The organism is Albimonas donghaensis (assembly GCF_900106695.1).
Classification (GTDB): domain Bacteria; phylum Pseudomonadota; class Alphaproteobacteria; order Rhodobacterales; family Rhodobacteraceae; genus Albimonas; species Albimonas donghaensis.
This window is the reverse complement of sequence record NZ_FNMZ01000003.1, coordinates 334,881-390,284: the sequence shown is the minus strand read 5'-3', so window position 1 is coordinate 390,284 and position 55,404 is coordinate 334,881. Positions and strand designations below refer to the sequence as shown.

At 69.8% G+C, this 55,404-nt stretch carries 55 protein-coding genes (1 of these 55 cut by a window edge); 26 read left to right on the top strand and 29 right to left on the bottom strand.

What is annotated here, in order from left to right; translation table 11 throughout:
• From BLV24_RS11280 to hemE, 8 genes are all read right to left on the bottom strand, one after another.
• Positions 1-411 carry the 5' portion of a ParB/RepB/Spo0J family partition protein gene (locus BLV24_RS11280; RefSeq protein ID WP_092681710.1) on the bottom strand. 453 nt of this gene lie to the left of the window's left edge, so 411 of the gene's 864 nt are visible here — the first part of the coding sequence; it begins with the start codon at positions 409-411; its stop codon lies beyond the left edge, outside the window.
• Positions 412-439: 28 nt separating this feature from the next.
• A complete protein-coding gene (locus tag BLV24_RS11275) occupies positions 440-1,252 on the bottom strand; it encodes a ParA family protein (protein ID WP_245710515.1) in 813 nt (270 codons plus the stop codon).
• Entirely contained in the window at positions 1,230-1,865 is a 636-nt protein-coding gene (gene rsmG / locus BLV24_RS11270) for a 16S rRNA (guanine(527)-N(7))-methyltransferase RsmG (protein ID WP_092681706.1), read from the bottom strand. Before rsmG ends, BLV24_RS11275 begins: the two co-directional genes overlap by 23 nt.
• Complete coding sequence (gene mnmG / locus BLV24_RS11265; RefSeq protein WP_092681704.1) at positions 1,862-3,742, bottom strand: tRNA uridine-5-carboxymethylaminomethyl(34) synthesis enzyme MnmG; 1,881 nt, start codon at positions 3,740-3,742, stop codon at positions 1,862-1,864. Before mnmG ends, rsmG begins: the two co-directional genes overlap by 4 nt.
• A gap of 52 nt (positions 3,743-3,794) precedes the next feature.
• Entirely contained in the window at positions 3,795-5,108 is a 1,314-nt protein-coding gene (gene mnmE, locus BLV24_RS11260; RefSeq protein ID WP_092681701.1) for a tRNA uridine-5-carboxymethylaminomethyl(34) synthesis GTPase MnmE, read from the bottom strand.
• 18 nt (positions 5,109-5,126) lie between these two features.
• Positions 5,127-6,398 carry a transcription termination factor Rho gene (gene rho, locus BLV24_RS11255; protein WP_092681699.1) on the bottom strand — a complete coding sequence of 424 codons (1,272 nt, stop codon included), beginning with the start codon at positions 6,396-6,398 and terminating at the stop codon, positions 5,127-5,129.
• A gap of 196 nt (positions 6,399-6,594) precedes the next feature.
• Entirely contained in the window at positions 6,595-7,044 is a 450-nt protein-coding gene (gene hemJ / locus BLV24_RS11250; protein ID WP_092681697.1) for a protoporphyrinogen oxidase HemJ, read from the bottom strand.
• 10 nt (positions 7,045-7,054) lie between these two features.
• The gene (gene hemE, locus BLV24_RS11245) at positions 7,055-8,089 is read right to left on the bottom strand and encodes a uroporphyrinogen decarboxylase (protein ID WP_092681695.1); all 1,035 of its coding nucleotides are present in this window, start codon (positions 8,087-8,089) and stop codon (positions 7,055-7,057) included.
• 471 nt (positions 8,090-8,560) lie between these two features.
• Here hemE and BLV24_RS11240 point away from each other — a divergent pair, with 471 nt between their 5' ends.
• The 5 genes from BLV24_RS11240 to dnaQ are packed head-to-tail and all read left to right on the top strand — an operon-like array spanning position 8,561 to position 12,236.
• Entirely contained in the window at positions 8,561-9,415 is an 855-nt protein-coding gene (locus BLV24_RS11240) for a pyruvate, water dikinase regulatory protein (RefSeq protein ID WP_218133393.1), read from the top strand.
• On the top strand, positions 9,412-10,077 hold the full coding sequence (locus BLV24_RS11235; RefSeq protein WP_342707992.1) for a Maf family nucleotide pyrophosphatase: 666 nt from the start codon (positions 9,412-9,414) through the stop codon (positions 10,075-10,077). The genes BLV24_RS11240 and BLV24_RS11235 overlap by 4 nt, the downstream gene beginning before the upstream one ends.
• Positions 10,074-10,913 (top strand): shikimate dehydrogenase, encoded by an 840-nt coding sequence (locus tag BLV24_RS11230; RefSeq protein WP_092681693.1) that lies wholly within the window; start codon positions 10,074-10,076, stop codon positions 10,911-10,913. The genes BLV24_RS11235 and BLV24_RS11230 overlap by 4 nt, the downstream gene beginning before the upstream one ends.
• Positions 10,914-10,923: 10 nt before the next feature.
• Positions 10,924-11,529, top strand: coding sequence for a dephospho-CoA kinase (coaE, locus tag BLV24_RS11225; RefSeq protein ID WP_092681691.1), 606 nt, complete (start codon positions 10,924-10,926; stop codon positions 11,527-11,529).
• Positions 11,529-12,236 (top strand): DNA polymerase III subunit epsilon, encoded by a 708-nt coding sequence (gene dnaQ / locus BLV24_RS11220; protein ID WP_092681689.1) that lies wholly within the window; start codon positions 11,529-11,531, stop codon positions 12,234-12,236. Before coaE ends, dnaQ begins: the two co-directional genes overlap by 1 nt.
• A gap of 110 nt (positions 12,237-12,346) precedes the next feature.
• Here dnaQ and BLV24_RS11215 read toward each other — a convergent pair whose 3' ends face one another.
• The 3 genes from BLV24_RS11215 to BLV24_RS11205 all read right to left on the bottom strand — a co-directional run bounded on the left by BLV24_RS11215 (position 12,347) and on the right by BLV24_RS11205 (position 15,781).
• The gene (locus tag BLV24_RS11215) at positions 12,347-14,446 is read right to left on the bottom strand and encodes a putative bifunctional diguanylate cyclase/phosphodiesterase (RefSeq protein WP_245710539.1); all 2,100 of its coding nucleotides are present in this window, start codon (positions 14,444-14,446) and stop codon (positions 12,347-12,349) included.
• Positions 14,447-14,625: 179 nt separating this feature from the next.
• Positions 14,626-15,093 carry a protein-export chaperone SecB gene (gene secB, locus BLV24_RS11210; RefSeq protein ID WP_092681685.1) on the bottom strand — a complete coding sequence of 156 codons (468 nt, stop codon included), beginning with the start codon at positions 15,091-15,093 and terminating at the stop codon, positions 14,626-14,628.
• 130 nt (positions 15,094-15,223) lie between these two features.
• Complete coding sequence (locus BLV24_RS11205) at positions 15,224-15,781, bottom strand: FxsA family protein (protein ID WP_092681683.1); 558 nt, start codon at positions 15,779-15,781, stop codon at positions 15,224-15,226.
• A gap of 421 nt (positions 15,782-16,202) precedes the next feature.
• Here BLV24_RS11205 and BLV24_RS11200 point away from each other — a divergent pair, with 421 nt between their 5' ends.
• Together BLV24_RS11200 and BLV24_RS11195 are read left to right on the top strand one after the other, a co-directional pair.
• On the top strand, positions 16,203-16,865 hold the full coding sequence (locus BLV24_RS11200) for a Tim44/TimA family putative adaptor protein (protein WP_425426093.1): 663 nt from the start codon (positions 16,203-16,205) through the stop codon (positions 16,863-16,865).
• Positions 16,866-16,890: 25 nt separating this feature from the next.
• Entirely contained in the window at positions 16,891-17,565 is a 675-nt protein-coding gene (locus BLV24_RS11195) for a Smr/MutS family protein (protein ID WP_245710513.1), read from the top strand.
• A 111-nt stretch (positions 17,566-17,676) separates the two neighbouring features.
• On the opposite strand, the gene dapB is transcribed toward BLV24_RS11195, so the two are convergent.
• On the bottom strand, positions 17,677-18,480 hold the full coding sequence (dapB, locus tag BLV24_RS11190; protein ID WP_092681679.1) for a 4-hydroxy-tetrahydrodipicolinate reductase: 804 nt from the start codon (positions 18,478-18,480) through the stop codon (positions 17,677-17,679).
• 258 nt (positions 18,481-18,738) lie between these two features.
• On the opposite strand from dapB, the gene BLV24_RS11185 reads away from it, so the two are divergent.
• The 7 genes from BLV24_RS11185 (at position 18,739) to BLV24_RS11155 (ending at position 25,987) form a co-directional block, all read left to right on the top strand.
• The gene (locus tag BLV24_RS11185; protein ID WP_092681677.1) at positions 18,739-20,211 is read left to right on the top strand and encodes an ABC transporter substrate-binding protein; all 1,473 of its coding nucleotides are present in this window, start codon (positions 18,739-18,741) and stop codon (positions 20,209-20,211) included.
• A 143-nt stretch (positions 20,212-20,354) separates the two neighbouring features.
• Positions 20,355-20,906 (top strand): hypothetical protein, encoded by a 552-nt coding sequence (locus BLV24_RS11180; protein ID WP_092681675.1) that lies wholly within the window; start codon positions 20,355-20,357, stop codon positions 20,904-20,906.
• 207 nt (positions 20,907-21,113) lie between these two features.
• Complete coding sequence (locus BLV24_RS11175; protein ID WP_092681673.1) at positions 21,114-21,602, top strand: GNAT family N-acetyltransferase; 489 nt, start codon at positions 21,114-21,116, stop codon at positions 21,600-21,602.
• On the top strand, positions 21,599-22,549 hold the full coding sequence (locus BLV24_RS11170; RefSeq protein ID WP_092681671.1) for an ABC transporter permease: 951 nt from the start codon (positions 21,599-21,601) through the stop codon (positions 22,547-22,549). Before BLV24_RS11175 ends, BLV24_RS11170 begins: the two co-directional genes overlap by 4 nt.
• Before the next feature lie 2 nt (positions 22,550-22,551).
• Positions 22,552-23,379 carry an ABC transporter permease gene (locus BLV24_RS11165; RefSeq protein ID WP_425426094.1) on the top strand — a complete coding sequence of 276 codons (828 nt, stop codon included), beginning with the start codon at positions 22,552-22,554 and terminating at the stop codon, positions 23,377-23,379.
• Positions 23,376-24,974: an ABC transporter ATP-binding protein gene (locus tag BLV24_RS11160; protein ID WP_092681669.1), complete on the top strand. Its 1,599-nt coding sequence runs from the start codon at positions 23,376-23,378 to the stop codon at positions 24,972-24,974. The genes BLV24_RS11165 and BLV24_RS11160 overlap by 4 nt, the downstream gene beginning before the upstream one ends.
• A 197-nt stretch (positions 24,975-25,171) precedes the next feature.
• Positions 25,172-25,987, top strand: coding sequence for a VPLPA-CTERM sorting domain-containing protein (locus tag BLV24_RS11155; protein ID WP_092681667.1), 816 nt, complete (start codon positions 25,172-25,174; stop codon positions 25,985-25,987).
• Between the two features lie 34 nt (positions 25,988-26,021).
• On the opposite strand, the gene BLV24_RS11150 is transcribed toward BLV24_RS11155, so the two are convergent.
• The 5 genes from BLV24_RS11150 to BLV24_RS11130 all read right to left on the bottom strand — a co-directional run bounded on the left by BLV24_RS11150 (position 26,022) and on the right by BLV24_RS11130 (position 35,155).
• The gene (locus tag BLV24_RS11150; protein WP_092681665.1) at positions 26,022-26,924 is read right to left on the bottom strand and encodes an MBL fold metallo-hydrolase; all 903 of its coding nucleotides are present in this window, start codon (positions 26,922-26,924) and stop codon (positions 26,022-26,024) included.
• Entirely contained in the window at positions 26,921-27,394 is a 474-nt protein-coding gene (locus BLV24_RS11145) for a cyclic nucleotide-binding domain-containing protein (protein WP_092681663.1), read from the bottom strand. Before BLV24_RS11145 ends, BLV24_RS11150 begins: the two co-directional genes overlap by 4 nt.
• Before the next feature lie 36 nt (positions 27,395-27,430).
• Positions 27,431-30,010 carry an ABC transporter transmembrane domain-containing protein gene (locus tag BLV24_RS11140; protein ID WP_176954709.1) on the bottom strand — a complete coding sequence of 860 codons (2,580 nt, stop codon included), beginning with the start codon at positions 30,008-30,010 and terminating at the stop codon, positions 27,431-27,433.
• A 208-nt stretch (positions 30,011-30,218) separates the two neighbouring features.
• Positions 30,219-33,458, bottom strand: coding sequence for an efflux RND transporter permease subunit (locus tag BLV24_RS11135; RefSeq protein ID WP_092681659.1), 3,240 nt, complete (start codon positions 33,456-33,458; stop codon positions 30,219-30,221).
• A 5-nt stretch (positions 33,459-33,463) separates the two neighbouring features.
• Positions 33,464-35,155, bottom strand: coding sequence for an efflux RND transporter periplasmic adaptor subunit (locus tag BLV24_RS11130; RefSeq protein ID WP_092681657.1), 1,692 nt, complete (start codon positions 35,153-35,155; stop codon positions 33,464-33,466).
• A gap of 285 nt (positions 35,156-35,440) precedes the next feature.
• On the opposite strand from BLV24_RS11130, the gene ispH reads away from it, so the two are divergent.
• The 4 genes from ispH to rnhA are packed head-to-tail and all read left to right on the top strand — an operon-like array spanning position 35,441 to position 38,152.
• Positions 35,441-36,421 (top strand): 4-hydroxy-3-methylbut-2-enyl diphosphate reductase, encoded by a 981-nt coding sequence (gene ispH / locus BLV24_RS11125; RefSeq protein ID WP_092681655.1) that lies wholly within the window; start codon positions 35,441-35,443, stop codon positions 36,419-36,421.
• On the top strand, positions 36,418-37,059 hold the full coding sequence (locus BLV24_RS11120; RefSeq protein WP_245710511.1) for a class I SAM-dependent DNA methyltransferase: 642 nt from the start codon (positions 36,418-36,420) through the stop codon (positions 37,057-37,059). The genes ispH and BLV24_RS11120 overlap by 4 nt, the downstream gene beginning before the upstream one ends.
• Positions 37,056-37,667: a LysE family translocator gene (locus BLV24_RS11115; RefSeq protein ID WP_092681653.1), complete on the top strand. Its 612-nt coding sequence runs from the start codon at positions 37,056-37,058 to the stop codon at positions 37,665-37,667. Before BLV24_RS11120 ends, BLV24_RS11115 begins: the two co-directional genes overlap by 4 nt.
• A 5-nt stretch (positions 37,668-37,672) precedes the next feature.
• The gene (rnhA, locus tag BLV24_RS11110) at positions 37,673-38,152 is read left to right on the top strand and encodes a ribonuclease HI (protein ID WP_092681651.1); all 480 of its coding nucleotides are present in this window, start codon (positions 37,673-37,675) and stop codon (positions 38,150-38,152) included.
• On the opposite strand, the gene BLV24_RS11105 is transcribed toward rnhA, so the two are convergent.
• Positions 38,115-38,489 (bottom strand): hypothetical protein, encoded by a 375-nt coding sequence (locus BLV24_RS11105; protein WP_092681649.1) that lies wholly within the window; start codon positions 38,487-38,489, stop codon positions 38,115-38,117. The two genes, rnhA and BLV24_RS11105, sit on opposite strands and share 38 nt — an antisense overlap.
• 166 nt (positions 38,490-38,655) lie before the next feature.
• On the opposite strand from BLV24_RS11105, the gene BLV24_RS11100 reads away from it, so the two are divergent.
• Positions 38,656-39,459 (top strand): enoyl-CoA hydratase/isomerase family protein, encoded by an 804-nt coding sequence (locus BLV24_RS11100; protein ID WP_092681647.1) that lies wholly within the window; start codon positions 38,656-38,658, stop codon positions 39,457-39,459.
• A 53-nt stretch (positions 39,460-39,512) separates the two neighbouring features.
• Here BLV24_RS11100 and BLV24_RS11095 read toward each other — a convergent pair whose 3' ends face one another.
• From BLV24_RS11095 to lepA, 5 genes are all read right to left on the bottom strand, one after another.
• Positions 39,513-40,865 (bottom strand): dicarboxylate/amino acid:cation symporter, encoded by a 1,353-nt coding sequence (locus BLV24_RS11095; RefSeq protein ID WP_245710510.1) that lies wholly within the window; start codon positions 40,863-40,865, stop codon positions 39,513-39,515.
• Between the two features lie 297 nt (positions 40,866-41,162).
• On the bottom strand, positions 41,163-41,672 hold the full coding sequence (locus BLV24_RS11090; RefSeq protein WP_092681645.1) for a hypothetical protein: 510 nt from the start codon (positions 41,670-41,672) through the stop codon (positions 41,163-41,165).
• A gap of 338 nt (positions 41,673-42,010) precedes the next feature.
• Positions 42,011-42,826 carry a hypothetical protein gene (locus BLV24_RS21570; protein WP_143040295.1) on the bottom strand — a complete coding sequence of 272 codons (816 nt, stop codon included), beginning with the start codon at positions 42,824-42,826 and terminating at the stop codon, positions 42,011-42,013.
• Positions 42,823-43,239: a hypothetical protein gene (locus tag BLV24_RS21565; protein WP_143040294.1), complete on the bottom strand. Its 417-nt coding sequence runs from the start codon at positions 43,237-43,239 to the stop codon at positions 42,823-42,825. The genes BLV24_RS21570 and BLV24_RS21565 overlap by 4 nt, the downstream gene beginning before the upstream one ends.
• A gap of 3 nt (positions 43,240-43,242) precedes the next feature.
• Positions 43,243-45,042 (bottom strand): translation elongation factor 4, encoded by a 1,800-nt coding sequence (lepA, locus tag BLV24_RS11085; protein WP_092681643.1) that lies wholly within the window; start codon positions 45,040-45,042, stop codon positions 43,243-43,245.
• Positions 45,043-45,385: 343 nt separating this feature from the next.
• Between lepA and BLV24_RS11080 the strand changes: the two genes are divergently transcribed.
• The 3 genes from BLV24_RS11080 (at position 45,386) to BLV24_RS11070 (ending at position 47,345) form a co-directional block, all read left to right on the top strand.
• Positions 45,386-46,090 carry a nitroreductase gene (locus BLV24_RS11080; protein ID WP_092681641.1) on the top strand — a complete coding sequence of 235 codons (705 nt, stop codon included), beginning with the start codon at positions 45,386-45,388 and terminating at the stop codon, positions 46,088-46,090.
• A 161-nt stretch (positions 46,091-46,251) separates the two neighbouring features.
• Positions 46,252-46,767: a VOC family protein gene (locus tag BLV24_RS11075; RefSeq protein ID WP_092681639.1), complete on the top strand. Its 516-nt coding sequence runs from the start codon at positions 46,252-46,254 to the stop codon at positions 46,765-46,767.
• Between the two features lie 143 nt (positions 46,768-46,910).
• A complete protein-coding gene (locus BLV24_RS11070; RefSeq protein ID WP_092681637.1) occupies positions 46,911-47,345 on the top strand; it encodes a globin domain-containing protein in 435 nt (144 codons plus the stop codon).
• Here the strand turns inward: BLV24_RS11070 and BLV24_RS11065 are convergent, their stop codons facing one another.
• A complete protein-coding gene (locus BLV24_RS11065) occupies positions 47,346-47,807 on the bottom strand; it encodes a low molecular weight protein-tyrosine-phosphatase (RefSeq protein ID WP_092681635.1) in 462 nt (153 codons plus the stop codon).
• 101 nt (positions 47,808-47,908) lie between these two features.
• Here BLV24_RS11065 and BLV24_RS11060 point away from each other — a divergent pair, with 101 nt between their 5' ends.
• Positions 47,909-48,631 (top strand): NAD-dependent deacylase, encoded by a 723-nt coding sequence (locus BLV24_RS11060; protein ID WP_092681633.1) that lies wholly within the window; start codon positions 47,909-47,911, stop codon positions 48,629-48,631.
• A 38-nt stretch (positions 48,632-48,669) separates the two neighbouring features.
• Here BLV24_RS11060 and BLV24_RS11055 read toward each other — a convergent pair whose 3' ends face one another.
• From BLV24_RS11055 to rpmB, 3 genes are all read right to left on the bottom strand, one after another.
• Positions 48,670-49,170 carry a copper chaperone PCu(A)C gene (locus tag BLV24_RS11055; RefSeq protein WP_092681631.1) on the bottom strand — a complete coding sequence of 167 codons (501 nt, stop codon included), beginning with the start codon at positions 49,168-49,170 and terminating at the stop codon, positions 48,670-48,672.
• Between the two features lie 42 nt (positions 49,171-49,212).
• Entirely contained in the window at positions 49,213-49,641 is a 429-nt protein-coding gene (locus BLV24_RS11050) for a hypothetical protein (protein WP_092681629.1), read from the bottom strand.
• Positions 49,642-49,789: 148 nt separating this feature from the next.
• On the bottom strand, positions 49,790-50,080 hold the full coding sequence (gene rpmB / locus BLV24_RS11045; protein ID WP_092681627.1) for a 50S ribosomal protein L28: 291 nt from the start codon (positions 50,078-50,080) through the stop codon (positions 49,790-49,792).
• Positions 50,081-50,449: 369 nt separating this feature from the next.
• On the opposite strand from rpmB, the gene BLV24_RS11040 reads away from it, so the two are divergent.
• Positions 50,450-51,994 (top strand): M10 family metallopeptidase, encoded by a 1,545-nt coding sequence (locus BLV24_RS11040; RefSeq protein ID WP_092681625.1) that lies wholly within the window; start codon positions 50,450-50,452, stop codon positions 51,992-51,994.
• 19 nt (positions 51,995-52,013) lie between these two features.
• Here the strand turns inward: BLV24_RS11040 and meaB are convergent, their stop codons facing one another.
• Positions 52,014-53,003 carry a methylmalonyl Co-A mutase-associated GTPase MeaB gene (gene meaB, locus BLV24_RS11035; RefSeq protein ID WP_245710538.1) on the bottom strand — a complete coding sequence of 330 codons (990 nt, stop codon included), beginning with the start codon at positions 53,001-53,003 and terminating at the stop codon, positions 52,014-52,016.
• Positions 53,004-53,236: 233 nt separating this feature from the next.
• Here meaB and BLV24_RS11030 point away from each other — a divergent pair, with 233 nt between their 5' ends.
• Positions 53,237-53,647 (top strand): hypothetical protein, encoded by a 411-nt coding sequence (locus BLV24_RS11030; RefSeq protein ID WP_143040293.1) that lies wholly within the window; start codon positions 53,237-53,239, stop codon positions 53,645-53,647.
• Between the two features lie 15 nt (positions 53,648-53,662).
• Here BLV24_RS11030 and BLV24_RS11025 read toward each other — a convergent pair whose 3' ends face one another.
• Positions 53,663-54,043, bottom strand: a complete 381-nt coding sequence (locus BLV24_RS11025; protein ID WP_092681621.1) for a cupin domain-containing protein — start codon at positions 54,041-54,043, stop codon at positions 53,663-53,665.
• Positions 54,044-54,170: 127 nt separating this feature from the next.
• Here BLV24_RS11025 and mtnA point away from each other — a divergent pair, with 127 nt between their 5' ends.
• Entirely contained in the window at positions 54,171-55,268 is a 1,098-nt protein-coding gene (gene mtnA, locus BLV24_RS11020) for an S-methyl-5-thioribose-1-phosphate isomerase (RefSeq protein WP_092681619.1), read from the top strand.
• Positions 55,269-55,404: the final 136 nt, after the last annotated feature.

Sequence of the window (55,404 nt, the reverse complement as noted above, 5' to 3'; positions counted from 1 at the left end):
GTAGCCGCGGGCCTCCTCAACCGGAGTGAGATCGGCCCGCTGGACGTTCTCGATGATCGCGACTTCCAGAACCGTCTGGTCGTCGAGATCGCGCACCACCGCCGGCACTTCATGCAACTGTGCACGCTGCGCAGCCCGCCAGCGCCGTTCGCCGGCGACGATCTGGTAGCCCTCGCCGGACGGGTCGGGGCGCAGAACCAGCGGCTGGATCACCCCGCGCTCGCGGATCGAGGCCGCCAGCTCGTCGATCTCGTCATCCGAGAAGCGACGGCGCGGCTGGTCCGGGTTCGGCTTGATCAGGTCGATGGCGATGGCATCGGCCTCGGGACTGGCCAGCCCCTCCTCCGGCTCGGATTCCCCGATCAGCGCCGACAGTCCCCGGCCAAGCCCTTTACCCTGCGGTCGCTTCACGGTTTTTCCTTTGTTTTCAACGTCATCATCACGCCGCCGAGCGGGTTCCACGCTCCAGCAACTCCCGCGCCAGGGCGCGATAGGCCAGGCTTCCGGTCGACGTCGGGTCGTAAACCGTCGCCGGCACGGCGTAGGACGGGGCTTCGGACAGGCGCACGTTCCGCGGAATCACGGTCCGATACACCACATCGCCGAGATTGGCCCTGACATCGTTGGCCACCAGTTCCGACAGGTTGTTGCGGCGGTCGTACATGGTGAGGATCACGCCCTCCACCGTCAGCGCCGGGTTCAATCCGCGCCGGATCTCCTTCACCGTGGTCAGGAGCTGGCTCAGCCCCTCCATGGCGAAGAACTCGCATTGCAGCGGCACCAGAACCGCGTCCGCAGCCGCCATGGCGTTGACCGTCAGAAGGCTCAGCGACGGGGGGCAATCGATGACGATATAGTCCCAGGCGGCGAGCAATTCAGGTTCCCGCAATGACTTCTGCAACCGCCGCGCGCGCCCCGCATCGCTCACCAGTTCCACATCGGCGGAGCTGAGATCGCCCTTGGCCGGGATCACCGACAGGTTCTCCACCGTCGTCGGCTGCACCAAGGACGAGGCCGTCGCCTCCTTGACCAGAAGATCGTAGGAGTTCCGCACACGGCGGGAATGCGGGATGCCCAGCCCCGTCGAGGCGTTCCCCTGGGGGTCGAGATCGACGATCAGCACCCGCTTTCCGGATTCCACCAGCGCGGCGGCGAGATTGATCGCCGTAGTGGTCTTACCGACCCCGCCCTTCTGATTGACGATGGCCAGGATACGGCGAGTAGCGCCGTCACGCGCGTTCGAGAGGCCCACGCCGAAACTCCAGTATTTCCAGGATGACCGCATTCGGGTCGGTGGCGCTCGGATGCGCTCTGTGCCGAATATGCCAGTCCCTAGCGGCGGAGGTCAATTCGGACGCGGCGTCCGCCCCCTTGGGAAACAGCGCGATGGTGTCCGGTCCGGCCAATGGCGCGGCCAGTTCCAGCAACTTGGGCAGCGCAGCCAGGGCCCGCGCCGAGATTATGTCGCGGGCGCCAGGGGTCAGCGTTTCGATCCGCCGGGGCAGAACCGTCGTCCGAATGCCCATTTCACGTGAAGCCGTCGCGAGAAAGGCGCATTTCCGTTGGTCCGATTCGACCAGCGTAAGCTCCAGATCCGGGTTGAACTGCGCGGCAAGCGCGCCGATCACCAGGCCGGGAAAACCTCCGCCGGAGCCGAGATCGATCCAGGTCCGGGCGGATGCCGGCGCAAGGCCGTAAATCTGCGCGGAATCCGCGATATGACGGGTCCAGACATGGGCCAGCGTCGAATTCGAGACCAGATTGATCTTCGGATTCCACTTGGCGAGCAGGGCGGCCAGCAACTCCAGCCGTTCCCGTGTTTCACGTGAAACACCGAGGCCCTCGAGAATCGCCTCGGCACTCATCGCGACGCAGCCTGAAGCGCCGACGCGCGGCGGGCGTGGATCAGAAGCAGGGTCAATGCCGCCGGGGTCATGCCCTCTATATTGCCAGCTTGAGCCAGCGTCTCCGGCCGGGCTCGGTTCAATTTGTCCTGCAGTTCACGCGAAAGACCGGAAATTTCGTCGAATCTCAGGCCCGGCGGCAACGGATGCGCCGCGTCCCGCCGCAGCGCCAACACATCCGCCTCCTGCCTTTCCGAATACTGCGCATAACGCGCCTCGATCTCAAGCTGGCGCGCGATGGTGGGATCGAGTGCGGCCAGGTCCGGCCAGATCTCCGCCAACCGCGCGAAGCTGGCGCCCTCATGGGCCAGAAGCTGCGCCACATCGCGGCGCTGGCCATCCAGCGAAACCACGATCCCCTGAGCCCGCGCCTCCTGCGGGGTCAATGTATGCGCTTCGGCGAGCGACCTGGCCTGGGCCAAAGCCTCCATCTTTCCGGTGAACGCCTCAGCCCGCGCATCGCCGACGCAGCCCAGCTCCATCCCCCGCGGCGTCAGCCTCTGGTCGGCATTGTCGGCGCGCAGGGTCAACCGATACTCGGCCCGCGACGTGAACATGCGATAGGGTTCGGCCACGCCGCGGGTCACGAGGTCATCGATCATCACGCCAAGATAGCCCTCGGCCCGATCAAACGTCTCCGGCGCTCGGTCCTGGGCGGCAAGCGCCGCATTGATCCCCGCGACGAGGCCCTGCGCTCCCGCTTCTTCATACCCGGTGGTCCCGTTGATCTGCCCGGCCAACCACAATCCGGGGACATCCTTCGTGGCCAGCGTCGCGGTCAGCGCTCGCGGATCAACGTAATCATACTCGATGGCATATCCCGGCTGCAGGATCGTGGCGGCCTCCAGCCCGGGGATAGAGGCGACGTATTCGCGCTGCACCTCCTCGGGAAGCGAGGTGGAGATCCCGTTGGGATAGATCGTGTGATCGCCAAGCCCTTCAGGTTCCAGAAAGATCTGATGCGAGGACTTGTCGGCGAAACGCACCACCTTGTCTTCGATCGACGGGCAATAGCGTGGTCCGATCCCGTCGATATGCCCGCCATACATGGCGGAGCGCGAAAGATTGGCGCTGATGATCTCGTGGGTCCGCTGAGTGGTTCGCGTGATGTGGCAGGGAACCTGCCGGGGCAGAGGGCCTCCGGGCAGAAAGGAGAAACGCTCCGGCGTCTCGTCCCCCGGCTGTTCCTCCAGGCTCGCCCAGTCGATGGTTCTTCCATCGAGGCGCGGCGGGGTGCCCGTTTTCAGACGGCCGAGGGGCAGGGCGAAATCGTCGATGCGCTGCGCCAGACGAACGGAGGCCTTGTCTCCCATCCGCCCCGCTTCGATCCGACGGTCCCCGATGTGTATGACACCCCGCAGGAACGTCCCCGTGGTCAGCACTACGGCACGGGCTGTCAGGCGCATGCCATCCGCCAGCGCGACGCCTGCCACCCGGTCGCCGTCCATCACCAGGTCAACCGCCTCGCCGGCGATCAAGCTCAGGCCGGCCGCTGCCTCAAGGAACTTTCGGACGGCGGTTCGATACAGTCGCCGGTCGCATTGCGCCCGCGGGCCCTGCACCGCGGGCCCTTTGCGGCGATTGAGCAGGCGGAACTGGATGCCCGCGGCATCGGCCGCACGCGCCATAACGCCATCCAACGCATCGATTTCCCGGACAAGATGGCCCTTGCCCAGTCCGCCGATGGCCGGATTGCAGGACATTTCGCCCAATCGTGCCAGATCATGCGTAACCAGCGCCGCCGCAGCGCCCATCCGGGCGGCGGCGTCGGCCGCCTCGGTTCCCGCGTGACCGCCGCCGATCACAATGACATCGAAGTCGTGTTTCACGTGAAACATGGGTCCCTGACCCGAACCTGGCGCCTTGCGCGCCGATGCTGGACGCCCGGATTCACTTGCCGAGGCAGAACTCCGCGAAGATATCGTCCAGAACCCGCTCCGCATCAACCCGCCCGAGCAGCGTCTCCAGCATAGCTGAGGCCAGCCGAAGTTCCTCCGCGGCGAGATCCAGCAAGGCTTCGCCGCGCCCCAACCATAGCGTAGCGCGGTCGAGATGGGCCAGCCCCGCCTCCAGCGCCTTCCGATGACGCGCGCGCACCACCGCCGAAGCGCCCGCCGCCCGGGATTCCAGCTCCGACGCGATCCGATCGATCAAGCGGTCGAGCCCCTCCCCAGTGCGCGCGGACACGGGAATCGCCCCTTCAGGCCCGTCTCCCACGTCCGCCATGCTCCCGAGCCAAAGGTCGCCCTCTCGCAGCCAGGCCTCAGGCGGCGCGATCCCGGCCGAGCCCGGCGCCTGAAGCCAGATCCGCAGATCCGCGGCATCGGCACGTTCCCGCGCGCGGGCGACGCCGATCGCCTCGATATCATCCGCCGTCTCACGCAATCCCGCGGTATCCAGCAGCGTGACCGGAAGCCCGCGGAGGTCCATCTGCACCTCGATCACGTCCCGCGTGGTTCCCGCGGTCGCCGAGGTGATCGCCGCCTCACGCCGGGCCAACGCATTGAGCAGGGTGGATTTTCCGGCATTCGGCGCGCCGACCAGAGCGACCTCGAACCCTTCGCGCACCCGCTCCGCCGCCGCGGCGCCGGCCAGAGCCAACCGCATGGCGGTGGCGGTCTGGTCGATCAGGGCGGAGACCTCCGGTCCGACATCTTCCGGCACTTCTTCGTCAGCGAAGTCCATCACCGCTTCGACCAGCGCCCTCGCCCGGATCAAGGACGTCCGCCATGCCGCGGCCTGGTCCCCCAGCGCGCCCCGCATGGCGCGAAGCGCCTGGCGACGCTGACCCTCGGTCTCGGCGTTCACCAGATCGGCGAGGCCCTCGGCCTCCAGCAGATCCAGACGTCCGTTCTCCAGCGCCCGACGCGTGAACTCACCGGGTTCGGCCAGTCTCAGCCCAGGACAGGACGCCAGCGCATCCAGAACCGCGGCCAGCACGGCTCTTCCGCCATGACATTGAATTTCAAAGGAGTTTTCGCCGGTAAAGCTGGCGCCCGCCTCGAAGCGGATGACCAGCGCCCGGTCGATGGGATCGCCCTCAGGCCCGCGGAGGATGCGCAGGACGGCGCGCCGTGCCTCGGGAATCGCCCCGCAGAGCCGCGCCAGCGCCGCATCGGCGCCGGGACCGGATACCCGGATGATGGAAACCGCCGCGCGTCCTCGCGCCGTTGCCGGCGCGAAGATGGTGTCGCGGGTCTCCATCCTCCGGGCCTCCGGAGATCAGGTGTTCATGGAGTCGAAGAACTCGCCATTGGTCTTGGTCTGCTTGAGCTTGCCCAGCAGGAACTCGATGGCATCGGACGGACCCATCGGGTTGAGGATCCGGCGCAGCACGAAGATCTTCGCCAGCTCGGACTTGTCGACCAGCAGGTCCTCTTTCCGGGTGCCGGACTTGAGGATGTCGATCGCAGGATAGACGCGCTTGTCGGAGACCTTGCGGTCCAGCACGATCTCCGAGTTGCCGGTGCCCTTGAACTCCTCGAAGATCACCTCGTCCATGCGCGACCCGGTGTCGATCAGCGCGGTGGCGATGATGGTCAGCGAGCCGCCTTCCTCGATGTTGCGCGCCGCGCCGAAGAAGCGCTTGGGGCGCTGCAGGGCGTTGGCGTCGACACCGCCGGTCAGCACCTTGCCCGACGAAGGGACCACGGTGTTGTAAGCGCGGCCGAGACGGGTGATCGAGTCCAGCAGGATCACCACGTCGCGCCCATGCTCGGTCAGGCGCTTGGCCTTCTCGATCACCATTTCCGAAACCGCCACATGCCGCGTCGCCGGTTCGTCGAAGGTCGAGGCCACGACCTCCCCCTGAACCGAACGCTGCATGTCCGTGACTTCCTCCGGCCGCTCGTCGATGAGCAGCACGATCAGGTAGACCTCGGGGTGGTTCTTCTCGATCGAGTTCGCAATGTTCTGCAAAATCACCGTCTTACCGGTGCGCGGCGGGGCCACGATCAGGCAGCGCTGGCCCTTGCCGATCGGCGACACCAGGTCGATGACCCGCGCCGTCTTGTCCTTGATCGTCGGATCCTCGATCTCCAGCCGCAACCGCTGATCGGGATAAAGCGGCGTGAGATTGTCGAAATGGACCTTGTGGCGCGCATTCTCCGGATCGTCGAAGTTCAGCTGGTTCAGCTTCACCAGGGCGAAATAGCGCTCGCCCTCCTTCGGAGCGCGGATCAGGCCATCAACCGTGTCGCCGGTGCGCAGCGCGAAGCGCCGGATCTGCTGGGGCGCCACATAGATGTCGTCGGGGCCGGGCAGGTAGTTCGCCTCGGGCGAACGCAGAAAGCCGAACCCGTCCTGGAGAACCTCAAGCACGCCGCCGCCCGAGATCTCCACGTCGCGGTCCGCCAGTTCCTTGAGAATGGCGAACATCATGTCCTGGCGGCGCAGGGCCGAGGCGCCCTCGACCTCCAGCTCTTCCGCGAAGGTCAGCAATGCGGTAGGCGACTTCGCCTTCAGCTCGGAGAGCTTGAGTTCCTGAATATCCATCTGGCGCCTGTGTGAGCCCGCGAGAGGAATCTGAGCGTTGCGTCGCGGGAATAGGGGGGGAGCCGCGCGCGCAGAGAGATGTGGCGCGCGCTGTTGGGGGGCACATATGCGCAGAAGAGGGCCCGAGTCAAACAAGACTCGTCCCAAATCCGCGTCCACCCCCGAATATCCCTGTGAACAGAGGCGAAAGCGCCGATCAGAACGGCTGCACGATCACAAGGATCACGATGCCGACCATCAGCAGGGCCGGTATTTCGTTGATCATGCGATAGAAGCGGCCGCTGCGCCGGTTCGCATCCTCGGCGAAATCGCGGCGGAACCGCGCGCAGGCCATGTGATAGCCGGTCATCAGCACCACCAGCAGCAGTTTCGCATGCAGCCAGGGGGAATTCGCCAGGAATCCGGGTCCGAGCGACACGAGCGTCAGCAAGCCGAACGTCCAGGATGAGATCATCGCCGGATTCATGATGCCGCGCAGCAACTTGCGCTCCATCACCTTGAAGGTTTCGGACAGCTCGGAGCCCGGCGCGCCGCGCTCCGCATGATAGACGAAAAGGCGCGGCAGGTAGAGCAGCGCCGCCATCCAGGCGATCACCGACATCACGTGGATCGCCTTGAACCAGGGATACCAGGCCAGCAGGTCCATTTCCGCCCCCTCAGCCGCGCACGGCGCGCAACAGCCGCTCGACATTCGCGGGATCGGCGTCCGGCGTGATCCCGTGGCCGAGATTGAACACGAACGGACCATCGCCCAGCGTCTCGCAGATGGTCTTCGCGGCGCGGTCCAGTTTCTCGCCGCCCTCGACCATCAGCATCGGATCGAGGTTGCCCTGAACGCAGATCTTCGGTTGCAGCCGCTCGCGCGCCCAATCCAGGGGCACGTGCTGGTCGAGCCCGACGCAATCCGCGCCGCTTTCGGCGACGAAACGCTCATAGGCGCCCCCGGCGCCGCGCGGAAATGCGATCACCGGGAGATTTGGATAACGGGATTTCAACTCCGAGATGATCCGACGGTTGGGTTCCAGGCACACCGGCCCGAAATCCGGCGCGCTCAGCGAGCCCGCCCAGCTGTCGAACAGCTTCACGACCTCCGCGCCCGCTTCGACCTGGCGCGACAGATATTCGATGGTCGCGTCGGTGATCTTGTCCAGCAGGGCGAAGAACACCTCGGGCTGCTGCATCAGCAGGCGACGCGCGGGTTCCTGGCTCGGGGTCCCGCGCCCGGCGATCATGTAGGTCGCCACGGTCCAGGGCGCGCCTGCGAAGCCGATCAGGGTCACGTCGGAGGGGAGCGCCGTCGAAAGACGACTGACCGTCTCATAGACCGGCGAGAGCGTGTCATGGATCGCATCGACGGGGCCCAGGCGCGCGAGATCCTCAGGACTGGTCACGGTGGACAGCCGCGGCCCCTCTCCCTGCACGAAGGTCACGTCGGCCCCCAGCGCCTGGGGCACCAGCAGGATGTCCGCGAAGAGGATCGCCGCATCGAAGCCGAAGCGCTGGATCGGTTGCAGCGTCACCTCGGTCGCGAGTTCGGGATTGTAGCAAAGATCGAGGAACGATCCGGCTTTCTCGCGTGTCGCCCGATACTCGGGCAGGTAGCGGCCGGCCTGGCGCATGAGCCAGACGGGAGGGGTTGGCAGCGCCTCGCCCGCCAGGGCCCGGAGCAGCGGTTTCGCGTTCGGGGTCATGGCGTTCCTTCGGCTGGGGATTTCTTTGATAAGTGGTAGTAGTGTGTAGGGGCGTGGATAACGGTGATCCCCGCTCGCGGGGGAGAAATCCACAACTTAGTCCACGGGTGTCAACAGGCTCATTCGACCCGTTTTCCCTGTGCACATATGATTGTGGAAAAATCGGGCAAAATTCTCCAAGCAAAATCAGTGGCTTGCAGATGGCTCTTCGCGCATCGCTTTCGCTATCCCCGTTATCCTCATAATCTTTCCACGGACGGCGAAAGTTATCCACAGGTGCCGAGGGTCGGGCTGGGGATTCCCCTCACAGGTGGATGGAAAGGGGCTCCGTCCACAGGGTCCCTGAGGCGCCCCGGCCACATACCTGAATCCGACCGGGTTATCCCCGCTATTGGCACTTATCCCCGGCCTCGGGCTTTGACAGATTGAGCGCGAACCAAACGCAAAGCTTTAGGGGAGGCGCCGCCCGCCGTGACCGGCCGGACGGAACGACATGTCCTGCATCTTCTCTCGGATTCCACGGGAGAGACCGTATCGGCGGCAGCCGGCGCCGTGATCAGCCAGTTCGACGGACTGGAGCTGACGCGCCGGGTGCATGTGTTCACCCGCACGCGACGCGATGTGGACGCCGCCCTGCAGAAAATCTCGGATGAACCGGGGCTGGTCGTCTACACCCTTCTGGACGAGAGCCTCGCCGCGCGGCTGCGCGATGGCTGCGAGCAGCTCGGCGTGCCGATGGTCGCGCTCCTGAAACCCTTTTTCGACGCGATGTCCGAGCAGTTCGGCGTCACCCGCGGCCGCCGGCGGCCCGGCAAGCAGCATGACGTCAACGGCGGCTATTTCGACCGGGTCGCGGCCATCGACTACGCCATGGCCCATGATGACGGCGCGACGCCGGAGCGGCTGCGCAAGGCGGACGTGATCCTCGTGGGCGTGTCGCGGACGTCGAAGACGCCCACCTGCCTCTATCTCGCGGTGCGCGGGATCATGGCGGCCAATGTGCCGCTGGTGCCTGGCCGCTCCATGCCCCCGGCGCTGGAAGAGGCCATCGCCGCGGGCATTCCCGCGGTCGGGCTCATCGCCTCGCCGTCCCGGCTGGTGCAGATCCGCGGTCAGCGGCTGGAGGTCATCGGCGCCTCGCCCCATATGCGCGGGGCGGACTACGCCGATCCCGAGCGCGTGCGCGAGGAAGTCGCCCAGGCCCGCCTGACCTTCGACCGGCTGGGCCTGCCGGTGATCGACGTCACCCGCCGTTCGATCGAAGAGACCGCCGCCGCCATCATGGCCGTGCTGCGTGAAAAGGAAGGGGAGGAGCCCGCGCTGTGACCGACCTGCCCCCGCGCTTCGACGCGCCCGGATTCGCGCCGGCCGAAGCGCCCGCCCCTGACGATGGCGGGCCGCTGGTGCTGGCCTCCGCCTCACCGGCCCGCGCCGCCCTGCTGCGCGCGGCGGGGGTGGAGATCGAGGTCATGCCCGCCCGTGTCGACGAGGAGGCCGTGAAGGACGCGATGCGCGCCGAATCCGCGCCGCCGCGCGACATCGCCGACACGCTCGCCGAGCTGAAGGCCAACCGCGTCTCCGCCCGCCTGCCCGGGAAACTGGTGCTGGGCTGCGACCAGGTGCTGAGCTGCGAGGGCCGGGTTTTCGACAAGCCCCGCGACGTGGAGGAGGCGCGCGCCCATCTCCGCGCTCTTTCCGGCAAGGCGCACCAGTTGCTGTCGGCGGCGGTGATCTCGCTCGACGCCCGCCCGGTCTGGCGGCATGTCGGATCCGCGCGCCTTACCATGCGGCCCCTGTCGGAACGATTTCTGGATGACTATCTTGCGCGGCTGGGCGATACCGTGACCGGAACCGTCGGCGGCTATCACCTGGAAGGGCTCGGCGCGCAGCTTTTCTCACGCGTCGACGGCGACCACTTCACCGTACTGGGACTGCCCCTGCTGGAGCTTCTCGGCTTTCTGCGCGCAAGAGGACGATTGGAAGAATGACGAGCCGCAACCGTCTGCCGCTCGCCGGCGTGCTGGGCTGGCCCATCGCGCATACGCGCTCGCCCCGGCTGCATCGCCACTGGCTGGCGCGTCACGGGATCGAGGGCGACTACATCTCGCTGGGCATCGAGCCGCGGGACTTCGAATCCGCCTTCCAGTCCCTGCCGCTGCTGGGATTCCGCGGGGTGAACGTCACGATTCCGCACAAGGAGACGGTGCTGCGCTTCGCCACCAAGGTCTCCGACCGCGCGGCGCTGATCGGGGCGGCCAACACCATCACCTTCCGCGAAGACGGCTCGATCTACGCGGATAACACCGACGGTTACGGATTTCTGGAGAACCTCCGCGCCGGGGCGCCGGGGTGGAAGGGTTCGGACGGGCCGGCGCTGGTGCTGGGCGCCGGCGGGGCGGCCCGCGCGGTGATCTCCGCGCTTCTGTCGGACGGAGCGCCGGAGATCCGGCTGGCCAATCGCACCCGGTCCCGCGCCGACTTCCTGGCCGACCAGTTCGGCGCCAAGGTCCGCACGGTCGACTGGCTGCATGTGGAGGACGCGATGGACGGCGTCGCCACCATCGTCAACACCACCGCGCTGGGCATGACCGGCCAGCAGGCGCTGCCGTTTTCGCTGAAGCGCGCGCCGCGCACGGCCCTGGTCAACGACATCGTCTACGCGCCGCTGATCACTCCCCTGCTGGAAGAGGCCCAGTCCCGGCGCATGCGCTGGGTCGACGGGCTGGGGATGCTTCTGCATCAGGGCCGGCCCGGTTTCGAGGCTTGGTACGGCGTGGCGCCCGAGGTCGACGAAGACCTGCGCGCCGCCATGCTGGCGGATTGAGAGGGACGACATGATTCTCATCGGCCTCACCGGCTCCATCGGCATGGGCAAAAGCACCACGTCGGCCATGTTCTCCGAGGCCGGCGTCCCGGTCTGGGACGCGGACGCGGCGGTGGCGCGGCTTTACGGTCCCGGCGGCGCGGCGGTGGAGAAAATCGCGGCTCTGCTCCCCGATTGCGTGACCGGCGAGGGCGTGGCCCGCGCGGTGGATCGCGCCGCCCTGCGCGCCGCGGCGACGTCCGATCCCTCGGTGATCCCGGCGCTGGAGAAGATCGCGCATCCCCTGGTCGGGGAGGACCGCGAAGCCTTCATCGCCGACGCCAAAGCCAGGGGCTGCGACATGGCCGTCTGCGACGTGCCGCTGTTGTACGAAACCGGCGGAGAGACCCGCTATGACGCGGTCGTCGTCGTCTCCGCCCCCGCCGAGGTGCAGCGGGAACGCGTGATGGCCCGTCCGGGCATGACCGAGGGGACCTTCCGCACCATCCTCGCCAAGCAGACCCCGGATGCCGAGAAACGGGCGCGCGCCGACCATGTCGTCGACACCTCCCAGGGGATCGAGGCGGCGAGGGCGCAGGTGCAGGCCATCATCGCCGAACTGCGCGGGACCGCCTGATGCGCGAGATCGTGATGGACACCGAGACCACCGGCTTCGAGCCGAAGGAGGGTCATCGGATCGTCGAGATCGGCGGGGTGGAGCTGCTCAACCACGTCGCCACCGGGCGGGTCTATCACCAGTATATCAACCCCGAACGGGACATGCCCGAGGACGCCTTCCGCGTGCACGGTCTGGGCAACGACTTCCTGCGCGACAAGCCGGTTTTCGCGGCCATCGCGGGTGATTTCGTGGAGTTCGTCGGCGACGCCAAGCTGGTGATCCACAACGCCGAATTCGACATGCGGTTCCTGAACGCGGAACTGGAATGGTGCGGGCGGCCGCGGCTGCCCGCGGACATGGCCATCGACACGCTGGCCATCGCGCGCAAGCGGTATCCGGGGTCGCCCAACACGCTGGACGCATTGTGCCGACGCTTCGGGGTCGACAATTCCGGGCGGGACTACCACGGCGCGTTGCTCGACTCGGAGCTTCTGGCCGAGGTGTATCTGGAGCTGATCGGCGGCCGGCAGCCGGATTTCGGCCTCGGCGCGGGGAACGCCGAGCAGGAGAAGCGCACTGCCGGCCGTCTCTCCGACTGGACCCCGCCGCCGCGCCCGCGCGCGCTTGGCGCACGCCTGACCGAGGCGGAGGCGGAGGCCCATGCCGCCTTCGTGGCCGAGCTGGGCGACGGCGCGATCTGGTCGAAATACGGGTCCGCCGACTGAAGCTCAGGGCGAACGAACGGGCGCGCCGCGGGATCCCCGCTCCCCGAAAGTCATGACCCCGGCCCCCTGTTTCTGACGTCGCCCTGCCGGTCCGACACCCGTCCGTCGCGTCATCTTCCCGCCGCGGCTGCGGCCGCGGCGGCGCCGGGCGCGGCGGCGTCGGACATGCCCCGCGCGAACTCGGCGCGCTTGCGGGCCCATTGCTCCCTGACCCGTTCGGCGGTTTCGGCGGCGCCGCAGGGTTTTCCGAACAGGTAGCCCTGCGCCTCCCGGCACCGCGCGCGGTCGAGGAAGGCGAGCTGCGTCTCCGTCTCCACCCCCTCGGCCAGCACGGGGATCCCCAGAGCCTCCCCCAGGATCAGGGTGGAGCGCACGATGGCGGCCGCCTGACGGTCCCGGCCCAGCGGCTTGATGAAGCTCTGGTCGATCTTGATCTTGTCGAAGGGAAAGGTCTGCAGGGTCGAGAGCGACGCGTAGCCCGTCCCGTAATCGTCCATCGCGATGCGCACGCCGGCGGCCTTGACCGAGGCCATCACTTCCTCCGCCCGTCGCTTGTCGGAGATCAGGCTGGCCTCGGTCACCTCCAGCTCCAGGCGCGAGGGCTCCAGCCCCGTGACCAGCAGCGCGTCGAGCACGGTTTCCGCGAAATCGGGCTGGGCCAGCTGCTGGGGCGCCACGTTGACCGCGACGCGCAGCGGCTCCGCCCAGGAGACGGCCTCGCGGCAGGCGGCGTTGAGCACCCAGACCCCAAGCTCCCGGATCAGGCCGGTGGCTTCGGCGATCGGGATGAAGTCGGACGGCGGGATCATGCCGCGCTCCGGGTGACGCCAGCGGGCGAGGGCTTCGAACCCCACGAGATCGCGGGTGGGGATGTCGCTCTGGGCCTGGAAATGCACTTCGAGCTGGCCGAGTTCGAGCGCTGCGCGCAGCTCCACCGCCATCAGGCTGCGGGCGCGGCTGACTTCGTCCATGGCGGGGTCGTAGATCACCACCTGCTCGGACGACGCCTTGGCGCGATACATGGCGAGATCGACGCGCCCCAGCAGCGTCTCGACCTCCCCCCCATGCTGGGGCGCGAGCGCCACGCCGAGGCTCGCGCCCACCGACAGCCGGAAACCCTGCCAGTCCACCGGGCGGGTGAGCGCGTCGTGCAGGCGTCGCGCGAAGGCGATCGCGTCCTCTGGTCCCTTGGCATCGGCCTTGAGCGCGATGAACTCGTCTCCGCCGTTCCGGCACACCATTTCCTGCGGACCGAGCAGGCCGGTCATCCGATCGGACAGCGCGAGCAGCAGGGCGTCGCCCCCGGCATGACCGTGCACGTCGTTGATGGGCTTGAAGCGGTCCAGGTCTATCCCCACGGCGACGATCACCTCGCCGCAGCCGGCGGAATCGAGCAGCTGCGACAGCCGGTTGCGCAGCATGGTGCGGTTGGGCAGGTCGGTGAGCGGATCGTGCAGGGATTGGCGCCGCAGGCGTTCGGCGGCGTCGCGTCGCGCATCTTCGCCGATCAGGAAACTGCTGAAGCCGAATAGCAGGAACAGGCCCATCACCAGCAGCACGAGCATGGCCAGGGTCCGGTCCGGCACGAGCCCGTCTAGCGGAACCTCGACCGTATGGGGCGCGACGGTCAGCGCGCCCATGGCCGTGAAATGACCCGAAGCGATGGCCAGCGAGAAGGCGACCACCCCGCCGTACCAGCAGAACCGGGTCCGCGGCCGGGCGATGCGATTGGCGGTCAGCGCCCCGAAACCCAGCGCCAGGACGACCGAGGCGATGACCATTCCGGGATGCCAGACCAGGTCCGCCGACAGCCGCAGCCCCGCCATGCCGATGTAATGGGCCCCCAGCACCGCGAGCCCGATGACCGCGCCCCCGGCTTCCGCCAACAGGGTTCCGCGGGAGCGGGCGATCATCCAGAGCCCGCCGGCCACCCCGGCGATGGCGAGGACGAGCGACAGCATGGTGAGCAGCGGGTGATAGGCCACCGGCACGCCGGGATCGAAACCGATCATGGCGACGAAATGCGTGGTCCAGATCGTGGCGCCGCCGGTCAGCCCTGCCTGGAGGACGTGCCACGCCTTGCGACCGGCAACCTCACCGCCCGGCACCTTGTTGAACATGCGCGTCGAAACCAGCGCGCCGAGCGCGCAGATCAGCGCCGCCGCGGCGACCAGCGTCGCGTCATGCCCGTCCCGGAGGCATGTGATCACCTCAATCAAGTCGCACCCCGATCATGCGGTCTCCTACCCGAAAGAGACTTCGCATGATTCGGTTTCCGAACCGTGTCGCGCGAAACCTTGCGCGAACGGCGGCCGGAACGAAAACGGCCCGCGCCCCGGAGAAACAGGGCGCGGGCCGTTGATTATCCCGCCCCTGCGGGCGGCGGCGATCAGGCGGTGCCGGCGGGCTGCTCGGCCTGACGGCGGGCCAGCTCCTGGCGGTAGATCGCCACGAAATCCACCATGTCCAGCATCAGCGGCGGGTAGCCGCCGTCGCGGGTCACGTCGGAGATGATGCGCCGCGCGAAGGGGAAGAGCTGGCGCGGGCATTCGATCAGCAGCAGCGGGTGCAGATGCTCCTGCGGGACGTTCTTCACCGTGAACACGCCCGCATAGTCCAGCTCGGCGACGAACATCGTCGCTTCGCCGGCGGTCGAGGTGGCGGACAGCTTCAGGCGGACCTCGTAGCGGTCCTCGCCCCGCGGCTGAGCGTCGAGGTTCACCGAGACCTTGATGTCCGGCTTGTCCTGGCTCGCGACCTGGGACTGGGCGGCCACGTTCTCGAAGGACAGATCGCGGACGTACTGGGAAATGATGGAAATCTGCGGCTGCGGCTGCGCCTGGGCGGCATCGGACATGTCAACGGCCTCGCATTGGCGGTCGCCCCGGGGGGCGGAAATCGGCGGAAGTCGGGCGCAGGTCTAGCGTCTCGGGGCGCGGCTCGCAATCGCGCGGCGCGGAAAGCGGGCGATCCTCGGCGGTCTCGCCTCAGGTCCCGCCGTCGCGCCAGGGCGAGCGGGGGTCGGCTTCGCCGGGCTGGGCGGGCTTTTCCGTCGCCTCGTCCGCCGGCGTGTAGTCGCCATCGATGATGTCGCCGGGGCGATTCCCCGGATACGCGCCGGGGCCGCCGGGACCGGCCCCCGGGCCCGCGCCGAAGCCGCCCGAGGTGGTCATCACCACCCGGCCCGAGCGCAGACCCGCCGCCATGCGCGCCGCGCCGAAGCGGATCAACGCCGCGCGCACCGGCGGCAGCAGCAGCGCCAGTCCCAGCGCGTCGGTGAAAAAGCCCGGCGTCAGCAGCAGCACGCCCGCGACCAGGATCATCGCGCCATGGGCGATGGGACCGGACGGATCGCCGCCCTCGGACAACGAGCGCTGCAGCGACGCCATCGCCCCGCGCCCCTCGGCCCGCATCAACGCGGTGCCGGCCAGCGCCGTCAGGATCACGATGGCGAGCGTCGGCCACAGGCCGAGCACCCCTCCCACCTGGATGAACAGGGCGATCTCGACGATCGGCACGGCCACGAAAAGGGCGAAAAGCCACATCCCGGCGCGTCTCCTTCGGACTGGGTCTCCACGGGCGCGGGCCAGCGGCCCGGTCGGCGGCGCTTTTCGCCGCGATCCCCCGGATATAGGCGCCCGAGGCGTCAAGTCCCAGCCCGGAACGCTCCGCAGCGTCGAATCCCGCCTGACTCGGGGTCTTTCCGCGCGCGGATCGGGGTCGCCCGCGCCCGCGCCGCTCGTCATTTCCGCGTGAACGTCGCCGGCGAACGCCGGGCGGGACGCCTGCGCTTCGCCGGAAACCGACATCGGCGCGGTCTCATCGCCGCATGTCCGTTGGACTCGGAGCCGTCAGGCGCCTACATAGTCCCGTGATCCGCCCCGCAGCCTGCGCGGCGTTTACGCCGCTCGCGCCGCCCGGCGACGAGAGCGGCCCACCCGGACGACGCCGAGCGATATGGACGACATGACGCAACTGATCATCCTGGCCGCGATCGCGGTTTTCGTGCTCTGGCGCCTCAAGGGCGTTCTGGGGACCCGCACGGGGTATGAGCGCCCGACCGGGCCGACCTCCGCGCCCGCGCCCGATGCGCGCCGGCGGGGTCCGGAATTCGAGGTGATCGACGGCGGCGCCGATCTGGACGCCGACATCGCCCGCGTGGCCGACGCCGACGGCGAATCCGCCGTCGCGCTGCGCCGCATGGCCGCCGCGGAGCCCGGCTTCCGCCCCTCCGAGTTCGTCGAGGGCGCCCGCCATGCCTATGAGCTCATCCTCATGGCCTTCGAGACCGGCGACATTCCCGCCCTGCGCCCGCTGCTGTCGGACGAGGTGTTCGAAAGCTTCGCCGCCGCCATCCGCGCCCGCGAGCAGGAAGGCCTGACCGTCGAGGCCCGCTTCATCGGCGTGAAGGAGGCCCGGATCTTCTCGGCGATCTTCACCGATGACTCGCGCGAGGCCGATATCGAGGTCCGCTTCGTGGGCGAACTGGTCTCGGTCGTGCGCAACGCCGAGCATCAGGTGGTCGAGGGCGATCCGACCGAGATCCGCCGCCAGACCGACCTGTGGACCTTCACCCGTCGCATGGGCGCGGACGATCCGAACTGGATCCTGACCGCCACCGGCGGCTGATCCGGACACGAAGGGGGAAGGCCGCGTGGCCGGACGACGCCGGCGAAGCGGCCTGACCGCGGAGGAGCGCGCGCTCTGGGACCGGGTGGTGGCGGATGCCGCGCCGCTGGCCCGGGGCGGATTGCGCTCCGGCGTGGCGATCACCCCTTCGGCCGAGAGCGGAGAGCCGGTGCGACCGGCCCGGGGCCTCCCCCGAACCGCCGACGCGACGACGCCCTATACCGATCCGAAACCCGAGCCGCCGGCGGCCCCGGCCGCGCCGCGGGTCCTGCGCCCCACCGGCTCGCGTCGCCCGCCGCCGCAGCCGGCGCCGCTGCGCCCGCTGGTGGACGGCTTCGATCCGGCGGCGGGGCTCGACCGCAACACCGCCCAGAAGCTGCGCCGAGGGCTGCGCCGCCCGGACGCGCGGCTGGACCTGCACGGGATGACCGCGGATCGCGCGCATCGCGCCCTCATCCGCTTCATCCTGGCGGAGCGGAAAGCCGGCGCAAGGGTCGTGCTGATCATCACCGGCAAGGGCGGGCGCAAGCGGGTGGACGACGCGCCCTTCATGCCGGACCGGATCGGGGTGCTGAAGCACGCCGTCCCGCACTGGCTCGCCACTCATCCGCTGGAGGGCACGGTGGTCGGCGTCTACCCCGCCCATCAAAGCCATGGCGGCGACGGCGCGCTCTACGTCTATCTCAAGAAACCCGGCTGACCGCCCGAGACGGCGCCGAATGCGTCCCCGGCGCAACGCCGCGCGGGCGCCCGGGGGCGACCGGCGCGCGGGTTCCCGCGCGGCTCCCGTCCCCGGGGCCGCGCGAACCCTTCAGAGCCCCAGAACGTCGGCCATCGAATATTCGCCCGGCTGCTTCTCCTGCCCCCAGATCGCCGCGCGCACCGCGCCGCGGGCGAACAGCATCCGGTCGGTGGCCACATGGCGCAGGATCAGCCGCTCGCCGGCCCCGGCGAAGATCACGTCATGCTCGCCCACCACGTCGCCGCCGCGGATCGCCGAGAACCCGATGCTCCCCGTCTCCCGCGCTCCGGTGATGCCGTCGCGGCCCGAGACCATGGCGTCGGTCAGCGACACGCCCCGCCCCTGCGCCGCCGCCTCGCCCAGCATCAGCGCGGTGCCCGAGGGCGCGTCGACCTTGTGCTTGTGGTGCATCTCCACCACCTCGATGTCGAATTCCTCGCCCAGGGCCTTCGCCACCCGCTCGGTCAGCGAGGCCAGCAGGTTCACGCCGAGGCTCATGTTCCCGGCCCGCACGATCGTCGCGTGCCGCGCGGCGGCGGCGAAGGCGGCCAGATGCCCGGCCTCGAAGCCGGTGGTGCCGATGACATGCACGCAGCGCGCCTGGGCGGCGAGCCCGGCATGGGCGACCGACGCCGCGGGCGTGGTGAAATCCAGCACCGCACGGGACCGGGCGAAGGCCTCCAGCGGGTCGTCCTCCACCTTCAGCCCCAGGGCCGCGGCGCCCATCGCCTCGCCCAGGTCGCGCCCGATCCAGTCGGAGCCGGGGCGGTCGGTGGCGCCGACCAGCTCGGTCTCCGGGTTCTCCTGCACGGCCTTGACCAGCATCTGTCCCATGCGGCCGGAGACGCCGGTGACGGTGACGGGGATGGGCATGACGGAGGCTCCTGGTCTGCTGGCCCCCGGCGAGGGGCGGGATCGCGCGCAGCCCTAGCACCCGCTCCGCCCTGGCGGCAACGATCTCGGCGCCCGGACCAGCGCCCGCCCGTCCGATCCTGCGCGCTGGACGTCCGCCGCCATCCCGCCGATGATGCCCACCGCGCCGCCCCGTCGTCCGGAAGCCGCCGGAGGCCGGGATGCGGCGACCCAATGACCGGGCGCGGACCAACCGCGCCTCCCGACCGGGAGACCTGAATGAAACGTCTTCTCTTCGGCGTCGCCGCCGCCGCCCTGCTGGCCGGCGCCGCCCAGGCCGCGAAAACCGATCTGACCCTCGGCGTGGCGCTGGAGCCGCCCAATCTCGACCCCACCGCCGGCGCCGCCGCGGCCATCGACGAAGTGGTCTACGCCAATGTCTTCGAGGGCCTCACCCGCATCGACGAGACCGGCGCCGCCCAGCCCGCGCTGGCGCGAAGCTGGGAGATCTCCGAGGACGGGCTGACCTACATCTTCCACCTGGTCGAGGGCGCGACGTTCCATGACGGCGCGGCTTTCGACGCCTCGGACGTGAAGTTCTCCTTCGACCGGGCCATGGCCGAGGACAGCCAGAACGCCCAGAAGGTCCTGTTCGAGCCGATCGAGACCATCGAGGTCGTCGATCCCGCCACGGTGAAGATCACGCTCAAGCGGCCCACCGGCGCTTTCCTGTTCAACATGGGCTGGGGGGATGCGGTGATCGTGGACCCGGCCTCGGCCGCGACCAACGCCACCGACCCGGTCGGCACCGGGCCCTTCGTGTTCGGCGACTGGGCCAAGGGCGCCTCGATCACGCTGGAGAAGAACCCGGATTACTGGGGGGAGCCCGCGCAGCTGGACCGCGCGACGTTCAAGTTCATCTCCGACCCCACCGCGGCGCTGGCGGCGCTGATGGCCGGCGACGTGGACGGCTTCCCCGGCTGGCCCAGCCCCGAGACCGTGCCCCAGATCGAGGCCGACCCGCGCTTCGACGTGGTCATGGGCTCGACCGAGGGCGAGACCATCCTGGGGACCAACACCGCCAAGGCGCCCTTCGATCAGCTCAAGGTCCGTCAGGCCATCGCCCATGCGCTGGACCGGCAGGCGATCGTGGACGGGGCGATGTTCGGGATCGGGACGCCGATTCACACCCATTACCCGCCGCACGGGCCGGCCTTCGAGGACCTGTCGGGCCTCTACCCCCATGACCTCGACAAGGCCCGGGCGCTGCTGGCCGAGGCCGGCTTCCCCGACGGCTTCGACGCCACGCTGAAGCTGCCGCCCCCCGCCTATGCGCGGCGCGGCGGCGAGGTGGTCGCGGCCCAGCTTCGCGAGATCGGGATCCGGCTGGAGATCATCCCCGTCGAATGGGCGCAGTGGCTGGAGCAGGTGTTCAAGGGCAAGGACTTCGACCTCACCATCGTCAGCCATACCGAGCCGCGGGACATCAACATCTACGCCCGGCCCGACTATTACTTCGGCTATGGCAAGCCGGAGTTCCAGGCGCTGATGGAGGAGCTCAACGCCGCCACCGACGCCGAGGCGCAGAACGCGATCCTCAGGAAAGCCGGGACCATGATCGCCGAGGACGCGGTCAACGGCTACCTGTTCCAGCTCGGCAAGATCGGGGTCTGGCGCACGAAGCTGAAAGGCATGTGGGCCAACCAGCCCACCCAGGCCATCGACCTGACGGCGGTGCGCTGGGTCGACTGATCCGGCCGGATCGGGTCCGCGAGACTGGAGAAGGGGCCCCCGCGCCCCTATCTTGAGACGGGCCGGGGGGCGACCCTCGGCCCGTTTCGCGTCCTCGGCCCCCGCCGCGGCGACGCGCAGAGCAGCCAAGGGAGAGCCCCGCCATGATCATCCGCCTCGCGCTCGTCGTGATGGTGCTCGGCATCGCCTTCCTGATCTGGCGCAATCTCGGCAGCCGGATGGAATTCCGCGCCCGCCAGCGTCAGGCCTGGGACGAGCCGCTGCGCGAAGGCACGGCGACGGTGCTGACCGCGTCGAACGCCGCCTGGTGGTGGTTCGCCGGGCTGGCGGCGGTGGAGGCGCTGATCGGCCGGGCCCTGTTCGAGCGGATGGCCGCGGGCGAGACCGTGGGCGAGACCTTCTGGCACTGGATCCTGTTCCTCGCGGTCGGCGCCGTGGCCGGCCGGCGGGCCGTGCAGCTGTCGGAACGGGTGACGGTGAGCTGGGAGCGGATCGTGTCGCGCAACCTGCTGGGCCAGCGCTATTCGCTGAAGCTGTCGGAGGCGACCGGCGTGTCGATGGACGAACGCACCGCCCGCATCGCCTTTCGCGGCGGCCGGGTGCTGGAGCTGTCGCCCTGGCTGGAGGGCCGTTTCTGGCTGGGCCGGGAGATCAACGCCCGCCTGTCGCCCGGACGGCCCGCGCCGACGGCCTGATCCCGCTTGTCCGGAGCCATCCCGCCCAGCCGCGCGGGCGGAAGCCGGCGCCGGAGGTCGCGCCGATGGCGCCCGGGGCGCCGCGCCGGCCCGGAACCGGGGTCGCCTGCGGCGCCGTCTCCCGCATCCCGGCTCGGCGCGGCCTTGGCGCCGGGGCGGGCGTGGGGCTAGGCTCGCCTCCCAAGTCCCTTGGTCCGGGAGACCCTGATGCATCTGCGCGCCGAGACCCTGGCCGACATCCCCCATGTCCGGCGCGTGACCGAGGCGGCGTTCGGACGCGAGGACGAGGCCCGGCTGGTCGACCGCCTGCGGGCCGAGTCGCCCGACGCGATCTCCGTGGTGGCCGACATCGACGGGGAGCTGGCCGGCCATGTCATGCTCTCGCCCATGCGGGCGCCGGAGGGCGCGATGGGGCTGGCGCCGGTCTCGGTCCGGCCTGACCTGCATGGCAAGGGCGTGGGAACCGCGCTGGTGACCGAGGCGCTGGACCGCGCCCGCGCCGCCGGATGGAAGGGGGTCTTCGTGCTGGGCGACCCGCCCTATTACGCCCGCTTCGGCTTTCACACCCAGACCGCGCGGGGCTACGCCTCGTCCTATTCCGGGCCGTTCCTGATGGGGCTGGAACTGGAGGCGGGGGCGCTGTCCGGCGAGGGCGCGCTTTCCTACGCACGGGCTTTCGACGACCTGGCCGAATGATCGCCTTCCTCGCCCGACGGGCGCTCGCCCTGGTTCTCACGCTGCTGGCCGCCACCGTGGCGATCTTCCTGCTGCTGGAGGTCGCCCCCGGCGACCCGGCGCTGACCATGATGGGCATGAACGCCGACCCCGAAGCGGTCGAGGCGCTGCGGCGCGAGCTGGGGCTGGATGCGCCGCTCGTCACCCGCTACGCGACCTGGGTCCTCGACATGGCGCAGGGGGATTTCGGGACCTCCTACACCTACAAGACCCCGGTTTCCGAACTGGTGGCCGAGCGGCTGGCGGTCAGCGCGCCGCTGACCGTCTACGCGCTGGCGCTGTCCACGCTGATCGCCATTCCCGCCGGGGTCTTCGCCGCCTCGCGTCGCGGGCGGGCGGGGGACTACGCGGTGATGGGGCTGACCCAAGCGGGCATCGCCACGCCGAATTTCTGGTTCGCCATGCTGCTGGTGATCCTGTTCTCCACCGTCCTGCAGCTGTTCTCCGCCGGGGGCTTCCCGGGATGGGAGGCCGGGTTCTGGGCGGGGATCAAGGCGCTGACCCTGCCGGCGGTGGCGCTGGCGCTGCCCCAGGCCTCCATTCTGGCGCGGGTCATGCGCTCCGCCCTGCTCGACGCGATGGGCGAGGACTGGATGCGCACCGCGCGGGCCAAGGGCCTTTCCCGCGGCCAGGCCATCCGCCGCCACGCGCTGCGCAACGCCCTGATCCCGGTGCTGACCATCATCGGCATGCAGTTCTCCTTCCTCATGGCGGGCGCCATCATCATCGAGAACGTGTTCTTCCTGCCCGGCCTCGGCCGGCTGGTGTTCCAGGGGGTGATCCAGCAGGACCTGATCGTGGTGAAATCGGTGGTGGTGCTGCTGGTCTTCGCCGTGGTGCTGGTGACGCTGGCCGTGGACGTGGCCTATGCGCTGGTCGATCCGCGCCTGCGGGAGCGGCGGCCGTGAGGCTGGGAAGCGTGCGCGTCTCCTCCGGCTTCGTCGTCGGTGCGGTCCTGACGGTGCTGTTCGTCGGCGCCGCGGCGCTGAGCTACGCCTGGACGCCCTGGTCGACCGAGGGCCTGTCCATCGCCTCGCGTCTGCGCCCGCCGGGGGGGGAGCACTGGTTCGGCACCGATCATTTCGGGCGGGACATCTTCTCCATGATCATGGTCGGGGCGCGGACCTCGATCACCGTGGCGCTGGTGGCGGTGGCGATCGGCGCCGGCATCGGCGTGCCGCTGGGACTGGCGGCGGCGGCAGGGCGGGGCGGCTGGCTGGATGAACTGGTGATGCGGTTCAACGACCTCGTGTTCGCCTTCCCGGCGCTGATCCTCGCCATCCTGATCACCGCCTCGCTGGGGCCGGGGGCGGTCAACGCCATCCTCGCCATCGGGATCTTCAACATCCCCGTCTTCGCCCGCCTGACCCGCGGTGCGGCGCTGTCGCTCTGGGCGCGGGAATACATCCTCGCGGCGCGCGCCGCGGGCAAGGGGGCGGCGCGGATCTCCTTCGAGCATATCCTGCCCAACACGGCCAACCTGTTGATCGTGCAGGCGACCATCCAGTTCTCGCTCGGCATTCTCGCCGAGGTGGGATTGTCCTATGTCGGCCTCGGCGCCCAGCCCCCGACCCCCTCCTGGGGGCGGATGCTGGCCGAGGCGCAGACCATGATCTACGTCGCCCCCTGGTTCGCGATCTTCCCCGGCCTCGCCGTGGCGCTGACCGTGCTGGGGCTGAACCTGATGGGGGACGGGCTGCGCGACGCGCTCGACCCGCGGCTTAAGGGACGCGCATGAGCCTGCTGGAGATCGAGAACCTCACCGTCGATATCGGCGGCCACCCGATCCTGCGCGACGTGTCGCTGTCCATCGCGCCCGGAGAGGCGCTGGGGCTGGTGGGCGAAAGCGGGTCGGGCAAGTCGATGACCGCGCTGTCGGTGATGCGGCTGCTGCCGGAGGGGGCGCGGATCTCCGGCGCCATAAGGCTGGACGGGGAGGATCTGACGGCGCTTTCCGAACCCGCCATGTGCCGGGTCCGCGGGGCCCGCGTCGGCATGGTGTTCCAGGAGCCGATGACCGCGCTCAACCCCCTGAAGACCATCGGCGCGCAGGTGGCGGAAGTGATCCGCATCCACCGCGCCGACCCGGACCCGGAGGCCGCCGCCCGCCGCGCCCTGACCCGCGCCGGACTGCCGCCCCAACAGTTCCCGATGGACCGCTACCCCCATGACCTGTCCGGCGGGCAGCGCCAGCGGGTGGTGATCGCCATGGCGGTGGCCCTGCGCCCGCGCCTGCTGATCGCCGACGAGCCGACGACCGCGCTGGACGTGACCACCCAGGCGGTGATCCTCGACCTGCTTAAGACGCTGGCGCGTGAGGACGGGGCCGGGTTGATGATGATCACCCATGACCTCGCGGTGGTGGCGGACATGGCCGACCGCATCGCCATCATGAAGGACGGCGCGGTGGTGGAGGCCGGGCCGACCGCACCCCTGTTCCGCGCCATGTCGCATCCCTACACCCGCTCGCTCTTCGCGGCCTCCACCCATCGTCCGGAGCGGGATCGCCGCCCGCTGGGGGAACCGGTGCTGGAGGTCCGCGAGGCCGTGCGCGACTACGCCCTGCCCCGGCGCCGCCTGTTCGGCCCGCGCCCGCTGTTCCGCGCGGTGGACGGCGTGTCGCTGGCCATCCGCTCGGGCGAGAATGTGGGGCTGGTGGGTGAGAGCGGCTGCGGCAAGTCCACCCTGTCGCGCGCCATTCTGGGGCTGGAGGGGTTGCAGGGCGGCGAGGTCAGCCTGGTCGGCCGCCCGTTCTCCCCCGCCGCCCCGGCGGAGCGTCGGCGCGATATCCAGGTGGTGTTCCAGGACCCCTATGGCAGCTTCGACCCGCGCTGGAAGGTGGCCGATCTGGTGGCCGAGCCCTTCCACCTGCTCCGCCCCCGCCCCGCGAAAGCCGAGCGCCGCGCCCGCGTCGAGGCCATGCTGGAGGCCGTGGGCCTGCGCGCCGAGGACGCGGAGCGGCATCCCCACCAGTTCTCCGGCGGTCAGCGCCAGCGCATCGCCATCGCCCGCGCCCTGATCACCGAGCCAAGGCTGGTGGTGCTGGACGAGGCGGTCTCGGCGCTGGACGTGTCGGTGCGGGCGCGGATTCTGGACCTTCTGGCCGGGCTCTCGGACCGGCTCGGGGTCAGCTACCTGTTCATTTCCCACGACCTGCACGTGGTCCGCGCGATCACCGACCGGGTTCTGGTGATGAAAGCCGGCAAGGTGGTCGAGGAAGGCGAGACCGAGACCGTCTTCGCCGCCCCGCGCCATCCCTATACAAGCGAATTGCTGGCCGCGACGCCGGACCTGGAGGCGGCGCTGGCGGCGCGGGAAGCGGCGACGGCCTGACGAGTCCGGGAGTCGCATCGCGGATCCCTTTCCCGCGGGTTCGTCCGATCGCGTGCGCGGACGGTCCCGCAGGGGCGCGAGCGGCGCGGAATCGAAGAGGCGCCGCGACGTCATTAGTTCATTTCACGTTCACTTCGTTGACTGGCGCGAGGGCGATTGGGCAAAAAACCCTGTCCATCCTAGCTAAGGAAGCGTTCATGCGTACCCTTCCCCGATCTCTGGCCGCGCTTTCGCTCGCGGTCGCGTCCAGCCTTCTCGCGCCCGCCGTCGCCCAGGCGGGCCCCGTCACCGGCGACGAAATCCTGGTGTTCGGCAACTTCAGCTCCTCGGCGACCCACGCCGCCACGGCGCTGACCGCCGCCGGTCACTCGGTGACCAACCAGGCCGCGCTTCCCAGCGATCTCCGCAGCTACGACTCGATCTGGCACGTCGCCTCGGCGCCCGGCGCCGCAACCGACGAAGCGGACCTGATCGAATTCGTCGAGTCCGGCGGCGATCTCTACCTGACGGGTGAGCGGCCCTGCTGCGAGCTCCTCAACCAGATGAACGAGAACATTCTGAATGCGCTTCTGGCCAACCCGACGGATCTGGTCGGGGTCGGCGGCCTGGGCGATGAGGCGGGCCCCTACGTCGTGAATGAGGACGCGTTCGGCGGGGCCTTCACGACTGCGGGCGTGGGCGCGATCGCTCCCCAGCTCAGCGGCGGCTTCACCTGGGAAGGCGACCCGAACAACGTCTACATGACCGGCGCGGGCGGCCACGGCTTCGTTGGCGGCTGGTCCGGCTCCGATCTGGCGGAGCCGGGCGCGGGCTCGGTGATCCTTGTCATGGACGTCGACTGGTTCAACGCGACCTCGGAGGTCGCAGACCAGATCGCCGCGATCCAGAGCGTGATGACCGAGGGCTGGGCCGGAACAGCGTCGGCGGAAGTTCCGCTGCCGGCCGCCGCGCCGCTGCTTCTGGTCGGGCTCGGGGCGCTGGGCGTCGTCCGCCGCCGTCGTCGCGCGGCCTGAACCTGTCGGAACCGCACGGCGAAGGCCGGGGGGCTCAGGCCCGCCCGGCCTTTCCGTTCGTCACCCGCCAGGTCATGCCCTGGCGGGCGAAGCTCACCCGGTCCGAGATCGCCGTCGCCGCCTCCTCGCGCGCCATGAGCTGGGCGTCGTCCAACTCTGGCTGGTGGTGGTAGAGCAGCGTGCGCCCCACGCCGGCGGCCCTGGTCAGGGCGACCCCCTGCTGCCAGCTCGAATGTCCCCAGCCGCGATGGGCGTGAAGCTCGCTGTCGCAATAGGTGGCGTCGAACAGCATCAGCGCCGCGCCGTCCACGAAGGCCTCCACCGCCGCGTCGATCTCCGGCACGCCGGCCTCATGGTCGCCGATCACGCAGATGTCGCCGGCCGGGCTTTCGATCCGGAAGCCGCAGCAGCCGCCGGGATGGTTCAAGGCGATGGTGCGCACGGTCAGCCCGGCGGCCTCGATCGTTTCGCCGGGCGCGAAGCTCGCCCAGGCGACGTGGGCGGCGCCCAGCGGCTTGATCGGGAAATAGGGGGGCGAGGCGAAGGTGCGCAGCGCCTCGCGCGTTTCGTCGGGATCGGCGTGCAGACCGCAGCGCAGCGCCAGCCGGGCGTCGGTCTGGTAAAAGGGCGCGAAGAACGGCGCGCCGACGATATGGTCCAGGTGCAGGTGGGAGATCAGGATCTCCGCCTCCGCCGGGCGGCCGGCCTCCGCCGCCTCACGCGACAGGGCCTTGCCCAGATCCCGCGCGCCGGAGCCGAGGTCGATGACCAGCGCCATCGGGTCGGGGACGCCCGCGCGCTCGCGACGGATCTCGAAACAGATGGTGTCGCCGCCGAAGCCGGTGCGCGCCGCGCGCCCGGTGGGGGCCGAGCCGCCGACGCCCCATAGCGTCAGGCGCAGCGTCTCGGAAGCGGGATCGGAACCGTCCGGCGTCATGCGCCCGAAGACGCGTCTGCGGAGGAGCCGGCGCGCATCCGGGCGAGCTCCATCGTGGTGCGCTCCAGCCGCTGCGCCAGCGAGCGCGACATCTCGATCGCCATTTCCGGGAACTCGCGCAGCAGGCGCAGCATGCCCTCGCGCTCGAACAGCAGGGTCCGCAGCTCTCCGGTGGCGCGGACGGTGGCGGTGCGCGGGGTCTCGCACAGCATCGCCATTTCGCCGAACACCTCCGACTGGCCGAGCTGCGCCACCACCGAGGACGATCCGCCGAATTCCACGATCACGTCGGCCTTGCCGCTGAGGATCAGGTAGGCGCTGTCGGACGTCTCGCCCTGGCGCACGATCAGCTCTCCGTCCCGGAACGTGCGATCCTCGCCCATGAAGGCCAGCAGCCGCAGCCGCGAGGGATCGACGCCCTGGAACATCGGCGTGCGCTGCAGCGCGTTGACTTCCGCCTCGAATTTCACCCGGCGACCTCCCAATCCCGCGCCGCCCGGACACTATCAGCCTGCATCCGAACCTCCGTCAACTCCGCCGGACCCCGCGTCGGAACCCGACGCCGGTCCGCAACCTTGGCTCACATGACCGTTCGCGTCGACTCGGATCACGTGATCGGCCTGCGCGGCGCCCTGCTCCGAGGCCGCGCCCCAGATCACCGCGCCGCCGTCCATCTCATCCCGGATCAGCGCCCGAAGCGCCTGATCCGGACCGCTGTCCGACATCGCCAGCCCGTCCAGCACGATCGCCGAGGGATGCTTGATCAGCGCCCGCGCCAGCCCCAGCTTGCGCCGCTGCAAGGCGTTGAGCGCAATGCCGTTCTCGCCCAACCGCTGATCGACGCCGGCGCGCAGGATCAGCCCGCGCAGGCCGCGTTCCTCGACCAGGGCGTCGACCTTCTCCTTGAAGGGCTGCCAGCTGTCGCGGCGCTCCACCCGGGTCGGGCCGAAAAAGATGTTGTCGGCGATGCTCATCGCCGGGTGGTAGGCGTCGGCGTCGAAGGGGGCGAAGCGGGGATCGTCCTTCAGCGCGGCGCGCACCGCCGGGCGCGCGGCCAGCAGCGCCTCCACCCGCTCCGATTCCCGCATCACGCCCAGCCGGTAGCGGGCCGAGCAGTAGCTGAACGCGATGCCCATCATCCGCGCCTGCTCGCTCCGGTTCAGGCGGGCGGGGCCGCGCTGCTTGGACTTGCGCAGGATCGCCTCGACGGCGGGGGTCTCGGCGCGGGGGAACAGGCCGTAACGCTTGAACAGGTCGCTGTCGGCCGCGACCCCCTCGAACAGCGAGATCAGCGTGTCGCAAAGGTCGAGCCCGACCTCCACCAGCATCACCTTCACCCCGGCCTCGTCCAGGGCCCGCTGCACCGCGCGGTCGTCGGCGAAATCCGCCCAGCGCAGCTGCGGGTCCCGCGGCAGGCCGAAGAACAGGTTGTCGGCGAGGCTGGCGTTGGGGGCGTAGGAGTCGGCGTCGAACACGTCGATGAAATCGCGCCGCATCTCCGCGAGGTCCGGATCGGCGGCGATGGAGCCGCGCAGCTCCAGCAGCTTGTCGGCCAGCGGCGCCTGGCGGGTCATGTCCAGTCGGCAGCCGAGCCCGACCATGTAGAGATCGTCCTCCATCCCAAGTCGGCGCACCAGGTCGAGCATCCGGGTCTCCACCGCGTCGAGGTCGTCGTAGCCGGCCTCCTGCGCGTCGATCCAGTTGTCCTCGGTGTCGTCCTCGGGCGCGCCGGTCAGTTGCGCCTCGCGCCCGCGCAGGACGCGCTCGGGGTTGTCGACCCGCTCCACCGGCTGGAACATCAGGCCGTGCAGCAGGTTGGAGCGGATGGAGCCGGTGAACACCCGCGGGTCGGCCGGCACGTAGACCGCGGCGCGATACAGCACCGGGGTCGCCGCCGACCAGCGCCGGGGCGCGTCGTCCACCAGCCCCGACATCGCCTGCAGCAGGGCGGAGCGGCTGTTGGCGTCCTCGCACACCACCGCGGTCATCGCGCCTTTCGGCGCGTGGCAGGAGACGGGGGCGGGGAAGCCGTCGACCGGGGCCTCCTTCAGCTCCAGCGCGTGGTCGCCCACGGGGGCGCGGTCGAGCAGGGACTCGGGTTCGCCGTCCTCGTCGAAATTCTCCATGATCGAGGTGTAGCGGGCGCTCATGTCCGAATAGTCCTGGTAGAAGCGCAGCAGCTCCTTCCACGGCGCGGCCAGGTCCTTGTAGGCGATCAGCACGGCGGTCAGGGCGCCGATGTTGAGCTTGCCCTGAATCACGAAGTAGCCGCCGATCAGGAAGATGAAGAACGGCGTCAGGTGATTGGCGACGTTGTTTACGAACTTGATGAGGAACTTCAGGATGAAGATCCGGCGGCGGATCTGGTAGTTGTCGTAGAGCTGCCGCGACACGATCGCCATGTGCCAGCGCCGGGCCCGCAGACCGCGCAGCTCGGTCGCCGCGTCGATGCTTTCGTCGATCTCGCGGGCCATGGCGCGGATATTGGCCAGACGGTCGCGGATCATCGCCACGACCTTGGCCTGCAGCTTGGGGATCAGCCAGGCCTGCACCGGGTAGAGCGCCAGCGCGGCGAGGCCGATATAGGTGTTCTGCGCCAGGATGAAGGCGAGATAGACGAGGAAACTGCCGCCCTGGCTGATCGGCGTGGCGATGATCGCGCCGATGAAATCGCCGATGGGGGCGAGCTCGGCCGAGATCATCTGCACCAGCTCGCCCGGCGAGGTGGAGCGCAGGCGGCTCAGCGGCCGGCCCATCACCCGTCGGAACAGGTCGAAGCGCATTCGCCGCAGCATGCGTTCGCCCAGGATGCCGCGATGCATGTTCTGGACGTATTTGATGGCGTTGTTGGCGGTGATCGCGGCCAGGTAGGCGGCGCAGAGCGCGATCAGGTAGTCGGTCTGACCGAGGCTGAAGCTCCACAGCTCGCGGGGGAAATCCTGGCCGTCGATGGCGTCGTTGATGATCCGCTTGGGCAGCTCCAGCGAAATCCAGATGATCGGGAAGCTGCACAGCGTCAGGACGAGCATGAGCATCTGGTCGCGCGCGGAGTGGCGCCAGACGAATGTCGTCATCTTCTCAGCCATAGGAGCCCGGTGGACCTCCGGCATCGCGGGGCGTGGCGACGGCGCGCGTCGCCCACGGTGAACACAACCGATACGTCACCGGGTGAAAAGCGCAATGCGCAGACACATCGCCTTTCGCGAATTCAGGCGGGAATGTGGCGTATCGCGCAACAGAAAGCCTCGCGCCGCGGCGCTGGCGGCGCAAGACTCCCGTGGCGTCATGCGAGGTTCATGTCGCGCGATCCCGCGCGCGTCCCAGTCGCCGGGCCCGGCGCAGACCCAGCGCCAGCAGCGCCAGCCGGCGGGCCGAGGTCAGCGCCGCCCCCACGTCGCGCTGCGCCAGCACCAGCGCCGGGGTCACCAGCAGCACCAGGAAAAAGCCGAAGCCGAGCCCGAAGCACAGCGTCACCACCGTGGGACGCAGCGCCTGCGCCTCGGACGAGGTTTCGAACAGCAGAGGGGCGAGGCCCAGCACCGTGGTCAGCGTGGTCAGCGTCACCGCCCGGAACCGGTCGCAGACCGCGTCGACCAGCGCCGGGGCCAGCGCCCGGCGGCGGGAATACTCGTCGATGGTGGTCACCAGAACAATGGAATCGTTGATGATGATCCCCGACATGCCGATCAGCCCGACCACCGAATAAAGCGTCATCGGCAGATCCATCCAGACATGTCCCCAGACCGCCCCGACCAGCCCGAAGGGCACGGCGACCAGCACCGTCAGCGGTCGTGACCAGGAGGCGAAGACCCAGGCCAGCACCAGGTAGATCCCGGCCAGCGCCATGGCGAAGCCGGCCTCGGCGTCGGCCAGGAACGCCCGCTCCTGCTTGGCCAGGCCCGAGAGATCGTAGCGGATGTCGTAGCGCTCCGCCGCGTCGGGGAGGATGCGCTCGCGCAGCTCCCGCTCGATGAAGGCGGCGCGGTCGGCGTCGTCCTCCGACAGCTCCCCGGTCACGGTCACCGACATCACCCCGTCGACCCGCCGCAGCATGCCGAAGCCGGGGCGCGAGGCGACGGTGACCAGCTCGCTCAGCGGCGCCCAGTCGCCCGACGGGGTGCGGATCCGGGTGCGCGACAGGAAATCCGCGGTCAGCTCGTCGCGCGGCAGGCGCACGGTGATCCGGCCGGCGCGCCCCTCCACGGCGAATTCCGCGGCGATGATCCCGGTCAGCCGGTGGCGCAGCACGGTCCCGATGGCCTCGGCGGTCAGGCCCTGGGATTCGCCCAGCGGCGTGATCTCCAGCAACAGCTCGGTCTGGTCATAGGCGAGGTTGTCCTCCAGCGCCGAGACCTCCGGATAGACCGCCAGCGCCTGCTGCACCGCTTCCGAGGCGGCCTTGAGCTCCTCCGGCTCGGCGCCCGAAAGCTCGATGGAGATCGAGTCCTCCCCCGGCCCCTCGCCGACGCCGCGGAACGAGATCACCTCGGTCAGCGGCGTGCGCCGGATATGCTTCTGCACCTCGGCGAGGAATTCCCAGGAGGAATAGGGGCGCAGGTCGGGGTCGATCAGCTCCACCGACAGGGAGGCGAGCTGCCAGGTCTCCTTGCTGTCCTCCACCGCCAGCCCGCGGCCGGCATTGCCCCCGACCTGGCCGAGGGAGAAACGCACCGGGTCGGTCCCGTGGCGGGCCTCGAACACCGCGCCGGCCTCGCGCACCGCGGTCTCGACCAGGTGCAGCTGCTCCAGCGTGTCCTCGCGCTCGGCCCCCGACAGCATGGCGATGTTGCCGGCCAGCGACGACCGGTCGGGCGAATGCCAGAACCGCCAGGGCAGCGCGCCGGTCTGAAGCTGGGCGATGGCGAAGGCGAGCAGCGCGAAGGCGAGCCCCAGCGCCGGCCAGCGGAACCGCGCCACGGCGCGGGCCGTGGGGCGGACGACGCCTTCGCGCAGGGCGTCGAAGCCGCGATTGACGGGGGCGGAGGCGAATTCCGCCCAGTCGCGGCGCCGTGTCCCGGCGCCCGCCCCTCCGCTTCCCCCGCGGGCGAGCGCATGGCGCATGTGGTTGGGCAGCACCAGCAGGCTTTCCGCGAGGCTCGCCAGCAGCACCATGGCGACGACGATCGACAGCCCTTCCAGCATCTGGCCGAAGCGGCCGCCGATGGCCAGCAGGCCGGCGAAGGCGATGGCGGTGGTCAGCCCGGCCGAGATCACCGGCGCGGCCATGCGCTTCGCCGCCTGCTCGGCGGCCACCGCGGGGGCGAGACCCCGGCGCCGCGACAGGTCGTCGGCATGCTCGCCCACCACGATGGCGTCGTCGACGACGATCCCCAGCGTCAGGATCAGCGCGAACAAGGTCACGAGGTTCAGGCTCAGCCCCAGCGCCCACATCATCCCCGCGGCGAACAGCAGCGAGATCGGGATCCCGGCCGAGACCCAGAGCGCGGTGCGCGCGTTGAGGAACAGGAACAGCACCGCCAGCACCAGCGCCATGCCGAACACGGCGTTGTCGAGCAGCAGCGCCAGCCGGTCCTCGACCCGCTCGACCCGGGTGGAGACGTAGTCGAACCGCACCCCGGCGGGCAGGGTCGGGGCCATGCGGGCGGCGACGGCGCGGACCGTCCGCATGATCTCCACCGCGTCGCCGGCCTCGTTGCGGCGCACGTCGATCACCGCGGCGGCGTTGTCCCCGACGTAATAGCGTCGGCCGGTGCGGGCGCCCTCGTCCTCGATGGAGGCGACGTCGCGCAGGCGCAGGCGGTCGCCCTCGGTCCCCGCGCCGACCACCACGTCGCCCAGTTCCTCGATCGAGCGGCGTTCCGCCCCGGTGGAGACCCGGTCCCCCGCCGCCATGCGCCCGCCCGGATCGCTGCGCGCGGCGTCGGAGACGGCGTCGGCCACTTCGGCGATGGTCAGGCCGTGGCGCACCAGCTCGCGTTCGGGGACCGAGACGCGGATGGCGTGCGGGGGCGCGCCCAGCAGGCTGACCCGGGCGAGCCCGGCGGCGCGGAGCTGGTCGGCGAACTCGGTGGCGAGCCGGCCGATCTGGTCATGCCCCACGGGCCCGTGAAGCACCACGTCGGTGACCCTGTCGGTCCACACCTGACGGCGCACCACCGGACGCTCGACGGTGCCGGGCAGGCCGCCGACGCCGAGCACGGCCGCCGACGCCTCCTCCCCCGCCGCGGCCATGTCCTGGCCGGGCTCGAACTCCAGGATCAGCGTGCCGACCCGGTCCTTGGCGGTGCTGCGCAGCCGGGACAGCCCGTCGATCTCCTGAAGGGCGGGCTGCAAAAGCGAGATCACCGCGCCGTCGATCTGCTCGGGCCCCGCGCCTTCCCAGATCGCGTAGACCATGATGCGGTTGGAGGGGATGTCGGGGGTCAGCTGCATGCGCAGGTTGTTGGCGCCGTAGAGGCCGAACAGGACCATCAGCGCCATCAGCAGGTTGGCGGCGGTGCCGTGGCGCACGAAATAGCCCAGCACGCCGGGTCGGCGCGGCGGGCGGGGAGGGCGGAAGGACGGCGCGGCCATGGCGCTCAGCCTCCGCCGCGGGGGCCGGAGCCGCCGTCGGCGCCTGCGCCCCCGCTCCTGGCTTCGCCTCCGCCCCCGCCTCCACCTGCCGCGCCGGGCTCCCCCTGATCCAGCCGCTCGACCATGCGGCGCGGGACCAGCGGGTCCGCCAGCCGGTCCAGCAGGCGGCCGCGATCGGCGTCGTCCAGCCCGGAATTCGCCCGCACCCGGTCCGCCAGCTCGGCGCGGCGCTCGGGGCTGAGCGTGACCATCTCGTCGCCCGGCCGAGGCCCGCCATCGGGGCTCGCCTCGCGGGTTTCGCCGCCGGAGAGCCCGGCCGTGGGCGCGCCGGCGCGCCGGGCGGCCCGCAGCGCCTCGTCGCCCGAGGCCGCCACCCGCGCCTTGATCCCGGGTCCGAGCTGCGGCTTGCGGATCGCCACGATGCGCGCGCCCCAGGGGGCCTCGGCGACGATCAGCGCGTCCCCTTCCCGGCGCAGGACGCGCAGCTGCCGCTCCTCCAGCCGGTCGTCGGCGTTGACCACCAGCACCCGCCCGTCCTCGGTCGCGGCGGCGGCGGGGATCGAGGCGACGCGGTCGAGCGCCGGCTCCTCCAGCGCGACGGAGACGAAATCGCCCTCGCGCATCAGGGCGCCGGCCTCCGGGTCCAGCCGGATGTAAAGCGTGCGCCCGGTGCCCGCGGCCCCGGTGGCCGCGCCGGCCCGCGCGAGGCGGCCGGTGACGAAAGCCCCGCCTTCGCGTCTCCGCGGCGGCGCCCCGACCGCAGCGCCCTCCCCCGGATCCCCCAGGCCCCGCGCTTGGGCGAGCGACACCCGCGCGGGCAGCGGACGCAGGCGGCCGGTCTCGTCCACCAGGCGGGCGAATTCGGCGTTGGTCACCCGGATGGCGGCCTCCAGCCGGGTCAGGTCCACCAGCGCGCCGAGCTTCTCGTTGACGTTCACCCGACGCCCGAGCACCGCCGCGACCTCCGTCACCAGCCCGTCGAAGGGCGCGCGCAGCACGGTTTCCTCCAGCGCCCGGGCGGCGTCGGCGCGGGCGAGTTCGGCGCGCGACAGCTCGATCCCGGCCTGGGCGGCGCGGGCCTGGGCGGCGGCCTGGGCCTGTTCGCGCGCGATCACCTGCTGTTCGGAGGCGGCCAGCGCCAGTTCCGCCACTTCGGCGTTGGCGGCCGCCCCGATCCCGCGCCGGCCGAGATCCGCCTGCCGCGCCGCCGCCGAGGCGCGCAGCTCGCGCTGATCCCGCGCCGCCTCCAGGTCGCGGGCGGCGAGGGCGAGCGCGGCCTGCGCGGCCGCGCGCTCGGTCCCGGCTTCGTCCAGCGCGATTTCCGCCCGGCGCAGGTCGGACCGGGCGTCGGCCGGGTCGATGCGGAACAGGACCTCCCCCTCGCGCACCGCGCCGCCGTCGAGAAAGGCCGGCGACAGTTCCGACAGCAGGCCGGCGCGGGCGGGGCGCAGCTCCAGCCGGCGGGCGCTTTCGATGGCGCCCCAGGCGCGCAGCTCCGGGCGCAGGCGGCCGGGTTCGACCGAGATCACCTCCACCGCGAAGGTCCGCTCGGCCGAGGCGCCGGGCCGTCCGCCGCCGGCGCCGCGGCCGGCGGCCTCCTCGCCTGCGTCCTGCATCCGCCACAGCCCCAGCGCCACCAGCCCCAGGGTCAGGACGGTGAGCAGGGCGCCGACGAGGCTGCGGGCGAGAAATCGCATGGCGTCTCCGGTTGCGGGCGGGCGGGCGGCGCGGCGGGGGAAAGCGCCCTCCGAGTCGCCCGGTTCCCGCAGTTCTACTCCGTGCAGCCCGCTCGCGGCGACAGTTGGGCGAGACCTGCGCGGACTTCTCTCACGCGGGTCTCACGCGGGCGCCCCGGCATCCCGGTTCTTCAACAGGCCGTGAGCGGCGGCGGCGGTTGATGCGCCGCCGCCTTGGGGCTAGGTCTGGGCCTGACCCGCCCCCCCTGCAAGGCCCGGCCCGATGGCCGTGCCGGAGGCCCCGCGATGACCGCTCCGATTGCGCAGACGACCCCGCCGCCGCTCCACATCCTGCTGGCCGCCCCCCGCGGCTTCTGCGCGGGCGTGGACCGGGCCATCAAGATCGTCGAGCTGGCGCTGGAGAAATGGGGCGCCCCCGTCTATGTGCGCCACGAGATCGTGCATAACCGCTACGTCGTCGACGGGCTGCGCGAGAAAGGCGCCGTCTTCGTCGAGGAGCTGGACGAATGCCCCCCGGACCGGCCGGTGGTGTTCTCCGCCCATGGCGTGCCCAAGTCGGTGCCCGCGGCGGCGGAGGCGCGTCAAATGCTGTTCGTCGACGCCACCTGCCCGCTCGTCTCCAAGGTCCATATCGAGGCCGAGCGTCACCACGCCGCCGGCCTGCAGATCGTGATGATCGGCCATGACGGCCACCCCGAGACCATCGGCACCATGGGCCAGCTTCCCGACGGCGAGGTCCTGCTGGTCGAGACCCCGGCCGATGTCGCGGGCCTGACGGTGCGCGATCCCTCCCGGCTGGCCTATGTGACGCAGACCACCCTCTCGGTCGACGATACCGCGGAGATCGCGGCCGCCCTGCGCGCCCGTTTCCCCGCCATCGTCGGGCCGCACAAGGAGGACATCTGCTACGCCACCACCAATCGCCAGGAATCGGTGAAGGAGATCGCGCCGCGGATCGACGCGCTGCTGGTGATCGGGGCGCCGAATTCGTCGAACTCGCGGCGGCTGGTCGAGGTCGGCAAGAAGGCCGGCTGCGCCTATTCCCAGCTTGTGCAGCGGGCCGCGGACATCGACTGGCGCTCGATCGAGGGGGTTCGCCGGGTCGGCGTCACCGCAGGCGCCTCCGCCCCCGAAGTGCTGGTGGAGGAAGTGCTGGACGCCTTCCGCGCGCGCTACGACGTGACGGTCGAAGTGGTCGAGACCGCGGTGGAGCGGGTCGAGTTCAAGCCGCCGCGCATCCTGCGCATGCCGGTCGAAGCCCGGTGAGCGCGCCCCGGGCCGCGGGTTTCACCGCGGATGCGCGAACGCTCGCCTATTACGACGCCAACGCCGCCGACTACGACGCCTGGTCCTCGCCCCGCGACGCCGCGCGCAGCGAGTCCGGGTCGCTGGCCCGGTTCCTCGCGGCGATGCCGGCGGGGGGGCGGGCGCTGGATCTCGGTTGCGGCGCCGGGCATTGGGCGGCGGCGATGATCGCGGCGGGGCTGGAGGTGCGGGCGCTGGACGCCTCCGCCGGGCTGGTCGCCGAGGCCCGCGCCAAGGGCGTGCCGGCGGAGCTCGGCCGCTTCGAGGACCTGGACGAGACCGCGGCTTTCGACGGCGCCTGGGTCAGCTTCAGCCTGCTGCACGCGCCGCTCGCCGCCTGGCCCGACGCGCTGGGCCGCATCGCCCGGGCGCTGCGCCCCGGCGGCGTGCTGTTCCTCGGGCTGAAGGAGGGCGAGGGCGAGACCCGCGACCGCCTCGGCCGCCGCTACAGCTATGTCAGCGCACCCGGCCTGCGGGCTCTTCTGGCCGAGGCCGGGTTCGGGACGGTGGAGATCGAGACCAGCCGCGAGACCGGCCGCGACGGGACCGAGACCGGCATCCTCCTGACCTTCGCCCGCCGAGCGGGAGGGGTCGGATGACCCTCGAATTCCTGCTGACCGCGCTGGTCGTGGTGATGATCCCCGGCACGGGGGCGATCTACACCATCGGCTGCGGGCTGACCCGCGGGCGCGCCGCCGCCATGGCCGCCGTCGCCGGCTGCACCGCCGCGGTGCTGGTCCACATGGCCGCGGCGCTGGCCGGGCTGGCGGCGCTGCTGCACGCGTCCTCGCTGCTGTTCGACGCGGTGAAATACGCCGGCGCCGCCTTCCTGCTGTGGATGGCCTGGCAGACCCTGCGCGAGACCGGGGCGCCGGCGGAGCCCGGCCCGGTGGCGGAGCGCTCGGTCGGCCGCATCGCCCTGCGCGGCGTGCTGATCAACCTGCTCAACCCCAAGCTGGCGATCTTCTTCGCGGCCTTCCTGCCGCAATTCGTGGACGCCGCCGCCCCCGACGCCGCCGCCCGCATGGCCGGGCTCGGCCTGGTCTTCACCGGGATGACGGCGGGGGTCTTCGCGCTTTACGGCCTGTTCGCGGCGCGCGCCCGGGCCTGGATCCTCGGGTCCGAGGCCGCGATGCGCTGGCTGCGCCGCGTCTTCGCCGCCTGTTTCGCGGGTCTCGGCCTGCGCCTCGCACTGGAAAGGGCCTGATCCGCATGGCCGACTATTTCGCCTATACCGACGGCGCCTGCTCCGGCAATCCGGGGCCGGGGGGCTGGGGCGCGCTGCTGGTGGCCAGCGTCGACGGCGCGGTGATCAAGGAGAAGGAGCTCAAGGGCGGCGCTCCCGACACCACCAACAACCGGATGGAGCTGATGGCCGCGATCTCGGCGCTGGAGACGCTGGCCAAGCCGGTGACGGTGACGGTGGTGACGGACTCCAACTACGTCAAAGGCGGCGTCACCGGCTGGATGCGCGGCTGGAAGCGCAACGGCTGGCTGACCGCGGACCGCAAGCCGGTGAAGAACGTGGATCTCTGGCAGCGTCTGGATGAGGCGCAGGCCCGCCACAAGGTCGTGTGGAAATGGGTGAAGGGCCATGCCGGCCATATCGAGAACGAGCGCGCCGATGCGCTGGCCCGCGCCGGCATGGCGCCGTTCAAGCCGGCGAAGAAGAAGCGGACGGCGGCGGGCTGACGGTTTCCGTCGGCGCGGGGGCGGGGTCCGGATCCCCCCGCCCGCAGAGCAGCCGGAAGTCGATCACCGAGACCTGGAAGTTCGTGTAGACCTTGTGCGTCCGGCAGCCGGTGGCCTGTCTGGCTGCGCGGCGGAAGCCGCGCACCAGCTCATCCGCCGGAACCCCGACCGCGGAGCCGAGACGGATCGCCTGGGCGCGGTCGTCCATCCGGTAGACGATGTAATCGACCCCCTCATAGGTCACCTCCCGCCGTTCCGCCCCCAGGAAGCGGGGGGAGGGCGTGTTGCAGCCCGCCACGGCGAGGCTCAGCAAAACGGCGATGGCGACAAGGCGCATGGCGAGGTCCGGAGAAAGGGCGCGCGGGCGCGGGCCTTCATCTCCGCACCCCTATGGTTAACAGCCGGTTTACGCCGCGCGCCTATGGCGGTTCCGCCCAGCGGAATGATAAGGTCGCATGACCGAAGCCGGCTTTCCCAGACCGGCGCGCCAAGGGAGCCCCTGCATGACCGCCGCCTACACCACCTTCACCATTGAGAAACGCGGCCGCGCCGACTGGCTGACGCTGAACCGGCCCGACCAGCTCAACGCCATCTCGTTGAAGATGGCCGAGGAGCTGGACGCCTATTTCGGCGCGCTCGCCACCGACCGGGAGACCCGCGTGGTGGTCATGCGCGGCGCCGGGCGCGCCTTCTGCGCCGGGCTCGACATCAAGGAGCGCGCGGGCCGCAACAAGGACGACGAGCCCTTCGGCGGCGGCTACGGCTTCCAGGGTCTGCTGGCCGGCGTCTACATCAAGATGCGCCGCTGCCCGCAGCCGATCCTCGCGCTGATCCAGGGCCCCGCGGCCGGCGGCGGCTTCGCCTTCGCGCTGGCCGCGGATATCCGCGTGGCGGGCGAGAGCGCCAGGATGAACGCGGCTTTCATCAAGCTCGGCCTCTCCTCCTGCGACATGGGGGTCAGCTACTTCCTGCCGCGGCTGGTCGGGGTCTCGGTGGCCTCGGAGCTGATGCTGACCGGGCGTTTCATCCACGCGCCCCGGGCGCTCGCCACCGGGCTGGTCTCCGAGGTCGTGCCCGACGAAAAGCTGGAGGAGGTGGGCGAGGGCTATGTGGCCGACATGCTCCGCGCCTCGCCCATGGGCCTGCGCCTGACCAAGGAGGGGCTGGGCCACGCGGTCGACGCCGCCAGCCTGGAGGCGGCCATGGGGATCGAGAACCGCAACCAGGTGCTCTGCGCCCAGAGCCCGGATTTCGCCGAAGGCCTGCGGGCGTTTCTCGAAAAGCGCGACCCGGTCTACGCGGGCTGAAACGCGAAAGGGCCCGGCGGAGATGCCGGGCCTCTTCTCGTCCGCTCAGGCGGTCATTCGCCCGGATGCGGCTTGGCGTAATCGGCCAGACGCGCCTCGGCCTCCGGGTCGATGCCCAGCTCGCCCCCGGACATCACGCCGGCGTCCGGGTCGGCGAAGACCTCCAGGTCCATCTGCTTTTCGCCCTTGGCCACGATGGCGGTCACCACCGCGTCGCCGGTGATGTTCACCGCGGTGCGGATCATGTCCATCAGCCGGTCCACGCCGAGGATCAGCGCGATGCCCTCGATGGGCAGGCCGACCTGGGTCAGCACCATGGTCAGCATCACCAGCCCCACGCCCGGCACGCCCGCCGTGCCGATCGAGGCCAGCACGGCCATGGCGATCACCGTCAGATACCCCCCGATCCCGAGGTCGATCCCGTAGACATTGGCCAGGAACACCGTGGCCACGCCCTGCATGATCGCGGTGCCGTCCATGTTGATGGTGGCGCCGAAGGGGATGGTGAAGGAGGCCACCGAGGTCTTGACCCCCATCCGCTCGGTCGTGCAGCGGTAGGTCACGGGGATGGTGGCGTTCGACGAGGCGGTGGAGAAGGCGAAGATCTGGGCGGGCCGGATCTTCGGGAGGAAGGCGAAGGGGTCGAGCCCCGAGAACACCTTCAGGAACAGCATCAGCGTCACGAAGAGATGCAGGAGCAGCGCCGCCGTCAGCGTGCCCACGTAAGCCAGCACGGGCAGGAACAGTCCGATGCCCTGCTCGGCGAACACCTTCGCGATCAGGCAGAACACGCCGATGGGCGCGAAGGCCATGACGATGCCGACGACCTTCATCATCAGCTCGTTCATGTATTCGCAGCCGGCGATGAAGCCCTTCGACTTGTCGCCCAGCATCAGGGCCGCCACGCCGACGAGGATGACGTAGAAGATGATCTGCAGCATCTCGCCGGAGGCCAGCGCGTTGATCGGGTTCGTCGGCACGATCGAGGCGAAGACGTTCCAGACCGTCGGCGCCTCCTTCGTGGTGATTCCCGAGGTGTCGACCCCGGTCATGTCGAAGCCCTTGCCCGGCCCGATGAGCAGCGCCAGCAGGATGGCGACCGCGATCGCCGTGGCCGTGGTCAGAATGTAGAGCCCGAAGGCGCGTCCGCCGACCCGGCCCAGCACGCGGATGTCTCCGATCCCCGCCACGCCGCAGATCAGCGAGAAGACCACCAGCGGAACCACAAGCATTTTCAGCGCGTTGACGAACATCTTGCCGATCATGGCGAAGAGCCCGCCGGCGATGTGCGCGTTGATGAAATCCGAGCCGATGGCGTTGAAGATCAACCCGGTGGCGAGGCCGAGGCCCATGCCGATCATCACCTTGGCGGTGAGCGAAAGTTTCTTCGAGGCGGTCTCGGCCAAGGCGGCGCCCTCCGTTGAAAAGACGTGGTTTGGAATTGTGACATGGTTTTCGGCGGCGACGTGGCAAATTTTCAGGACAACGAACCGAACGACGGAAGGGACGCTCCGGCGGCCGATGTCGACCCGGCGCGATGCGCGCACGGGGCGTGCGCCGGACCTGTGCCGGGCGAAGGACGGGGCCTTCGGGCCGCGCGCGCCTCCCAACGGGCTCCGCAACGCGAACGGACCGCGGACGACCTGGGTCGCCGCGGTCCGGTTGAGGCGTCGTCTGACCCCCGCGGAGGGGGGGCGGGAGGTTCAGCGGAAGGCGCGCTCGGCCTCGCGCTGCCGCTGCTTGGCCACCCAGGCGTCGCGGGCGGCGTAGGGATCGTCGGCGCAGGCGCCCTCGGGCCAGATGTCGACCAGCAGGTCGAAGCTGACATTCGCGAAGCCGATCCAGTCATTGTAGGAATGATGGTGCTCGAACCACTCCTTCAGCTCGGTCGGCAGGCGGGCGGCGACCATCTCGGTGTATTCCTGGCTGCGCACGAGGCCGAGATGGCTGGCGGCGTGCGGCGAGAACACGGCGTTCTCGGTGTAGCAGGCGTTGTCGGCCCCGAAGGCCGCGAAGGCGTCGGCCGAGATCACCTGGCCGTCGATGACGATCTTCTTGCCCTGATCCTGCCAGGCGTCGTAGCGGTCGAAAATCGGATAGACGAGACCGCCGCCTCCGAAGGCGATGCGCACTTCTTCGGGCGTTTCATTATACGCGGTCGAGGTGCAGGCGCCGAGAAGACCGGCGATGGCGAGTAGAACAAACTTCTTCATGTGAGACCACCCCTGGCTCGTGTTCCGTTGAGCCGTGTATAGGGGGGAGGGTCTTAACGAGAACTTCTCGGGGCCTGGCCGCTTGTTCGCGAGTTTAGGTTATGCGTTGGTGAAGTGTTCGTATGCGAGCGGTGAATATTGGGGACGGAGCGGGAACAGTTGGGGAACACGGGGGCGCGGCGCAGCCGGAGGATGGGCCGGGGTCGTCGTATCGGCGGGATGGGGGGCGTTGGGGGCGCGAGGCGACGTCGAAAGCGCCGCTCGGGCGGGTCGGAGAGTAAGGCGGGTGTGGGAGCGCCATTGGTGTGGGTGGGGAAGGGCGATAAACAGATTCAAGATTAGTCTAAAAATTGAACCGCATCGTCAGCATGGGTCAAAGACCATCGCATATAAAATTTAAGAAATGGATCTACCAAATACAATATATCGTCAACATATTCGAGGACAGGCTCCCCCTCAATTTTGCTTTTAGCAATTTTATGCATATGACCTAGAGCATTTGTAATCTGATTTTTCTGAGGCATGTGTGCTTCTTGCAATATTTCCTGCAAAGCAGATCGTATTTCATTATAAGATATTTCACTTTTGGGGCCAGTTTTCGCCACCGCTATTAGGATAGCCTCGTACAAATCAACGGCCTTTTCGCTATTCCGAAGCCTTCTAGGTAGGCGGTCAGTGCGCTGCTGTGGCCCTCGAGAAAGTCTAGAAAAGGCGGTGAGGCCAAACTGTTTCGCAACTGAACTATATATTTCAGTTCGGCGAGCTCTGGAAGGATTAAATGAGCGGCGCGAGGCCAACGTTTTTATGACGTCGTAGTCCGTGCAAAGACGGCTGCAAAATCGCTGCATTAAAAGCGGACTACCAAAAGATTCGTTTGCAAATTCACTTAGTATTGCTTCCGGTACGTCGATATTCAGCGCTGGAAAGCCCTTTGCGCCAATTTTTTTTAGGTCCTCTTTATCCCAGGTGGGGATTTCGACATGAGCAAATCGCCCTTCCATCTCCCGCTCAACGCTGATTGCGTCAAACGCGTGATGAGGAGCAGCAATCAAGATCGCCCCAAATCCCAAAAAGATCTCAGATTTTAGAGAGCGTACAACCTCCTTTTGCACAGCAAGAGGCATGTAGTGAAAGTCATCAACAATCAGCGTCACTTCATTTTTTTCATGAAATCGAGAAGAAATTTTCTGCTAGATCTAGCAAATTTTATTGACTCTCCACTCTCAATTTTCGCCTTTATGCTGATAATATTGCTAAACCCAGCTCCGAGCGATGATGAATCTGTTGTAGAATACTCCGCTGGTAAGTCTAATTCGTCTAAAATATGCTTCCAAAAGTCATCGCTGTCATAAATCTGACCGCCGGGGACCCACAAAGATTTGCTTTCTGCGAGAACTTTATTGCAAAGAACGGTCTTCCCCGATTTAGTCGGGCCGGTTACGCAAATCAGCTTATATCCTTCGCTTATTTCACGCTGGAGGTCACCCGCAAGGTTTAAATGCTCACGGTCAACATAGGTTAGGCGGGGCATTCCGCCGGCAATAAAAACGTCCCTTAATTTAGCCATAGTCTAACCATCCATCTTCAGCGCATTAATAAACGCCTCCTGCGGGATCTCCACCTTCCCGAACTGGCGCATCTTCTTCTTGCCGGCCTTCTGCTTGTCCAGCAGCTTGCGCTTGCGGGTCGCGTCGCCGCCATAGCACTTGGCCGTCACGTCCTTGCGCATCGCCCGGATCGTCTCGCGCGCGATCACACGTCCGCCGATGGCCGCCTGCACGGGCACCTTGAACATGTGCGGGGGGATCAGCTCCTTGAGCTTCTCGCACATGGCGCGGCCGCGCATCTCGGCCCGGTCCCGGTGCACGATGGTCGACAGCGCGTCCACCGGCTCGTCGTTCACCAGGATCGACATCTTCACCAGGTTCTCGGCCCGGTAGCCCTCGATCTGGTAGTCGAAGGACGCGTAGCCCTTGGTGACGCTCTTCAGACGGTCGTAGAAGTCGAACACCACCTCGTTCAGCGGCAGGTCGTAGACCACCATCGCCCGCGTCCCGGCATAGGTCAGGTCGCGCTGCTGGCCGCGGCGGTCCTCGCACAGCTTCAGCACCGCGCCGAGGAATTCGTCCGGCACCAGGATCGTGGCCTTGATCCAGGGCTCCTGGATCTCCTCGATATGGGTCGGGTCGGGCATGTCGGCGGGGTTGTGCATCTCCCGAACCGATCCGTCGCGCATGACCAGGCGATAGACCACCGAGGGCGCGGTGGTGATCAGGTCGATGTCGTATTCACGCTCCAGCCGGTCCCGGATCACCTCCAGGTGCAGGAGGCCGAGGAAGCCGCAGCGGAAGCCAAAGCCGAGCGCGGCCGAGGTCTCCATCTCCGAGGAGAAGGAGGCGTCGTTCAGGGCCAGCTTCTCGATCGCCTCGCGCATGTCCTCGAAATCGGCGGCGTCCACCGGGAACATGCCGCAGAACACCACCGGGATGGAGGGTTTGAAGCCCGGCAGCATCTCGGCGCAGGGCTTCTTCTCATGGGTGATGGTGTCGCCGACGCGGGTGTCGCGGACCTGCTTGATCGAGGCGGTGAGGAAGCCCAGTTCGCCCGGGCCGAGCTCCTGCCATTCCTTCATGACGGGGGAGAACACGCCCACCCGGTCGACCTGGTAGTCGGCCTTGGTGGACATCATCCGGATCTTGTCGCCCTTTTTCAGGACGCCGTCGCGGATGCGCACCAGCACCACCACGCCGAGATAGGCGTCGTACCAGCTGTCCACCAGCATGGCCTTGAGCGGGGCGTCACGGTCGCCGGTCGGGGCGGGGAGGCGGGTGACGATGGCCTCCAGCACGTCGGGAATGCCGAGGCCGGACTTGGCGGAGATCATCACCGAATGCTCGGCGTCGATGCCGATGACGTCCTCGATCTGCTCCTTCACCCGGTCGGGCTCGGCGGCGGGGAGGTCGATCTTGTTGAGAACCGGCACGATCTCGTGGTTGGCGTCGATGGCCTGGTAGACATTGGCCAGCGTCTGCGCCTCGACCCCCTGGGAGGCGTCGACCACCAGCAGCGAGCCCTCGACCGCGCGCATGGAGCGGGAGACCTCGTAGGCGAAGTCGACATGGCCGGGGGTGTCGATGAGGTTCAGGACGTAATCCAGGCCATCGGCCGCGGTGTAGTTCAGGCGCACGGTCTGCGCCTTGATGGTGATGCCGCGCTCCCGCTCCAGCTCCATGGAGTCGAGCACCTGCTCCTTCATCTCGCGATCCGTCAGCCCGCCGGTGATCTGGATCAGCCGGTCGGCGAGGGTGGATTTTCCGTGGTCGATATGGGCCACGATCGAGAAGTTGCGGATTCGGGAAAGCTCGGTCATGGACAGGCTTTTGAGGCCGCTCGCGGGGCGCGTCAAGCGGCGTGCGAAAGCCGTGCCGGGCGGGCCCGCATGATCCGTGCGCGGAAGGGCGTGACCGTGGCCGGATAGACGCGCCCCAAGCGGTTGCGCGGGCGCCGCGCCGGGCGGGCTCGGGCGCGGAAGCGGGACGGATCGCCGGGATGCGGAAATCCGGAGGCGGCCCGGCGACCGCGCGGCGCGCGCCGCGGCGACATGGGACGCGCGCCGGCCTTCGGAAGGATCGACCCCGGGCGCGGCGCAGGTTAATCTCTCGGTTAAATCGATGCGGGCGCCGACCCGCAGCGGGACCATAGGGAGGACGACCATGGAATTCGACGACGTCATCAAGGGCCGCCGCAGCACCCGCGGCTTTCTGGACAAGCCGGTGCCCCGCGCGCTGGTCGAGGAGGTGATCGGGCTGGCCACGCGCGCCCCGTCCTCGATGAACACCCAGCCCTGGCACCTGCACGTCGTGACCGGCGACGCGCTGGACAAGATCCGCGCCGGCAACTCGGAGCGCAACCTCGCCGGCGTGCCGCCGAGCCGCGAGATCCCGACCCATGGCAAATACGAGGGCGTGCATCGCGACCGGCAGGTCGGCATCGCCAAGCAGCTTTTCGCCGCCATGGGGATCGAGCGTCACGACGCCGAGCGCCGGCAGGACTGGGTGATGCGCGGCTTCCGCCAGTTCGACGCGCCGGTCTCCATCGTCGTGTGCTTCGACAAGGACCTGGGCGAGAAGGGCGACGCCATCGCCCATTTCGACCTCGGCGCGGTGACCTTCGGGCTGGTCTCGGCCGCCTGGTCGCGGGGCCTGGGCTGCGTGATCAACGGCCAGGGCATCATGCAGTCGCCGGTGGTGCGCGAACATGCCCGCATCCCCGACGATCAGCTCATCATGACCTGCGTGGCCATGGGCTTCCCCAACCCGGATTTCCCGGCGAATTCGGTGATCTCCACCCGCCGCCCGGTGGAGGAGGTCGCGACCTTCGTCGGCTGGGACGAGACCGCGGACGCCGCCGCCGGCTGAGGGGGGGCCGGGACACGACGCTCCGTCACCGGGTCGGGCCTTCGGGACTGTCCGCGAAGGGGAGACGGAGCGTCCTCCCGGCTTTCCTTGTTTCCGGAACGCCGGTTGGCGATCTTGAGGGAGGCGCCCGTCCCAGGGGCGCCCCCGCATCAGGAGCCGCCATGACCCCCGACTTTCCCCGAACCGACCCCGCGCGCCCCATCGCGGGGGGCGCCCGCATCGGCCATGTGCACCTGAAGGTCGCGTCGCTGGACCGGATGCTGGATTTCTATTGCGGCGTGCTCGGCTTCGAGCTGACCCAGCGCTACGGGACGCAGACGGCCTTCGTCGCGGCCGGGGGCTATCACCACCATATCGGCTTCAACACCTGGGAAAGCGCCGGGGGCAAGCCGCCGCCGGCGGGGACCACGGGGCTTTACCATCTCGCCATCCTGTATCCGGAGCGCCGGGACCTGGCCGACGCGCTGTCGCGGCTGGCGGCGGCGGGGGCGACGCTGGACGGCGCCTCCGATCATGGGGTCAGCGAGGCGCTGTATCTCACGGATCCGGAGGGCAACGGGGTCGAGCTGTACTGGGACCGGCCCGAGGCCGACTGGCCCCGCGCCCCCGACGGCGCGCTGGCGATGACCACCGGCCGGCTGGACCTGCGGGCGCTGCTGGGCGAACTGGACGGCTGAGGCGCGGGAGATGCGCCCGGAAACCCCGGCGCGCTTCATCATCCGTCGCAACGTTTGATCCAGATCAAAGGATGAAAGACGCAACGAAAGCATATTGTTGCGCGTAGAGCGTTTTTCGCTCATCCTCATTCCGGACCAACGACATGAACGCCGGGGCCCGCGCCATGCCGCTCGATTCCACAAATCTCGCCCGCATGCGCGAGATGCTGCATATCCTGCGGCGCGACGCGCCCGACGCCTCCACTGATTTCTATCAGGCGCTGTTCGAGCGGGCGCCGGAGCTGCGCACGCTGTTCCGCGATTCGGACCTGGCGGGGCAGGGGCGCAAGTTCATGGCCATGCTCGGCCTGCTGGTCGACGCCTGCGAGGATTACGGGCGGCTGGGGAACGAGATCCGGGAGCTTGGGCGCGGACATGCCGCCTACGGGGTCGAGGCCCGCTTTTTCCCCCCGATGGAAGAGGCGCTGATCGACACCATGCGCAGCAATCTGGGCGAGCGCTTCACGCCGGAGCTCGAGGCCGACTGGCGCAAGCTTTACGCGATCGTGGCCAATGAGATGATGTCCCCCGACAGCTGATCAGCCCTTGCGGAGACGCGCGACGAGCCCGTCGGCGGCCGCCTCCAGCATGTCCAGCACCCGCTCGAACCCGGCGTCGCCGCCGTAATAGGGGTCCGGAACCTCCTGCCCGCGGGGGCCGGGGGCCTGATCGCGCATCAGCTCCAGCCCCGCAGGGGCGCCGGCGGGGCGGAGACGCGAGAGCGCGTCGAGATTGGCGCGGTCCATGGCGAGCACCAGGTCGAACGCCTCGAAATCCCGCGGGCGGACCTGGCGGGCGCGCAGGCCGGTCAGGTCGATCCCCCGCTTGCGGGCGGCGGCGGTCATGCGCCGGTCCGGCGGGTCGCCCGCATGCCAGTCGCCGGTTCCCGCGCTGTCGAGCGTGACCGAGAGCCCCGCGGCCTCGGCCCGGGCGCGCATCACGCCCTCGGCGGCGGGAGAGCGGCAGATATTGCCGAGGCAGACGAAGAGCAGGCGGGTCATGCGGGCTCCGGGCGCTGGGGCGGGTTTCGGGGGGCGGCGCGGCCGTGCCATGCTGGCCCCGGCGCCGGGCGGGCGCAACCGGGCGACAGGGGAGGAGCGCCATGACGGGACCCGAGATCGTGATCCTGACCGGGGCGGGGGTGTCGGCCGAGAGCGGGCTGGGCACGTTCCGCGACCTGGGCGGGCTGTGGACGAAGGTGCGGTTGGAGGACGTGGCGACGCCCGAAGCCTTCGCCCGCGACCCGGACATGGTGCTGGACTTCTACAACGCCCGCCGCGCCAACGCCCGCGCGGCCGAGGCCAACGCCGCCCATCACGCGCTGGCGCGGTTGCAGGCGGCGCGGCCGGGAGAGGTGCTGATCGTGACCCAGAACGTCGACGACCTGCATGAGCGGGCCGGCGCGCTGGCCGGGGCCGATCCCGCCGACCTGATCCATATTCACGGGGAATTCGCCAAGGCGCTCTGCGCGGGGTGCGACCATCGCTGGCCGTCGGGGGATGCGCCGATGACGACCGCCTCGACCTGCCCCGCCTGCGGCGCGGCGCGGGTGCGGCCGGACGTGGTGTGGTTCGGGGAGATGCCCTACCGGATGGAGGAGATCTATGCCGCGCTGGGCCAATGCGCGCTGTTCGTCTCCATCGGCACGTCCGGCGCGGTCTACCCGGCGGCGGGCTTCGTGGCGGAGGCGCGGGCCGCGGGGGCCGATACGCTGGAGCTGAACCTGGAGCCCTCGGAAGGCGCGTCGTATTTCCGCGAATCCCGCCATGGCAAGGCGACGGAGATCGTGCCCGCCTGGGTCGAGGCGCTGCTGGCGGGGGGCTGACCCCCGCGCCGGGGGGGCGCGGGAGCCGGGGTCGGGCCTCAGTCGGCCTTCTTCATGTCGTCATGCTTCATGTCGCCGTGGCCCATCTTGCCGTGATCCATCGGGGCGTCCTGGCGTTCGTTGTCGACGGTGACCTCGACCACCTGCTCGGTCCCGTCATCGAAGACCAGCGTCAGCGGGAAGCTCGCGCCCTGCGCCAGCGGCGCGGTCAGGCCCATCAGCATCACGTGGTCGCCGCCGCGCTGCAACGGGGCCATGCCCTGGGCGGGGATCTCGATGGCGTCGACCTGGCGCATCCGGGCGATGCCGTCCTGCATCAGGTGGGTGTGCAGCTCGGTCTTGCGGGCGACGTTGGAGCGGGCCTCGACCAGTTTCACCGGCTCGGCGGAGGGGTTGCGCAGCACGAAGAACACGCCCCCGACCTTGGGGTTGGAGGAGCGCGCATAGGCGTCGTCCACCATGATGTCGGCGGCGAAACCCGGCAGGGCGGAGAGCGCGAAGGCGGCGAGCGCGGCCGGAGCCGTGAGGGTGCGGAACATGGGGTGTCTCCCGTAAGTCTCTGAGATTCGGTTGGAATGGGCTCAGAGCGGGCGGGGAGGCGCGCGCGATCGGGGCCTTGGCGCGGCGCGGCCGAGAGGGGCGCGGCCCGGCGGCAGGCGCCGGCGCAGGCGGGCCGCGGCGATCCGGCGGGCGGGGGCGCGGGCCGGGTCGGCGGCGCGGTCGACCGCGGCGAGGCAGCAGTCGAGACAATCCATGTGAGAGGCGGGCGCGGAGGGGCCGTCGACCCCGGGCGCCCCCCCCGTGGGGTCCGCCAGCGTGGGGTCCGCCAGCGTGGGATCAGCCGGCGCGGGGTCCGCCAGCATGGCGACTCCGCCGCCGCAGAGCGGCAGGACCCATTCGCCGGCCAGCGGCGTCCCCCCCGCGCCGGTCGGCATCGGCGACGCGCGCAGGGCCACGGCCTGCAGGGACAGCAGGCAGATCAGCAGCGCGCGAAGCAGGATCCCGGTCATGCCCGCGCTTCTACCCGCTCCCGCCCCATATGGCGAGCGGCGGGACGGCGGCGGGGCGACGCGGCGCACATGAAGAAACCCGGCCCGCGATTGGTGCGGGCCGGGTTCGAAATCATCGGCGATGGGCGCGCAGCCCGAACCGGGAAGCTCAGGCCGCGGGGGCCTGGGACTTCTCGATATCGCGCTTGACCTTCAGCGCCTTGGGCGACAGCTCACGGTCGAGGGCCTTCGCGAGGTAGGCGTCGAGCCCGCCGCGATGGTCCACCGACCGCAGGGTCGAGGCGGCGACGCGGAACTTGAAGCTCCGGCCGAGGGCCTCGCTCTGCAGCGTGACGTCGTTCAGGTTCGGCAGGAACCGGCGGTTGGTCTTGATGTTCGAGTGGCTCACATTGTGGCCGGTCATCACGCCCTTGCCGGAGAGCTCGCAGCGACGGGACATATCTTTCGCCCTTCGGGTTGGTGTTCGCAACGTAAGAACGCGCCGGTCGGAGGTTCCGCACGGCGCGCCGGAATAAGAGGCGCTTCCAATAGCGAGTCGCGGTCCCCCCGTCAACATGGCCCGTCAAGATGCCGCCGCCGGACCGGGGGGCGGAGGCGACGCGCTCCGGGCCGCCGCGCCTCGCGCCGCGTCGGCCCCGATGACCGGCGCATGACCGCGGCACGCAGGTCACGCCCTGCGCAAAGCGGTTGAACCTTGGCCCGCAAGCGCTTGCGCCGCGGTGGGGTTTCCGCGTTTCGTGGGCCGCGTCGCGCCGGCCCCCGTTCCCCTTCAATCGCCGTCGCCGTGACCTCAAGGAGCGTACCGTACATGGCCCTGCAGGATTTCCCCGACGATTTCCAGGCCCTGGCCTCGATCGACTGGGGAACCCAGCTCGACGACGCGCAGGTGGCCGATGGCGTGGTCCGCATCAAGTTCCTGCCGGGCGAGGGGCGCACGGCCTGGACGGCCTACGAGAAGAACCGGGTGATGAAGGCGCTGGAGGAGTTCTCCGACGTCATCCCCATCGAATTCCAGAAGGTGAACGACCCGCGCAAGGCGGATTTCAAGGTCTCGAAATACGCCGACCGGGACGACCCGACGCTGGGCTTCATGAACCCTCCGGGGGAGGAGCTGGAAGGCGTCGGCAGCTTCAACGCGCTGGGCGCGGGATGGGATTCGAAGAAGGGCAAGGGCTCGACGCTGGAGAAGGGCGGATACGAGTTCTACACGCTGATCCACGAATTCGCCCACGGGCTCGGGCTCGCCCATCCGCATGACGACGGCGGCGAGTCGGAGGTGATGACCGGGGTCGCGGATCCGGAGGATCTCGGGGTCTGGGATCTGAACCAGGGCGTCTACACGGCGATGAGCTACAATCGCGGGCTGGCCACCGGCGAGGGGGCGACGACCTACCGTTTCTGGACCTACGGCCACCAGTCGGGGCCGGGCGCCATCGACATCGCGGCGTTGCAGATGAAATACGGCGCCAACCTGACCCATGCGGCGGGCGACGACGTTTATGTCGTGCCGGACCAGAACCGGCGCGGGACCTATTGGGAGACGATCTGGGACACCGCCGGCGAGGATGAGATCCGCTACAACGGCACGCGCCCGGCGACGATCGACCTGCGGGCGGCGACGCTGACCGACAATCCCGGCGGCGGCGGTTTCCTGAGCCAGTCGGAGCCGGCGCGGGGCGGCTTCACCATCGCCTACAACGTGGAGATCGAGAACGGGACCGGCGGCGCCGGCGACGACCATATCCGCGGCAACGACCTCGACAACGTCATCAAGGGCCGGGGCGCCAATGACCGGCTGATCGGCGGGCGCGGCGACGACGTCGTGAACGGCCATGCCGGGCATGACGCGCTGATCGGCGGGGCGGGCGACGACCGGCTGCGCGGCGGCGCGGGCAATGACTCGCTGGACGGCGGCGTCGGCGCCGACCGGATGAAGGCCGGGGCGGGGTTCGATTCGCTCATCGGCGGGCGCGGCGGCGACCGGATGGCCGGCGGCGGCGGCGACGACGACCTGAAGGGCGGCGGCGGCGCGGACCGGATCAAGGGCGGGGCCGGGGACGACCGGCTGAAGGGCGGCCGCGGCGACGACCTGCTGGTGGGCGGCGAAGGCGATGACGCGATGACCGGCGGCGACGGCGCCGACCTGTTCCGCTTCGGCCTCGGCGACGGGGCGGGGCGCGACGTGATCGCGGATTTCGAGACCGGGCTGGACGCCATCGAGCTGGTCAACCTGACCGCAGACTACGCGCGGGCGCGGTTCGGCGCGGTGCTCATCCTGGTCGAGACCGGCGGCGAGATCGAGGTCCGCAGCTTCGACGGCGCGGCGCTGAGCGAGGACGACCTGTTCGTCTGAACCGGTCGCCCGGCGCGGCTCAGGTCTCGTCGCCGGTGAGGCCGAAGGCGGCCAGCGCCTGGGCGGCGGCGATCTGGGGGGCGGTGTCGCCCTCGCCCACCGACTGCTCCAGCGCCGGCCAGATCGCGGCGACCTCCGGCGTGCGGCGGAAGCGGCGCAGGAGCCGTTCCTCGACCTCGGCGCGGAACCAGGTGACGGCCTGCTGGCGGCGCTTGTGGTCGCGGATCCCGTTCTCGCGGCGGAAGGCGTCCAGGGTGAGGATCTCCTCCCACGCCTTTTCCAGGCCGTCCTCCTCCAGCGCCGAGACGGCGATCGCCTTGGGGAAGCCCTCCGGGTCCTGCCCGCGTTTGCGCAGCAGATGCAGGGCGCCGGCGTAATCGGCGCGGGTGCGTTGGGCGGTGGCCTTCAGGTCGCCGTCGGCCTTGTTGACCACGATCATGTCGCAGATCTCCATGATCCCGCGCTTGACGCCCTGAAGCTCATCGCCCCCGGCGGGGGCCAGCAGAAGCAGGAAGATGTCGGTCATGTCGGCGACCATGGTCTCGGACTGGCCGACGCCCACCGTCTCCACGATCACCAGGTCGAAGCCGGCGGCCTCGCACAGCAGGATCGCCTCTCGCGTGCGGCGGGCGACGCCGCCCAGCGTGGCGCCGGAGGGCGAGGGGCGGATGAAGGCGTTGGGATGGCGGGACAGGTGCTCCATCCGGGTCTTGTCGCCGAGGATCGAGCCGCCGTTGCGCGAGCTGGACGGGTCCACGGCCAGCACCGCGATCTTGCGGCCCTGATCGGCGAGCCGGACCCCGAAACTTTCGATGAAGGTGGATTTGCCGACGCCCGGCGTGCCCGAAAGCCCCAGCCGCACGGCGTCGCGGGGGGCGGCGTGCAGCCGGCGGACAAGCGCGGCGGCGGCGCGGCGATGGTCGGCGCGGGTCGATTCGATCAGCGTGATTCCCCGCGCCAGCGCCCGTCGGTCGCCCTTGGCCAGCCGCGCGGCGAGGTCTTCGGCCAGCGCCTCCGCCTTGGGGTCGATTTCGGGGTCCGGGATCGGGGCGGTCGTGCCGGTTGAGGTCAAATGCCAGGTTCCTGCCATCAATTTCATGCGAGCGCCGACGGAGCGCCATGGTTCCGCCCGTGTCTACCTTGGTTATGGCGGGTGTCGGAAGCCCCCCCGCCCGACGCGGCGCCCCCCACCCCCGCCTTTCCCGGGTCGGCCGCGCGGGCGAACAGCAAGGAGGATGGCGCATGACGAACGACGGGAACGAGCGCGGACCAACGCCCCGGACGACGCCCGGGGCATCGACATCAGGCGTGGAGGACGCGCGGCCGCGCCGCCCTCTGCCGGTCAAGAGCCGGTCGGGGCTGGCCGTGGCGGGGCTGAGCCTGGGGCTGAGCGCGATCGGCGCCATCGGCCTGCCCTTCGCGCAATACGCGGACGCGTCGGCGAGCCGGGCGGCGGAGCCCGGGGTGGTCGAGATCCGCTTCGACGAGGCGACCGCCGGCAGGATGCGGGTCCATGTCAGGTTCCGCGACCGCGAGGCGCAGAACGGCCCCTGCCCGGCGGCGCGCGACGACGCCTGCGTGATGCCGCTGACGGTCCAGGCCGCCGCGACCGGCCCGGCCTTCGCCGCCGCGCCCATGCGCGGGCGGCTCTGACGGGCCGCCGCCGGATCAGGCGGGATCGAGGGGCGTGTAGCCCTCCGGCCGGAAACGCGGCGTGCACAGGCACAGGAAGACCAGATCCCCGGGCCCCGGATTGCGGGCCCGTTGCGGCGTGCCGGCCGGGATCAGCGCGGCGTCGCCCGCGGCCAGCGGGGACCAGGCCCCGGCCAGCTCGATCTCTCCCGCCCCTTCGGTGACGATGTAGCGCTCGGCCACGTCGAGCGCGTGAAGCTCGGTGGTGACGCCGGGCGGGACGCGGGCCTCGGCCAGCGAGGTCTCGGGCTCTGCCGGGTCGTTGAGCAGTTCGCGGATCGCGCAGCGCTCCCGCGTCTCGAAGGGCGCGGAGGCGGCGGCGGGGAGGATGCGGGGGCGCGTCTGGGGTTGTGTCATGGATGCAGGCTGGGCGCGGGGCGCGGCGGGCGCAAGCCTTTCCCGCGGATTGACCGCGCGGGCCCGCGGGGGCAAGGGTTCCGTTCGACCCATCGCCCCTTTCGCCGACCCGCTCAGGAGACCTCCGATGAAGATCGACGGCGTGCCCTTCCGCACCATCTGGCCGGCCGAGGACGGGCGGGCGGTGGAGATCCTCGACCAGACCCTGTTCCCGCACCGGTTCGAGATCCTGCGCCTGTCGGGGATGGACCAGGCGGCCCATGCGATCCGGGTGATGCAGGTGCGCGGCGCCCCGCTGATCGGGGCGACGACGGCCTATGGCGTGGCGCTGGCGATGCGGGTCGACGCCACGGACGCCGGGCTGGCGGAGGCCTGCGCGACGCTGCTGGAGACGCGGCCGACCGCGGTCAACCTGCATTGGGCGCTGGAGCGGATGAAGGCGGTGCTGGCCCCCCTGCCCGCGGAGGCGCGGGCGGAGGCGGCCTGGGCCGAGGCGGCGGCGCTGTGCGACGAGGACGTGGCGATCAACGCGGCCATCGGCGATCACGGGCTGGAGATCATCCGGGCCATCGCGGCGAAGAAGCCGGCCGGCGAGCCGGTGCGGGTGCTGACCCATTGCAACGCCGGCTGGCTGGCGACGGTGGACTGGGGCACGGCGACGGCGCCGATCTACAAGGCCCATGACGCGGGCATCCCGGTGGAGGTCTGGGTGGACGAGACCCGGCCCCGCAACCAGGGCGCCTTCCTGACCGCGTGGGAGCTGGGCCGCCACGGCGTGAAGCACAAGGTGATCGTGGACAATGCCGGCGGTCACCTGATGCAGCGCGGGCTGGTGGACATGGTGATCGTGGGCACCGACCGCACCACCGCGCGGGGCGACGTGTGCAACAAGATCGGCACCTACCTGAAGGCGCTGGCGGCGCATGACAACGGGGTGCCGTTCTACGTGACCCTGCCGAGTCCGACGCTGGATTTCTCGGTCCAGGACGGGTTCGACATCCCGATCGAGAGCCGCTCGGGCCGGGAGGTGACGCATCTGGCCGGCATGACGGCCTCGGGCGCGGTGGAGGAGGTGCGGCTGACGCCCGAGGGCTCGGAGGGCGAGAACCCGGCCTTCGACGTGACCCCGGCGCGGCTGGTGACGGCGCTGATCACCGAGCGCGGGGTCTGCGCGGCGACCGAAGAAGGCATCGCCGGCCTGTTCCCGGACCGCGCCGCGGCCTGAGGGGCGCCCGGCCCCGGCGGGGGGAGCCGCGCGCCGGCCGGCCCGAGGGCTGCGCCGGGGCGCCCGCGCGGCGTTGGGGCCGGGCGCCGGGCGTCACCGGCCGCCACGCCCGCAGGGAGCCATTCCGCGGCGGCCG

Bases quoted from the DNA above. Each gene is read 5' to 3' on its own strand.
- rsmG (WP_092681706.1), bottom strand. From the start codon at position 1,865: ATGAGTGCCGAGGCGATTCTCGAGGGCCTCGGTGTTTCACGTGAAACA.
- mnmG (WP_092681704.1), bottom strand. From the start codon at position 3,742: ATGTTTCACGTGAAACACGACTTCGATGTCATTGTGATCGGCGGCGGT.
- mnmE (WP_092681701.1), bottom strand. From the start codon at position 5,108: ATGGAGACCCGCGACACCATCTTCGCGCCGGCAACGGCGCGAGGACGC.
- rho (WP_092681699.1), bottom strand. From the start codon at position 6,398: ATGGATATTCAGGAACTCAAGCTCTCCGAGCTGAAGGCGAAGTCGCCT.
- hemJ (WP_092681697.1), bottom strand. From the start codon at position 7,044: ATGGACCTGCTGGCCTGGTATCCCTGGTTCAAGGCGATCCACGTGATG.
- hemE (WP_092681695.1), bottom strand. From the start codon at position 8,089: ATGACCCCGAACGCGAAACCGCTGCTCCGGGCCCTGGCGGGCGAGGCG.
- BLV24_RS11230 (WP_092681693.1), top strand. From the start codon at position 10,074: ATGACGAGCCGCAACCGTCTGCCGCTCGCCGGCGTGCTGGGCTGGCCC.
- coaE (WP_092681691.1), top strand. From the start codon at position 10,924: ATGATTCTCATCGGCCTCACCGGCTCCATCGGCATGGGCAAAAGCACC.
- dnaQ (WP_092681689.1), top strand. From the start codon at position 11,529: ATGCGCGAGATCGTGATGGACACCGAGACCACCGGCTTCGAGCCGAAG.
- secB (WP_092681685.1), bottom strand. From the start codon at position 15,093: ATGTCCGATGCCGCCCAGGCGCAGCCGCAGCCGCAGATTTCCATCATT.
- BLV24_RS11205 (WP_092681683.1), bottom strand. From the start codon at position 15,781: ATGTGGCTTTTCGCCCTTTTCGTGGCCGTGCCGATCGTCGAGATCGCC.
- BLV24_RS11200 (WP_425426093.1), top strand. From the start codon at position 16,203: ATGACGCAACTGATCATCCTGGCCGCGATCGCGGTTTTCGTGCTCTGG.
- dapB (WP_092681679.1), bottom strand. From the start codon at position 18,480: ATGCCCATCCCCGTCACCGTCACCGGCGTCTCCGGCCGCATGGGACAG.
- BLV24_RS11185 (WP_092681677.1), top strand. From the start codon at position 18,739: ATGAAACGTCTTCTCTTCGGCGTCGCCGCCGCCGCCCTGCTGGCCGGC.
- BLV24_RS11180 (WP_092681675.1), top strand. From the start codon at position 20,355: ATGATCATCCGCCTCGCGCTCGTCGTGATGGTGCTCGGCATCGCCTTC.
- BLV24_RS11175 (WP_092681673.1), top strand. From the start codon at position 21,114: ATGCATCTGCGCGCCGAGACCCTGGCCGACATCCCCCATGTCCGGCGC.
- BLV24_RS11170 (WP_092681671.1), top strand. From the start codon at position 21,599: ATGATCGCCTTCCTCGCCCGACGGGCGCTCGCCCTGGTTCTCACGCTG.
- BLV24_RS11160 (WP_092681669.1), top strand. From the start codon at position 23,376: ATGAGCCTGCTGGAGATCGAGAACCTCACCGTCGATATCGGCGGCCAC.
- BLV24_RS11155 (WP_092681667.1), top strand. From the start codon at position 25,172: ATGCGTACCCTTCCCCGATCTCTGGCCGCGCTTTCGCTCGCGGTCGCG.
- BLV24_RS11150 (WP_092681665.1), bottom strand. From the start codon at position 26,924: ATGACGCCGGACGGTTCCGATCCCGCTTCCGAGACGCTGCGCCTGACG.
- BLV24_RS11140 (WP_176954709.1), bottom strand. From the start codon at position 30,010: ATGGCTGAGAAGATGACGACATTCGTCTGGCGCCACTCCGCGCGCGAC.
- BLV24_RS11135 (WP_092681659.1), bottom strand. From the start codon at position 33,458: ATGGCCGCGCCGTCCTTCCGCCCTCCCCGCCCGCCGCGCCGACCCGGC.
- BLV24_RS11130 (WP_092681657.1), bottom strand. From the start codon at position 35,155: ATGCGATTTCTCGCCCGCAGCCTCGTCGGCGCCCTGCTCACCGTCCTG.
- ispH (WP_092681655.1), top strand. From the start codon at position 35,441: ATGACCGCTCCGATTGCGCAGACGACCCCGCCGCCGCTCCACATCCTG.
- BLV24_RS11115 (WP_092681653.1), top strand. From the start codon at position 37,056: ATGACCCTCGAATTCCTGCTGACCGCGCTGGTCGTGGTGATGATCCCC.
- rnhA (WP_092681651.1), top strand. From the start codon at position 37,673: ATGGCCGACTATTTCGCCTATACCGACGGCGCCTGCTCCGGCAATCCG.
- BLV24_RS11105 (WP_092681649.1), bottom strand. From the start codon at position 38,489: ATGCGCCTTGTCGCCATCGCCGTTTTGCTGAGCCTCGCCGTGGCGGGC.
- BLV24_RS11100 (WP_092681647.1), top strand. From the start codon at position 38,656: ATGACCGCCGCCTACACCACCTTCACCATTGAGAAACGCGGCCGCGCC.
- BLV24_RS11090 (WP_092681645.1), bottom strand. From the start codon at position 41,672: ATGAAGAAGTTTGTTCTACTCGCCATCGCCGGTCTTCTCGGCGCCTGC.
- BLV24_RS21565 (WP_143040294.1), bottom strand. From the start codon at position 43,239: ATGGCTAAATTAAGGGACGTTTTTATTGCCGGCGGAATGCCCCGCCTA.
- lepA (WP_092681643.1), bottom strand. From the start codon at position 45,042: ATGACCGAGCTTTCCCGAATCCGCAACTTCTCGATCGTGGCCCATATC.
- BLV24_RS11080 (WP_092681641.1), top strand. From the start codon at position 45,386: ATGGAATTCGACGACGTCATCAAGGGCCGCCGCAGCACCCGCGGCTTT.
- BLV24_RS11075 (WP_092681639.1), top strand. From the start codon at position 46,252: ATGACCCCCGACTTTCCCCGAACCGACCCCGCGCGCCCCATCGCGGGG.
- BLV24_RS11070 (WP_092681637.1), top strand. From the start codon at position 46,911: ATGAACGCCGGGGCCCGCGCCATGCCGCTCGATTCCACAAATCTCGCC.
- BLV24_RS11065 (WP_092681635.1), bottom strand. From the start codon at position 47,807: ATGACCCGCCTGCTCTTCGTCTGCCTCGGCAATATCTGCCGCTCTCCC.
- BLV24_RS11060 (WP_092681633.1), top strand. From the start codon at position 47,909: ATGACGGGACCCGAGATCGTGATCCTGACCGGGGCGGGGGTGTCGGCC.
- BLV24_RS11055 (WP_092681631.1), bottom strand. From the start codon at position 49,170: ATGTTCCGCACCCTCACGGCTCCGGCCGCGCTCGCCGCCTTCGCGCTC.
- BLV24_RS11050 (WP_092681629.1), bottom strand. From the start codon at position 49,641: ATGACCGGGATCCTGCTTCGCGCGCTGCTGATCTGCCTGCTGTCCCTG.
- rpmB (WP_092681627.1), bottom strand. From the start codon at position 50,080: ATGTCCCGTCGCTGCGAGCTCTCCGGCAAGGGCGTGATGACCGGCCAC.
- BLV24_RS11040 (WP_092681625.1), top strand. From the start codon at position 50,450: ATGGCCCTGCAGGATTTCCCCGACGATTTCCAGGCCCTGGCCTCGATC.
- BLV24_RS11030 (WP_143040293.1), top strand. From the start codon at position 53,237: ATGACGAACGACGGGAACGAGCGCGGACCAACGCCCCGGACGACGCCC.
- BLV24_RS11025 (WP_092681621.1), bottom strand. From the start codon at position 54,043: ATGACACAACCCCAGACGCGCCCCCGCATCCTCCCCGCCGCCGCCTCC.
- mtnA (WP_092681619.1), top strand. From the start codon at position 54,171: ATGAAGATCGACGGCGTGCCCTTCCGCACCATCTGGCCGGCCGAGGAC.